This is a genomic window from Helicobacter zhangjianzhongii, from assembly GCF_030249855.1.
Lineage (GTDB): Bacteria > Campylobacterota > Campylobacteria > Campylobacterales > Helicobacteraceae > Helicobacter_B > Helicobacter_B zhangjianzhongii.
This window is the reverse complement of the sequence record NZ_JANURN010000001.1, coordinates 1-57,671: the sequence shown is the minus strand read 5'-3', so window position 1 is coordinate 57,671 and position 57,671 is coordinate 1. Positions and strand designations below refer to the sequence as shown.

The following is a 57,671-nucleotide window of genomic DNA, read 5'->3' as shown; positions in this document are numbered from 1 at the left end:
CGGTGTGGGCAAGCTCCTTTTGCATTCGCCCATCTTGGGGTAGGCGCATTTCTGTGATGTCAAGCCTAGAATCTAGCTTGATTTTACTAGAGAGCTTGCTAAAGTCTTCAAGCTCTATGCGCCCTATCTCGCGCAAGATCCCATCGATCCTTAGGCGGATATTTGCGTAGTGGATTTTATGCTCGATATGCACATCGCTTGCGTGAAGTGCGATCGCCTGCTCTAAAACATATTGCAGCCTAGAATCCACTTCATCAAGCAGATAAAAATGCTCCACAAAGCCCACCGCCTTTAGAATCCAATAAAAGCAAAATGAGCTTTCAAGCGCAAATTCTAGCTGCTTTCCCAAGGCTTGCTGTGAGGCAAAATGATGCGCTAAGAGCTGCTTAGAATGCTCATTGTCTTTAGCTAGCACGATTATGATATGTGTGTCAGTGGCGTCATATACAATCGCGCCAAATTTCTCGCATAAACTTGCAGGCAGGATCTCTGTGTGGAGCTTGCGCGGGGCAAAGCTTGATAGATCTACTCTTTTCATACTAGAATCCATAGTAGCGTTTAGCTTGGAGATAGAGTGTATAGGCAGCTTGCTTTTGCTCAATGCTCGCGCGATAGTCTTGCTCAAAGGATTGCCAATACAGCTCCCACACTTCTTGCGCACCATTGTGGAGTAAAAATGCGCGATACAGCCAAATCCTAGCGCGTGTAAAATCCTGTGCCATAAGACTACTTCTAGCGATACTTATGGCATTTGTGTAGGTAAGACTGCCTGTGATAACGCTCTCTTTCTCATCAAGAGCTGGGATTGCTGGGGGCTTTGTGCTAAGGGCTTGGAGAGAGTCTCCCATACCAATGTGGCTTTTAGGCGGTGTGCTAGGGGCTATGCGTGGGGATTCTATGGGGGGTTTAGGTGTTGCTACAAGCGCATTAGATTCTAGTAAAGAGGCGCGCAAGCTGCTTTGTGCGCGCTCATAGAGTATGCCTAGCACAAACACACTCCACAGCCCAAAGCACACACTCACAAAAAGCAGCCCTAGAGTGATAAGTGCGTTTCTTTGGGCTAGAGTCTTGGCTAGGAGTGTGTGGATAAGTGTTGTGATATAGGTGCTTGCACGCGTGCAAAATCCCTTTATCACCTCATCGATTGTCCCATATATATGGCGGGATTTAGGCTCTATATGGGCATAGATTTTGCGCCACGCAAGAGCGAGCTTTGCGCGTGTTTGTGCGAGCTTGCTTGCGGTGGATTTTAGGGAGTTAGGCTTCATTTATGGTGTAGTCCGTGCTTTGATTATCGATAATCGTTGGGGTGATTATGATGACCATTTCGCGCTTTTGCTTAATGGTCTTTTTGTAAGAAAAGAGGTATTTGATAATGGGGATTGAGCCTAGCAGGGGGAGCTTTTTGGTGCTTGTAGAATCTGTCTCGCTAATAAGCCCGCCTAAAATCACGCGCTGCCCATTTTGTATGCGCACAATGGAGGAGAGCTGATTGGTAGAGAGATTGGGCGGGGCGTTTAGGGCTTGGGCTTGATTTTCTATGCTTGGGTCTTTTGCTGCGGTGATAGAGGGATTGATCTTTAGGATAATTTCTTGCCCATAGATTGATGGCGTTACATCAAGCAGCACACCGCTAAAGACGCTTGGGTATTGGTAGCCGGTGTTTTGGATCGTGGAAGAGTTGGTTGAGGTTTGATAGATAAGGCTCTGGGAGTAGCGTAGGACATTGCCCACAGAGATGATGGCTGGCTGGTTGTTTAGGGTGATGATTTTGGGGTTTGAGATGGATTTTGTCTTGCCATATTCTTTGAGAAACTGCACGATCTGCCCGATACTTAAATCCTGTGAGAAGACATACACGCCGTAATTTAGCCCGCTAGGCGTGGTGCTTAGGAGTGGGACTTGGGGGGATTGGGTGTTTAGCCCTAGCTCAAAGAGCTTGCCCCAATTCACGCCTATGGTGTTTATATCACTATGCTCTATGTGGAAAATCTGCACATCAATTTGCACTTGCTCTCTTAGGCGCGCTTGCAGGGCATCTAGGTAGATTCTAGCGCGATCTAGCTGGCGTGGGGTGGCGTTTATGGTGATGAGTCCTGCGCCTTTGTTGATGATAATGCGCGGGTGCTTTGGGTGGTAGCTGTCGTTTTCTTGGTAGATTATGGCTATTAGCTCATTTTCTAAATCGCCCCAGAAATTTAGCTCATCAATGGAGTAAATCTTCGTGCCAGATTTGCCAAAAATGGGGCTTTGTGTGCCTTGGGTTAGGGCTTTTGTCTGTATATCATCGCCTAGGGGGTTGCTAGAGTAGGGCTGAAAATAGCTTGTGTGTGGGCTTAGGGATTGGGCTTGGGACTCTTGCCCATAGACGACATCGGTATTGGAGCTGCCTACGCGTGCGGTGGCGATGTAGTTGATATGGAAAGTTTGCGTGTGTAGGTGGCTAAAGCGGATAAGCCCCTGCTCTAGGGAGTAGTGCGTGTCGCTTGCCTTGGCTATGGTGGATAAGATCTCTTGGAGCTTTGCCTTGTGGAAAGAGAAGCTTACTTTTGTTTGATCTAGGGCGGCTTGGGCGTTGTTTTCTAGGATTAAAGAGAGCTTGCACTCAAGCGCGATTTCTTCTAGTAGGAGCTTGGGGGAGAGATTGGGCTTGCTTTGGAGGGTGAAGGATCTATTGGCGCATTCTTTGCTTGTGGGCTGGGCTTGGGCTAGAGAGATTAGAGATAGGGCTAGCAGGACATAGTAGAATCCACGCTTTAGGATTCTAGTGTGTGCGTTTGTGTAAGGATTTGGGTGCGTGCAAAAGTGGATTCTAGGGTGTGCTTGGGCGATCATTCAAAGACTCTTGTTTGCAGGGCTAGGGTTTTTTTGTTGCCCTTTTTGTCTATGAGTGCGACTTCTTTCTCGCTGATATAATTGATCGTAAAAATCCCAATCCTATCGCCTACTTTATACCAAGTGTTGTGGATTAGGGCTTTGTGGTTTAAAATCGCAGAGACCTTTAGCTCGACCTCCTTTTCGCCAAAGACATTGTATATACGATGATTTTGGGCTAAGGGCGGGCGCAGAAGCGTGCTTACTTGCTCTTGCAAGCTTGCCGTAGCCCCAGCACTTAGGATACATAGCTGCATAATCCACGCGATCCTAATCCACCGCCGCATCACGCCCCTTTAAATCTTTTTAGCGTTTCGCCAAAATTTAGCACATCAAAGGACATTTCTAGGCTGCTTGCAAAGGGGGCTTTAATGGCGAGATTTTCGATGAAGATGAAATGCTGCGCTTCTAAAAGCTCGATAATATCTTCTAGCATATCCACATCGCCTATGGCATTAAAGTGCAAATGCGTGCCTTTGGGCGTGGTGCTTTTGCTAAAGGGGGCGAGCTTTTTTGTCAGCTGGGTGTTTGTCTGGGCTTTTTCTTGCAGGCTTTGCAAGAGCTGCTGCTTATAGGCTAGTGTGCTTGCAAGCTCTTCGTGCGCGAAGCTTGTCTCTATGCGCTCTAGGCTGGATTCTAGCTCTTTTGCTAGGTTGTCTTGGGTGGTATAGGCAAGCTCGCTTTGTGCATAGATCTCATCAATGGGTGGCAGCACCACCGCCAAAGCCACTCCCAAACAAAGCACAATAGGCAGGGCAAAAAGCGCGATCCTTTCACGCTTCTTATACCGCATAAGCCATAAATCACAAGAGGCAAAAAGCCTATGCATAGCTGATCTTTAGGGTGATTTTTGTCCCAAAGACATCGCTTAGGTCCTCATCATCTTGTGTGGCGATGATTTCAAGCTTTGGCATATCTTGCAAAGATTGCATAAGTGTGTGGAGATTGCTTTGATTCTGGGCTTGGCAGGAGAGCTCTAGCAGGGCTTCGCCTTTGTCAAGATTGCCTTGTAGGGCTAGGTGGGTGATCCAGCTTTCACTATTGCGTGCGATGTGTGAGAGTGTGGCTAGGATCTCTAGGCGCGAGATATAGCGGGATTTGATCGTGTAGAGATTGTGGATAGTGTCAGTGATCTGGGAGCTTAGGTGGGGGAGTTTGGTGGCATTTAGGCTTTGTGCTTGTATGGTTTGGGATAGCTGGGCGTTGTGCGTGCTTAGGTGCTTGGTGCGAGTGTCTAAATGGCTTGCATACATAAGCTTGCAAAATGGCAGCGCGATAACTAGTGCGCAGCACGCTACAAGCCCTAGCCCATACCAAAAGCTCTGTGTTTGCAAGCAGTGCTTGGCGTGGGGATTGTGGAGAGTGGGCAAGTGGGTTTGTAGTAGGTAGGCTTGCAGCAGCTGATATAAAGGCGTTGTGATACAAGTGAGTGTGGGATAGCTTGCTTGCAAAGTGGATTCTAGGGTGGATTCTAGTGGATATAGGCTTGTGCTTGTGCTTAGGGCTTGATAGTAGTAAAGCTTAGAAGGCGTGCCATACATCGAGCTAATGAACGCTAAAGCATCGCGCAATGAAGCCATATCGCTACATACGCACTCATACACAAGCTTGCCATTGTCATAGACACAGAGCCAATCATCGAGCAAAAACACGCCGCTAGCTTTTTCATCGCTTGCTAGAGGGAGTAAGATGAGCGGGATAAAGACTTGGGCATTGAGATTTTCATAGATTCTAGGGGCTGTGCTTGTGGGCTTGCCTTGTGTATCAAGCGCGCTGGCAAATGCCTTATACTGCTGCATAGCACCTAGGGATACTAAGGGCATAGCCATAAAGAGATGAGAGCTAGAATCTAAAAGCTGCTTTTGCATACAAAGCTTATAGAGATCTTCTTGACTTGGGTCTTGCTTGGGGTAGGGTATGGTTACAACTTGCAGTGATGAGTGTGCTATACACGATACTTGGATATGGCGGAAGCTAGGCTTGATAGCCTGCCCTTGATCATTTAGGAATCTAGTGGGGCTTCTGGTTTTTTCTGCGTTTTCTTGTGGGCTTGCATAGGCGAAGTGCCTTGCTCCTTGTATCCTTGCTATGGTAGCGTAAGATCGCGCTAGGCTCATACAAGTCCTTACATCTCAAATGGGGCTAAAGAGCCTAGATTCTAACCAAATGCCTAAAATTTTGTCAATATGGATTCTAGCTTTTTGCTCTAGGTTGTTACATTTTATGCAAGCGTGCTAGCCCATATCTGCCCTAGAATCTAAGCGCGTATTGGGCTATGGACTTTTGCCATAGGTAAGGATTGAGCGCGCACCATACTTCTTCTGCGGTGTTTTGGGCGTTTTCTTGGGCGATATTGCCATTAGCTAGGGCTAGAATCTGCTCCTTTGTCTCTTTGGCATTAGGCACAAGGGGGCACTCTAGGAAGTCTTGAGAGTGCGCAATGTCTAAAAACCACTCTTTTAGCCCATTGTGGCTTTTATCTCGCGCTATCCAGTCTGCCATAGGCGCATTAAAGCCTAGCTTGGGCTTGCGCCAAGTAACAGAGCTTGGCATAAGTGTGCCAATGCTATCGCGCAAGAGCTTTTTAGTATAGCCGCCGCCGACTTTGTAGTGATAAGGCAGGCTAAACATAAACTCCACAAGCCTATGATCCATAAAGGGCATTCGTATCTCTATGCTTGAAATCATCGAGCATTTATCATAGTCGCGGATAATCACAGGTAGCAGCGTCTCAAAAAACAGCACATACAGCACTTGATTAAGCGTATCCATAGCTTTGAAATTTGGGTGGCTAGAATCCGCGCTTTTAATAATCTCTCTGCCGATAAGCCTTTTTACCCCCGTGCGAGCAAACATATTTAGACTAGATTTTAGCACGCTAAAAGTGGATTCTGGGTGCAGGCGCGTGCCATTAGTCGTGTGGCAAAGCTGCCATAATCGCAGTGGGTGATAGCGGCTATCCCACAAAGCATAGGGGATATGCCCATATCCGCAAAATAGCTCATCAGATCCGTGTCCATCAAGGCTCACGGTGATGCCATTGCTCCTTTGCTCTTTATAAATCAAAATATCGTGCAGGAGTATGCGCCCATAGAGATCTTCTAGCATATAGAAATATTTATAGATATTATCCCACTCCTTTAGCGGCTCAATCTCCTTAAAAGTCGCGTTTATACCGATATGATCGACTACTTGCTTGGCATACCAGCTCTCATCTTGGTGCGTGTCTTTAAAGCAGGCGACAAAGGCGTGCTGCCAGTCTTTTTGCGCTTCTGCTCCCTGCTTGGCAAGGTGTGCCATCGTGCAAATCACCGCGCTAGAGTCCAGCCCCCCACTAAGCGCAGTGCCTATGGTTACATCTGAGCGCATTCGCACTCTCACTGCATCGCAAAAGAGTGTGAAAAACTCCTGCTTTGCTAGCTCATAGGTGCTAGGGGCTGGGCGCAAGTGGTCTAGGATATTGTAGTAGCGCGTGGGGGTGAGGCTGCCATCTCCTAGATTGACAAAAGCATAGTGTGAGTAGGGGAAGCGGTAGATCCCATCTACTAGGGTATCGTGGGTTTGTGGATAGGAGAAGATATTTGCCCTAGCACTCATCGCGCTAAAGGTGTGTGATGGGGAAATTTGTGCTAAGTAGGGATAAATCGCTTTCATCTCGCTAGCAAAGATGAGCTGCTTCTCTCCTTTGCTCGTGGTGATAAAGGCGTAAAATAGCGGCTTTTTGCCGAAGCGATCGCGGCTTAGGAAAAGGCGTTTAGCTCTATGGTCATAAATTGCCAAAGCCCACATACCATTGAAGCGGTTTAAGCAGGACTCCCCCCACTCTATAAAGCTTGCTAGCGCGACTTCAGTATCACTTTGCGTGTGGAAAATATAGCCTTTGGCTTTGAGCTGCTCTTTTAGCTCGATGTAGTTATAAATCTCTCCGTTAAAAACTATGCTATAAAGCGGGCTTTGATCACTTCTATTTAGAATCCACTTCGCCCCCCCCCCCGCAAATATTACTATTTGTAAAGTGCATTGGCTGATTGCTCTGCTCGTTGGTATCGATGATCGATAAGCGTCTGTGCCCTAGCGTGATAGACTCCCCTGCATACACGCCAAAGGCATCTGGTCCCCTGTGGGTGAGTGTGTGGAGTGCTTTGGTGAAATTTGCTTCATCGCTTTGTCCCAAAATCCCCAAAATCCCGCACATAGTAGCTCCTTGTGATAAAAATAGCGGAAATTATACAAATTTTTTGTGGGGTTAGTCCTAGAATCCGCGTTTTTGCTGTCATTGCGAGAAAATCCGTAAGGAGTTTCGTGGCAATCCATAATCCACTTCAAAGCTTAGTATGACAAATGGGTTAGTATGGCTAGAATCCACTTTTGCAATACTAGATTCTAGCGTTGGATTGTCGCACCGACTTTATCGGCTCGTGATGACAATAAAGGGGCTGTCATTGCAAGCATATTGCAAATCCGCTTGGCATTATTATCATCATAAGTTGCGCAAAGTAGCGCGGTGCAAAGGTCGCTCTAAAGCCACATTGCTAAAACTCATATCGCCCTTGCACAAATAGCGTGCGCCCAGCTCCTATTAAGAATCCATAGCCCGCGATGGGGTCGCTTTTATCGCTGTTGTAATAGCTGTAATAAAAGGTATCAAACACATTGCGCACCCCAGCACTTAAAGAAAAGCCCCCATAGTTTGTCTCCACGCCAATATCACTTAGACTATATGCGGGGATATTGCCGCCTACAATGTCCTTTTGCGCGCCAAAGAAGCTATGCTGGGTCCATAGATTCCAGTGTCGCCCTAGAGAGAGACTCGCTCCTAAAGTAGCTTTGTAGCTGCTTGTGTAGGGGATAGCACGATTAGTTTTGCTGCCATTATCTTGCAAAATCCTTGCATCAACATAAGTGAAGCTCTCGCTAAAGTGCAGGACATCGTTGAAGAAAAACTGCTGGGAGAAAGCTTCCACCCCAGCGCGCTGCGTGAAGTCGTAGTTGTTGTAGCTTACGCCGCCTAGGGAGTGGGCATTGCCTATGGTGTAGAACTCATTAGTAGTAAGTGTGTAAAACGCGCTAAGAGATAGGCTCAAAAAATCGCCAAAAAAGTCCTTAATCCCCGCTTCTATGGTGTGGTATTCTTCCTTTTTGAGATTTGTAGCAGTGTAGCTCCTGCCATCGCGCTTTAGTAAAGAGTTGGGACTTGGGGAGAAAAAGCCCTTTTCATACTTCAAATACAGCGCGCCAGAGTCGCTATATGCATAGCTTGGGGTAAGCTCTAGGGCGTAGTTGTGTAGCGAGTCTTGCAGGCTGCCTTTGGCGGTGGTGGGTATTTGCATAGGGCGATTGCCCATAGTCATAGCTATGGTAGAGTCATAAGCGACATCAATGTCATAGTAAGCCCACTCATAGCGCGCCCCGCCTGTGAGTGAAAATCGCTTGGTAAAATCGTATTTTTCTATCGCAAAAGCCGCATTGCTCCACTTGCTGCCTTGAAATGGGATTTTCATCGTGTGGTCATATTTGCTGACTTGTTGCCCCATCATTGACACAGGATCGCCTTGCCAGAATATATGCTGATTCATCGCTCTCTCCCCACGATTGTAGATAGATTCTAGCCCGGCTATGAAGCGACCTTTATCGTGGTGCAAGTCGTATTTGGCAATCACGCCCGCCTTTTTATCATCAAAAAATGAGCCATTTTGATTCGCGCTCACATTATTAAAGGCGTTCATATAGAGCGCGAGATTAGTCGTAGAATCCACATAATCAATGCGATTTAAGTGAAAAAATGTGCGCACATCAAGCTTGGATCTCTCGCTTAGGTGTGCCACTAGCCCTAGGCTTGCATCGACTCTGTGCTGGGTGTTGTGCAGGCTACCATAGCCGGCTTTGTCGCGGTCGTTTTTGCTAGGGTTTGGCGTGATTTGGAAAGAGTTGTTCGGGCTTGTTTTAATGCTCCCACCAAAGTAATCTAGGCTAAAATCCAAGCTCGCCCTATCGCCAAAATCTATGACAAAAGAGCCATTTGCTTGCGCCCCTTGCGTGAGATCACCCTGCCTTGGTCCGCCTTGGTGGATATAAGCTGCGCCCAAAGAGACATATATGGGGCTACGCGTGCCACTCCTAAGCTTTGTGCCAAACTTTGCATCGGCATTGATATTATTCCCTGTGCTAGTGATGATATTGCCATAGCTCGCACCTGCGGAGAAAAAGGGCTTTTCATAGCGTTTTTGCGTGGTGATAGAGACTACCCCACCGCGCGTGCCATTGCCATACATCACCGCTCCGCCACCGGGCAGGATCTCTATGGATTCTATGGTGTTTGGTGAGAGAGTGCTTATGGGCGTTACGCCGTGGCTAGAATCTAGCATATTTGATGGCACGCCATTTATCAGCACTTGCACGGAGGTGTTGGCGCGTGCGCCTTGGGAGCGCAGGTCGATATTGCTGCCAAGCCCTGTGTCGTTCAGCCCTACAAAAGGCATATATTGGAAGATATTGGTGCTTTGATTGTAGCCTTTGTCGGTGATTTGGGATTTGTCTAGGGTGTAGGTATTGCGGTTTAGGCTATCTAGCTTGGCATTTTTCTTGGCAAAGGCACTTACAGGGTTTAGCATCGTGGGGGTAGATGGCGCGTCTTTAGAAGTGGATTCTAGGCTTGGCGTGCTTGGCTCATTGCTAGTGGGGCTATCATTTTGGCTTTGGTCTGCGTGGAGCGTGGCTGCTAGCATACTTGCTAGGATCAATGATACAAACGCTTTTTGTTCCATAATGTTTCCTTGTGGTAGTTTGTGTCGCGCATTTACGCTACATTTATTAAATGGTAATAGTTCCTAATTTTTGTTTATATGTTTCTTAAAAAATGAATATCATTCTCAATTTAAAATCAAAAATCCCGCGCCGTTAAAATCCTAAAATCCCAAAAAGCGAGCTAGAATCAAATATTGGCGTTATAGTGTGAAGCGTGAAAAGTGTAAATACAATGGCTACGCAGCTGGGCATAGCCATTGTATAGACTAAAGTCTAAAGAAGCTGATATTATCTTGGAGTGTTGTGGAGATTTTAGAGAGCTGGGCTATGGAGCTTTGGCTTTTTTCCATAAGGATATTTGTGTCATTGGAGACTTGCACCATTTCTTGCATACTGCGCTCTACATTGGCGACACTTTCTTCTTGCTGGTTGCTTTGTGTGCTGACACTTTGGGCTTTTTCTAGAGAATCTGTGGCTTGCTCTTCGATCTCATCAAGTAGGCTTGAAGTCTGCTCGGCTAGCTCCATACTCTTTTGCGCTCTGGGGACGGCTTGGTTCATAGAGTTTGACACACGCTTAATTTCATCTTGTATATGCTTGATGATTGTAGCAATCTGCGCGGTGGTATCTTGCGTGCGCTCTGCTAGCTTGCGCACTTCATCAGCTACTACCGCAAAGCCCCTGCCGTGCTCTCCTGCTCTTGCGGCTTCTATGGCGGCATTTAGGGCTAGGAGGTTTGTTTGATCAGCGATTTCTGCGATGAGGCTCGCACTTTGGCTAATCTCATTGGACTGCTTTTCTAGCTCTAGAATCTGGTTTGCAGAGGTATTGACCATTTGTGTTACTTGATCAATCGTGGCTTGGGTATCAGTCATTGCTTCCTTGCCTTTTTTGGCGGATTCTAGGGTTTTGGCGGAGTTTTCTTCTGTGAGCTTGGCGATTTCTGCAATTTGCGCGATGCCCTGCGCGATTTGTGCGATAGCAGTGGCACTTGATTTGGCGGTATCGCTTTGGGCTTTGGAGGCTTGCTGTGAGTTGGCACTTGCTTGCTCTACGGCTTTGGTATTGGTGAAAATCTCTTGCGCACTCTTTAGGATCTCGCTTACAATGCCTTTAAGCTTTAGCTGCATATTGGCTATATCATTGAGCATAGAGCCTTCTATGGCAGTGATAGATTCTCGTAGATCTCCGCTGGCTATAAGCTTCACACTAGCTTTAGCGACATTTGGCTCACCACCTAGAATCCTAGAGAGATAGCGAATAATGAAAAATGCGATCCCTATACTAAAGATGATAGATAAAACCACGCTTGCGATAAACACAGCTTTAAAGATTGAGACCACATCGGCTACAAGCGGCGTGATGGCTTGATTTTTACTCTCTTCTAGGTTGATAAACTCATTGATCACAGCAAGCCAGCTTACAAAAAGTGGGCGGATTTCTTGCAAGCGGGCAGTGGCTACTTCATCATTGCCGGCTTTTTTCAAGGAGATGATCTCGTGTATGATGGGCAGGGCTTTGGTATCAATACCATCGATGCGTGAAAGGATTTCTTTTTCTTGTGATTCTAGCCCGTTGGTCGCTTCAAAAAGTGTCTTCATACGCTCTCTAGCATTGGTGTAGTTGGATTCTAGGGTCGCTATTTCTTTGATGATAAAATCCAGCGATTCTTTGCTTTGGGGGGTGTGTAGCACGACATCTCGTATGGCTATGGAGCGGTCATGCACGCTTCCGCGGAAGTCGATAGCTACGCGCTGCTTCACGGAATTTATGTTGTTGATTTGCTTGAGATTAGCATCAATAAAGCTTATGCGCATAATCGCATAGATACAAAGTGCTAGGATAATCACACCAAATAAGGCATATCCTAAGCCCAAGATCACAAATACACTTATAGGCTTCTTTTTATCCTTTGTGTTCATAGTAGTCCTTTAAGAGTCTAAATTTAGGTATCAAGCATTCAGCTGCGCGTATTATATAGAAAAATAAATAATATTTTTTATTATTTAGAAAGCAGTTTATAGCAAATATGTAACGACAAGTAGTGTTGCGTAGGATTATGCTTGTTTGGGCTTGATTGGGAGAGTCTCTAGCGATAATCCCCGCAATAGCACGCTAAACGAGATTATCGCGCTTGCTTAAGGTGGGATTTGCTATACTGCTTGCTTGATATAGCTTACAGCACAGCGTTAGGTTTCACTTAAGATATTTAGGAAGTATATGTTTTTTTTCTCCATAGAATTTGGTGTGGTGTTTGTCGCATTTTTTATCGCGTATTGGTGCTTGCATAAGCATTTAGCGTGGCAGAATGCCCTGCTGCTTGTCTTTAACTACGCGATTTTATGGGGGTTTGGGAGCTTTTACTTCGCGCTGGTGCTAGCACTCTATACGCTCTTTATCTTTGGGGCTAGCTTTATGATAGCTGGGGGTTCTGGCAGTGGCAGAGCAGGGCTGCTAGCTGCCATCGCGCTGGTGGTGTGTAATTTGAGCTTTTTTAAGTATTTTGCTAGCTTTAAAGACGGCTTTGAAAATCTCTTGCGATTGTTTGGGCTAGATTTTATGGATATAGATATTGTGCTGCCCCTAGGGCTTAGCTTTTATAGCTTTGCTTCTATCACCTATCTTGTGGCGATTTATCACGCAAAGCATATCCCAAGCGACTATGTCTATATCACCAATCCCAAGCTAGAGTCCCTGCCAAATCTCGCTATTTATCTCTCATTTTTCCCCACCATTATTGCAGGTCCTATTATGCGGAGTGATTTTTTCTTCTCGCAGCTAAAGTCTGTGCGATTGTGGCAGGCTAAAAGTGCCAATCTCATCATCGCTCTTTTGCTTTTTGGGATTGTCAAAAAGGTCTTAATCGCCACTTATACGCAAGAATACACAGAGCCTATCTTGCGTAATCCGCTCAATCACAACGCTATCGAGCTGCTGCTAGGGATATTTGGGTATAGCGTGCAGATTTATTGCGACTTTAGCGGGTATGTCAATCTTGTGTGTGCGTTTGGGCTAATGCTAGGCTTCACACTCCCGCCAAACTTCAATATGCCCTATATGGCGCGCAATCTCAAGGACTTTTGGGCTAGGTGGCATATCAGTCTTTCTACCTTTATCCGCGATTTTATCTATATCCCGCTAGGAGGGAGCAAAAATGGATTCTGGCGGGCGCAAATGGCTGTGATGGTGGCATTTGTCTTATCTGGAATCTGGCACGGCAATACGCTGAATTTCCTTATCTGGGGGGCGTTGCACGGGCTTGGACTTGTGTGGCTAAATAGCCTAAGGGCTTTGGGGCTTGGGCTTGGCAGCGGCGTGCTTGCAGGCGTTGTGGCTAGGGCTTGCACCTTTTGCTTTGTGAGCTTTGCGTGGCTGTTTTTCTGCTATAAGGATTTTGGGGATTCTGTGGCGTTTTTGGGGGCATTTGTGGAGAATTTTTCTAAGCCTATTGGCTTGCGTGAAGTGGGGATTCTCATAGTGGGGGCGGTGCTGTTTATGCTCTATCCATTGTGTCAAAATCTCTTGCGTCAATGTGTCTTCTACCTCTACAAAATCCCAAATATCCTAAAGCCCATTGTGCTAGCGGCGGTGCTTCTCTTGGTCTTTTGCCTAATGCCTGATGGCATACCAAACTTCATCTACGCGGGGTTTTAATGCGTATTTATGAGTTTTTCCTAACGCTTGTGCTAGGCTTTGTCATCGTGCTTGTGGTGATGAATAAAAGCGTGTTTTCCTACATCGAGCAAAAATACCATATCGCTGCTTTTGACCCTAGCTCGCCACTGCTTTATGTGCTAGGCACTCCAGCGCGTGGGCTTGACGCTCTGCGTGCAAGGCTTTTCCCCTCTCAAGAGGAGCTAGCCCTAAACTCTAGCAAAGAGACTGAAGAGGTAGCAGAAGAAGTGGATTCTAGCGATTTGATAGAGCAAGTGATCTATCCGCTTATCACACAAGAGGGCAAAATCGCGCTAGAGCCAGAATCCACTTTTTTGTTTATCGGGGATTCTTTGATGCAAGGGGTGGGTATGACGCTTGGGCTGGAGCTTAAAAAGCGCGGATTTAGCGTGATTGATATAGCCAAGCAAAGCACAGGGCTTACTTATATAGACTTTTTTGATTGGGGCAAGACGCTTAAAGATGCCTTTGCGAAAAATCCGCATATCAACATCGTGGTGATTATGGTGGGTGCAAATGACCCCTACAATATGCCTAAGATCAAATATGCTAGCCCTGAATGGGTGGAAGTGTATCAAGGGCGTGTGCGTGATATTTTAGAGACAGCAAATGCGCATAATGCCATTGTCGTGTGGTATGAAGCTCCCATTGTCAAAAAGCCTAGCCTTAATGCCAAGCTAGCGTTTCTAAACACTCTGTATGCTAGGGAAGTGGCAAGCTATAAAGCAGTGTTTTTGCCATCAAATGCCGCGCTAGCCCCTGATGGAGTCTATACAGCTTATGGCAAGACAGAGAGTGGCAAGAGCGTGAAGCTGCGCGCTAATGATGGGATACATTTTAGTGGGGAGGGGTCGAGGGTGTTGGGGGGGTTGTTGTTGGAGCGGCTAGAGGTAGTTGATTCTAGTGGGGATAGTGATGAGGATTCAGCTCTTTTTGAGAGGGATTCAGCTTTGGGTAATCATAGCGGTGATTTTGTGGATTTTCTAAAGAAACATCGGCTAACGCCGAGCGGTATCCCTTGTTTTAGGGGAACCGCAGACCTTGAGTCTAGCTCCCCCCTAAAATCCACAAAAAGCCCCACTAGCAATACCGCAACTCCTAGAATCCTTGAAGAAGAAAATCGAGCTACAAGTGAAAAACCAGCCGACATTGAAAACCAGCCGCAAAGTAAAAAAGTGGATTCTAGGGATAACGCCCATTCTCCGTCATTGCGAGACACTGCGCCAGCAGTGGCGTGGCAATCCATACAAAAATCTACCACAGCCCTAGAATCCACTTTTTCACACAATGCCGCAAACATTATGGATCGCCACGCGGCTCACGCCGCTCGCGATGACAGAAAAAACGCCGCTAGCAAAAAAGTGGATTCTAGGTTTGCTGGGCTAGAATCCACTTTAGAAAAGACTAATGCGTAAATTTCTCTTGTTTTGTCTATTGTGTGTCTGTGCTAGCCCGAGTATCGCCCTAGCTAGCTCACCAAGCTCCAAAAATACGCCAAGCAGCTCCCAAGCTGCCACAAAGCCCACTCCCAATGCTAAAGCCACCCAATCCAAGCCCCAAGCCAAAGCATCTACCACGCAATCTAAATCCACCAAATCCCACAAAAAGCCCAAAGCCAAAAAGCCAGCCCCCAAGCTCCCAGCCCAAAGCGTGCTAGACTCTATGGCAAAAAAGGGCGAGCTCATCGACTTTGGCGAGGACAATTTCTCGCACCTAGCCTCTAAGCTCACGCAAGCACACAAGGCTAAAGACCAAGGGCTAAGGATCGCAGTGCTTGGGGACTCTCATATCGCAGGGGATTATATCCCGCGCGTGCTGCGCGAGCGGCTTATGGAGGTGGATTCTATCGGCTTTGTGTATCCTATCTTTCCGCCTTTCCACCAAAATCTACTCACACACTACCAGCACAAGGGCTTTGAGCTTATCAACTCGCGCAAAGATGGGGCGAGAAGCTACCCGCTAGGGGGCATTATCGCGCGTGCGAAGCAAGAGGGCGCATCTATCAAGCTCTCGCTCAATTTTCCTAAAGACAATCAAGACTTCAGCGTGCGCTTTGTGTTTAAAGCCCCTAGCACTTTGGGGGCATTTGTGGTGAAGGATTCTAGCGGCAAGTCCAAGCGACTAGGGGCAAAAAGCGCAGATCAATGGGAGATTTCCCCGCCTATCGCCCTGCACTTCCCTATCCATATAGAATCCTTGCTGCCTAATGCTCTGCTAGGAGGCTATATCATCACGCAAAAGGGCGATAGCTATGTGGTAAATCTCGGCATAAATGGTGCGCGCAGTGATTTGTATCAAAAATGGGAGCAAGGGCTGTGGCAAGAGGAGCTAGGGGGGCTTGATTGTGATCTAATCATCATATCCTATGGCTCAAATGACGCGATCTCGCCCACGATCAACACCAAGCTTTATAAGCAAAATTTCGCCACATTTATCCGCACTCTGCGCAAGCTCCAGCCCAAAGCAAGTATCCTCCTACTAGGTGCGCCGCAAGTGCGCTTGAAGCAAAAAAGCGGCAGCTATGTCCAAAGCAAAAGCTATGAAAGCGTGCGTAATGCTACAAAAGATCTGGCTAAAGATGAGAAAAGCTTGTATTTTGATATGCAGGAGCTAATCGATGAGAGCGGCGGGAAGCAAAAGTGGATCGCCCAAGCTCTCTCAAAGCAAGATGTGCATCTAACCCCCTATGGCTACAAGCTCGTAGCAGAGTCGCTTGCCTTGCACCTAAAAGAGCTAGCCCAAAAGCACGCCAAAAAGCCCAGCAAAAAAGCCAAATCACAAGAGTCAAAGCCCCTAGAATCCACAAATGCCCCTGAAGAAGCCACACAAACACAAGCCCCCAAAAACGCGCAAGAATCCCAAAATACAAAAGAGCCCACAGCCACCCCTCCCCAAGAGTCCCAGCAGCTGCCACCCTCACAAGACCCAGCACAGAAATCTAATGCGCTAGATTCTAGTGCATTAGATCCTAGCTCGCCAAGCTCCACAGCCCCGCACACAGAGCCTGCTACCCACTCTCTCCCCCTGCCAGCAGAGTCCAGCGCACCGCAAGAGATATGGCAGGATTTAGAGCTTAAAGATTTTTAGGCGTTATAAAATTGGCTATAATGCGCGATTTATGTTGAAAGGAGAGAGAGTATGAGAGAGATGCCAACCAAACGGGGGGGGGGGGAACACTTGAGCGCGTAGGCTTTTTGCGGAGGGATTCGGCTTGTAGCGATAAATCACCGATTCTGCGGCGTGGGCTTGCTCATTATCGCCTAGATAAATCCCTTCGCCCACGCCTTGAAAGCGGCGATTTCTCATCTACAATCCTAGAATCCCAAAGCAGTAGTGAAAATCACAAAACAAGGCGCAGCCGCAGTTTCTTTAGTAAATCCACCGCGAGCGACTTTGCACCACAAAACTCACAAAGCCACGATTCTAGCTCCAAAATCCTAGAATCCAAAAGCGTTAATAAAAAACAGGCGCAAGCTCAAAAATCCCACCGCGAGCAGCTTTCCCTAGAATCCTCGTTTGAAAAAAGCCACGCTCATTTTCTGTCATTGCGAGACACTGCGCAAGCAGTGGCGTGGCAATCCATACAGAAAACCGCCCAACTCCTAGAATCCTCGTTTGAAAACGCCACCGCCGATACACAAAAAGCGGATTCTAGCAACGCTCATTCTCCGTCATCGCGAGCGAGTGAAGCCCTTTTCCTGTCATCGCGAGCCGCGCAAAGTGGCGTGGCGATCCATAAAGGCGCAAAAGCGGATTCTAAGAAAAACGCCCAAAGGGTAGAGAGCCTAGAATCTAGAAAAGTGGATTCTAGGGTGGATTGCCGCGCCGCAGCTCACGCAGCGGCTCGCAATGACAGCAAAACAACCGCTCCACACGCTATCGCTTGCAATGATGGCAAAAGCACCTTAGATTCTATCTCCATTATCATTCCCTGCTTTAATGAAAAATCCACGATCGCAGATATTTTACAAGCGGTGCAAAGCGTGCAAATCCCTTATCATAAAGAAATTGTCATTATTGATGATTGCAGCACCGATGGCACAAGGGAGATTCTAGCTACGCTGCAGCCTAGCCAAGAAAACTGCTCTTTAAAGATTCTCTACCACGACAAAAACCAAGGCAAAGGCGCGGCTTTACGCACCGGCATAACGCAAGCAAGCGGCGATCTCGTGCTGATCCAAGATGCTGATTTAGAATATGACCCAAATGAATATCCAAAGCTTCTAGCCCCATTTGAAAGAGGCGTGGCAGATGTGGTGTTTGGCTCGCGCTTTGTGAGTGGGGAGTCCCACCGCGTGCTTTACTTCTGGCATAGAATGGGCAATGGGCTATTAACCCTGCTATCAAATATGATGACAAACCTAAATCTAACTGATATGGAGACTTGCTACAAGGTGTTTAAGCGCGAGATTATCCAAAGCATTAGCATAGAGGAAAATCGCTTTGGCTTTGAGCCAGAGATCACGGCAAAAATCGCCAAGATCAAGGGCATTAGAATCTATGAGGTGGGCATAAGCTATTATGGCAGGACTTATGAAGAGGGCAAGAAAATAGGCATTAAAGATGGCTTCCGCGCTCTGTGGGCGATAGTGAAGTATCGCTTCAAGGGCTAGCTACACAAATACTCTTAAGGATTAGCGATGATAGAAAAGCTTTTACATATTACGATGATAAATGGGGCAATAGCCTTGGTGCTTTGTGTGTGGATTTTGGCGGTGTATGGCTATGGGCTTATGGCATTAAAGCTAGCGTGCAAGCGGTATGCGATCTTTGGGAGCTTGCTTGGAGACTCGCTAGCCCTTGCAAGCTTGCTTAGCTTTATCGCTGGGGGCTTTATGCTTATGTTTTTTGTCTGCGTGTGGCATTTGTTTTTCCCGCTGTGGGGGTGGGTGAGTGTGGTGCTAGCTCTGCTAGGGCTTGGGCTTTTTGCGTGGCTAGGCAGAGAGTTTATATCGCGTGAGGTTGGTATAGCTGCGGGGCTGGGGCTGCTTGTGCTGCTGCCTCTTAGCGCGATGAGTGATTCTGTGGGCGATAGTGTGAATTACCACATACAGATTGTTGCGTGGATACAAGAGTCTCCGCTAGTCTTTGGGCTGGGCAATGTCCATACGCGGCTGGGATACAATGGCTTGATTTATGGATTTTACGCGCTTACTGATGTCTCGCAGATGATCCCAAGCTTGCGTAGCTTTGTGGGCAATGAAGTGATGTATTTTAGCTTCCTTTTTAGCGCGTTTTTGGCGTTTATGCGCCTGCTTCAAAGCCGCGATCCTAGATTCTATGAGCTTTTTATCATCTGCGCACTTCTGCCATTTCCGCTGATTTTGAAGTGGGGCGAGTTTATGGGGCTGTATGTGGAGGGGGTGGGGGTAGTGTTTGGGGTAGCGATCTTTGCTGCCCTCTTGTATATAATGGATTCGGCTTTGGGTAATCATAGCAGTGATTTTGTGGATTTTAGGGCAACCGCAGACCATCAGTCTAGCTCTGCCCCAAAATCCACAAAAAGCACCACTAGCAATACCGCAATTCCTAGAATCCTTGAAGAAGAAAAAGGGGCTAGGCGTGAAAAATCCGCCCCCTCGTCATTGCGAGACACTGCGCCAGCAGTGGCGCGGCAATCCATAAAAGAATCCGCGCCAAAAGTGGATTCTAGGAGCGGCTATCCCGCTAGCGCGGAATTTGTGGATCGCCACGCAAGCACTACCGCGCTTGCTCGCGATGACAGAAAAAACGCCACAAGTGAAAAAGTGGATTCTAGGGACAATACCGCAACACCGCTCTTCGCGCTTCTCTTTCTCTTTGCCCTCTTTGCCACAATGGTCAAAATCGCCAACTTCGCCCTAATCCTAGCTGTGATCATAAGCTTTGTGCTTGTGTATAAATCCCAAATCCTAAGCAAGAAATTTTTGCTAGGGCTTTTGGGCTTAGGCGCGCTTAGTGCGATTCTCGTGCTGCCTTGGGTGCTTAAGGGGCTGGCGACTTCAGGAATGATCGCTTATCCTGCAAGCATTGGCTATATCACAAGCCTGCCTTGGGCGGTGAGTGAAGAAGCAAGGCAAAATGAAGTATGCTGGATTATGAGCTGGGCGCGCGCGCCGATGAAAAACTGCCGTGAAGTGCTAGCAGACTCTGCGTGGATGGTGGAGTGGTTTGGTATGAAGACGCGCTATTTTAGCTACTTCAAGTATTTTGTGTATAGCTTTTTTATGGGGCTAGGATTTGTGCTTGCCTCTAGGCTCTACACACGCAGGCGTATAAGCGGCTTTGGCGTGGTGCTTGGGTGTATTGCCATAGGGGTGGTGTATTGGTTTTTCGCCGGACCTGATCCGCGCTTTGGTATGGTGTATTTGATCCCATTATTAGCGGTGCTTTTTGGCTATATTGTAATGCAGGCATACAAGGCTAGGTCGTGGTGGCTAGCTTGTGCCTTTGTGCTGGCGTGTGTGCCGATGTTTATGAATGGGCGGTATGCGTTTGTGATCGTGTGGGCGGTGCTGCTTGTGGGGCTTATGTGGCAGAGATTTGGCACAAGGTGGCTTATGGGGGGATTTGTGCTTGCTAGCCTGATTAGCGTGCCTAATCTCTACCGCCACGATAAATGGGCGATACTAGAGTATCCCAAAGTGCGAGAAGTCTATGTGCAAAAACGCGTGAGCGATCTAGGCGTGCTGGAGTATGTGCGCTTTGACACGCCCAATGACAATACGCAAGCGATCTTGTATGAAGCGCGCCCGATGACGCCTTACTTCAACCAGAATCTAGGCAAGGGGGAGTTTTGGGGCAGAGAGATGTTCTACACGCAAGAGCCTAAGCCCTAGCGAGACTACAACAAGAAAAATACAACGCAGAAAAATCAATGCAAAGGAAGAGTCAATGCAAAGGAAAAATCAATGAAAGAAGCCCTACTAGAATCCACCTTGCGCAAAATGCGCCTAGCTCGTGTGCTGCCCACGATCCAAGCCTTTAGCAATCCTAGCGTGCTTGATATAGGCTGTGGCTGGGAGGCAAGGCTTTTGAAAGAAATTGAGCCTTATATCGCAAGTGGCATTGGGATTGACTTCAAAGCCCCTAGTATCAATACGCCAAAGCTCCGCACTTTTAGTTATTTTTTTGAGGAGAAGCTTGCCGATAAAACGGGGGGGGGGGAACTAAGTAAGGATTCAGCTTTTGGGCTAGAATCGCGGATTTCATCGCCGCGCCGCGTCGATAGACCGCAAGTCTTATCTTCCTTGCACGGCTTGAAAAGCCACGATTCTAGCTCCAAAATCTTAGAATCCAAAAGCGTTAATAAAAAACAGGCGCAAGCTCAAAAATCCCACCGCGAGCAGCTTTCCCTAGAATCCACTTTTTCACAAAGCCACGATTCTAAGAGCAACGCCCATTTTCTGTCATTGCGAGCCGACTTGTCGGCGCGGCAATCCATAAGCCCAGACCTAGAATCTAGCAATTTAGATTCTAGCTTTTCATCATCGCGAGGCGTAGCCGAAGCAAAGCAAGGCAAGCTCTGCCACCTGCCCTTTCCCGATGAAAGCTTTGAAGTAGTAACAATGCTAGCAGTGCTAGAGCATTTGCACCACCCACACGCGATGCTGCAAGAAATCGCGCGCGTTCTTAAGCCTAGTGGTGCGCTTGTGCTGACTGTGCCAAGCCACGCTGCCAAGCCTGTGCTAGAGTTTCTAGCCTTTAGGCTAAAGATTGTGAGTGAAGCAGAGATAGCCGATCACAAACGCTACTACAACAAGCGCGATTTACGCGAGCTAGTCGCGCTTGTCCCAGAGCTTACACTCACAAAGCATACATACTTCCAGCTAGGTATGAATAATTTCGCCATTATCCACAAGCGCGGCTAGAATCTAGCTTTGATTGGGTATAATCGCGGCTTGCTGTTGATGTTGAAAGGAGAAAATATGCGAGAGATACCAAGCAAACGGGGGGGGAACACTTGAACGCGTAGGCTTTTCGGCTAAAAATGGCGATCGCTGCGGCGATTCTGCGCTCATTACCACTCAAGGTAAATCCCTTGAATCGCCTTGCGAAGCCCCATTTTTAGCACGAAAATCCAACCGCGAGCAAGATTCTCTAAAAAATACACAAAACGCCGTTTTTAGCTCAAAAATCCTAGAATCCCAAAGTAGCACTGAAATTACAAACCCAACCGCGAGCGACTTTGCACTAGAATCCACTTTTTCACACAATGCGCCTTGTCTGTCATTGCGAGACACTGCGCAAGCAGTGGCGTGGCAATCCATAAATCAAAAAGTGGATTCTAAGAAAAATACCCAAAATAGAGGAGCCCTAGAATCCACTTTTGAAAAAACGCAAATAGATTGCCGCGCGGATTTTCAATGTGCTCGCAATGATGGCAAAAACGCCACGAGTAAAAAAGCGGATTCTAGGGCAAGGGCGGTGGATTCTGTGGATTGCCACGACTTGCCAAGTAAAGCTCGCAATGACAGCGATTCTACCACGCCTGCTTGCAGCGACAAGCAAGCAGGATCTAGCACGCTCTATACTCTCATCTTTTTTGCCCTGCTTTTTGGCATATTTTTGCTCTTTTTTGGCTATGGCTATCCTAGCTTGCCCTTTTGGGGTGATGATTGGCAATACCTTAGTATCTATGGCACGATGAAGCCAGGCGATAATGGCTGGATCCCAGATAGGATTCTGCCGCTTTTGGCACACGCGGGGCTTGGCGTGCTGTGTGCGTATGTGTTTATGCCACTTGGGCTAGACTTCATCGATGCGATGGTCTATACCTGTGCGTTTGTGCTAAGTGCCTCTACGCTTGCTTTGTGCTATCTCCTCTATCGCTTGAGCCTACTTATCACGCGCCACCAGATTCTAGCTCTTTTTAGCACGAGCAGCTTTGTCATCATCGGCTTTTGCGCGAGCAAGGCTTCTTATATGCCGCTATTTTTGCCCGCGGATTTGCAAGCAGAGGGGCTAGGCTACACGCTTACGCTCACAGCCTTTTACATTATCCCAAATCTCCTAAATCTAGCCCTGCTTACCCTGCTTATGCGCTATCAATTTGCACAGATTCTATGCCCTAGCAAGCAGCAAGCCCACGCTTGCAAGCGCGTTGATCCCACCATATATGCACTTATAGGCATAGGGGCACTAGCACTCTATCTTAGCCAGTTTTCTATGACAAGCTCCGCACTTATCCTATCAAGCTATTGTGGGGTCGCGCTACTCTTTGCCACCCTTGCTAGAATCAATCAGCATAAATCCCTAAGCCTCCTAGCACTTATGAAGTCCTTTGGATTTTATGAGCTTGTGCTAGCACTTTGTGTGGGGCTATTTCTTGTGGCGGTGTGGTATGGGCTAAATGGCGGTCGTGGGAGCTACTGCGGCGGCTATGACTTTGGCTTTGGGATCTCCTATGCGATAAAGCATCTCAAAAGCTTCCGCGCGGGATTTTGGGTGCTTTTTATCGTGCTGGCATTGTGCGTGCTAGCCCTAGCCTTTAAGCACAGAGAGCTTCGAGGCATTATTGTGGCGCACATTCTTTGGCTGGCGATTTTGGCGATCGGCTATGTGGGGATCGTCTCATCTTGTGGGGCGAAGCATTATTTGATGAGTGGGCTGCTGCTAAGTGTGGCGATCACTGCTTGCGTGTGGCTCTCTGTGCTGCTGCGCTTTGTGCCTAGACTCATCGCGCCGGCGGTGTTTGTCGTGATTTTTAGCTTTTTGCATCCATTTCAGGGCTATGATGAGCGACCTAGAGATGCCTACTTGCAGCATAGAGCCTATGCCAAAGCGTGGGTAGCCCAGGTGATAGAGGCAGAGTCTAGCGGGCTAGAATCGGTGCGTATTTTTGTGCCAAAGGAGTTTCCACACTGGCAGTGGGAGGGGTGGTTTTTCCCTTGGTTTGCGCACACGCTTAGGCAGTTTGGGATTATAAGGCGCGAAATCAAGGTGGAGTTTAAGCCCATTGAGTAGATCTAGGCTTGCTTATCGCGCTTTGCCATTGCAAGCTTTGCATAGCACACAAGCAGGCTCACACAGGCAAAAACAGCCCTTGTGAAAAGTGGATTCTAGTGATAAGCTTTATCATCATCGCCGCGCCATTGCGCTAGCAGAATCCGCGTTTTGCGATTTTTCGGCATTGTTTTCAAACGAGGATTCTAGGGCAAGGGCGGTGGATTCTGTGGATTGCCACGATTTTGACAAGTCAAAATCTCGCAATGACAAAGAAAACGCCCAAAAGGCAAAAATCCTAGAATCCACTTTTTAACAAAGCCCCGATTCTAAGGATAACGCCCATTCTCCGTCATTGCGAGGCGTAGCCGAAGCAATCCATAAAGACAAGCTAAAATCTAGTATAGATTGCCACGCGGATTTTCAATGTGCTTGCAATGACAGAAAAACGCCCAAGGGTAGAGCCTAGAATCTAGCTTTGATTGGGTATAATCGCGGCTTTAGATTCTAGGAGTGCGGTGTATGGGGCATATTGCTAGCTTTGTGAAGTATGGGATCGTGGGCGGGAGTGCTGCGCTTATCAATTGGGCGGTTTTCTATCTAGGCTTGCAAGCTGGGCTGCAATATCTGCTTGCCGGGGTGCTAAGCTTTGTCATCGCGACTTTGTGGAATTTCATCTTCGCTAGGATCTTTATCTTCACATCGCGCAAGCACTCCTTGCTAAAAGAGGGTGTGCTGGTGTATTTGGTGAGCTTTTTTGGGCTTGTGATTGATATGGGAGTGCTCTATGCCTGCGTGGAGTGGCTAGGGCTCTCGGCTATGCTGGGCAAGATCATCGCCACAGGCGTGGCGTTTGTGTTTAACTTCCTAGCGCGCTACCTTGGGGTGTATCGGTAGCTGGGGGCGTATCGGTAGGCATTGGCAGGCTATGAGATAGGATCTAGGGATTCTAGCAGCTTATACTCTGGCATAGACTCTAGGATCTCGCTTGTGCGCACGCTCATTTCGATGACAGATAGCAGCAGCGCGCAGACATATCGCCCGCCTTTTAGCCCAGATAATGCCCCGCTTGTGCTCTCATAGAGATTTGGGTCATTGACTATGCCGCTTGCCTTATCGGTGCTGATTTTGTAGCGGTCTAGTATCCACTCTATGGCACTTTTGCCATTGACTTGGTAGCGGTGGGCAGCGGCTGGGATATTGACTATGCTTAGCTTGTCGTTAAAGATTATGGTGTGTTTATAGCCTTTGGTTAGGAAGTGTATGGGCTTAATTAGCGTGAAGTCGCTATCTTCTAGCTGGGCTATGTCCTGCCTAGCCTTTGCTCTGCTCTCTTGCTCAAACAAGCCGCCTTGATCCTTGCTCGCGGTGTCTCTATCGCCCTTTAGGCAGGCAAACGCACCGCAAGCCACGCTCATAGACGCTACATCGCAGAAGCTCTCATACTCTAAATGCAGCTGCGCTAATGCCCTGCCGCTTGCCACAAAGCCCCAGAAGTCCTGCATAAGCGGGATTCTAGGGAGCATTTTGGAGAGATTGTCTTTGTATTTGGTGATGTAGGCGGGGTGATTCAAAATGGCATAAATGTAGTAAAACATCGCTTCTTTGTTTATCGTGCTGTCATTATAAGCGGTTTGGAAAAATGCTAGGGCTTCATCGCGGATAGCGTCTTTCCTGCGATAATACGCCCTGCTAGAATCCACTTTTTTCCCGTCATTGCGAGCGTTATTTTCCGCGTGGCAATCCATAGATTCTACCAAGTCATAGTCCATAGTCATCTGCCCATTTTCTGCGCTAGATTCTACTCGCTCATAGTAGTAGAGCGGGAAGCAATGCCCTTTTGAAATATGTTCTAAATCTACGATGCCATTGCTAGCAAGAGCAGAAAAATGATGTGTCGCACCTACGCCTAAAACCTGTATTGCCACATTTTCAAAATCCCCATTTATGCAGGCTATCGCCTCGCCTTTATTACCAAATGGATAAATTTTATCCATTTGACAATGGCTATGGTTATAGCCATTGTCAAAATATAAAAACTCCTTTGTGAAAGGGCGATAAGAGCAGATTCTAATCCTGCTTTCATCAAAGGCTAGCTCTCTATTTGCTCTCACTCTTTTATCTAAGCTTCCACTCCAAGTAACCTTGCTTAGGTCATTACAGAGCTTATGAGCTGGGTTTACTGCTAGGGCTTCTCGCTCGGTGTTATAGGTATCAATACAAAGGGCAATGTTTTTGGCTAGATTCTCTTTAGAGAAGTTAAAGCTCCAATTATCTTTGCCTGTTACCACGCCTTGAGAGAAAAGCTCAAAGATTTCTAGCTCTAATTCGCCTTTAGCGTTTATGGCTAGGGGCTTTAGCTTCTGCCCTGTGCTACCCATAGGAGTGAAAGCCATAAAGCTATAATCGCGCTGGTTTATCCAGTCGTAGTCTTTGTTTGGCGTGATGAGGGTGAAAAGCCCCTTGCTTTCCATAGATTCTATGGATTTGAAGTTTTGGATAATGTTTAGCTTGGTTTGGCGGGAGAGGTAGTCGCCGATGTCGTAGTAATATATTTTGGCTTTGCTTGGTTGTGGATTGTTGCTGGTGGATTCGGCTTTGCGCGATAAATCGGCGATTGCTTCATCGCCACTGCGGTTACGCACGCCAAGTGCGCGCCCTTGTGTCGATTCGCAAAGCCCCGATTTCTCATCGCAAATCCTAGAATCCTTTGCAGAGTCGCTTGGATTTTGGGCGGTGCTAGAATCCACTTTTGTTGCCGCCTGCGAGTCGTTTAGATTTTTGTCATTGCGAGCCTTGTCGCTAGGCAAGGCGTGGCAATCCATACTAGAATCTAGCTTGACAAAAAAGCATATCGCCACAGGGGTGCGTGAGCCGGAGTCAAAAAATTTGCCACCCTCTTTGCGTGAAGTCTCGCCAGAAGTGCGTTGATTGCCCCTAAGATTAAAGATATAGATATAGTCAAACTCATCTGCCAAGCACGCGCGCAAGCCATCATCGCTATTGCTATCTAAAAAGCTTGCATTCATTACAAGCCCTATAATCCCCCCGCTCTCTCCTATCCTATCGCTCATAAAACGCAAGGCGCGTTTGAAGGAGTCAAAGCTGGTGTTTTTGGTGCTAGTGGCAAGCGATCTGGCTCGGTAGGTTTCGCTTATGCGTTTGTCAATATGGGGGGATTTTTCATTGGCGTTATCATCATTAGCGGACTTTTGCCCAGCGGAGTAAGGAGGATTACTCATAAAGATTTTAAACTCGGTGTTTTTAAACTCTTGGATTTTGGCGTAGTTTTTCTCCAAATAAGGGAGAGAATCTATGGTCGTTTGTGTGCCATCTTTACTACCGATGAAGCCTTTGGAGTCTGGGGCGTAGGTGTTGAAAGTATCAGTAAATAATAGATTATCAAAAAGCTTTATCTCTGGCGTTGGCTTTTTGCTGGAGGATTGGGCTTTGCGCGATAAATCGGCGATTGCTTCATCGCCACTGCGGTTACGCACGCCAAGTGCGCGCCCTTGTGTCGCTTCGCAAAGCCCCGATTTCTCATCGCAAATCCTAGAATCCTTTGCTTGCTCGCTTAGATTTTTAGCTTCATTGCTAGATTCTGTGTTTTTTGGATTGCCACGCCTTGCCTGTTTTTCTTCTTCAAGGATTCTAAGATTTGCGGTGGGGCTTTCGTAGTTTTTTGGGGATTTGGGGGCAGAGCAAGAGTCTGCGGTTGCCTCCAAATCTCCAAAATCTGCGGAATGATTACCCGAAGCTGAATCCCCCAAAGCAATGAGTCTTTCGTGGTAAGTCGTGGCAATATTGATTTGCGCAATGTAGTAGCCCAGCAGTGTAATCTCATTTGCCCACAGCTCTTTGACAAATTTAGATTCTAGCCTAGAGTCTAAATAGCCACTTTGGATAAGGCGGGTGATAAATGTGCCCGTGCCTACAAATGGGTCTGCTATGTGGATATGCTCATCGCCCAAAGATTTGCCAAAGTGCTTTTGCAAAAGGTATTGAGTTGAATGAATGATAAAATCCACGCCCTCAATGGGGGTATAGACTATGCCTAGCTTTTCTTGTGTCTTTTTGAACGCTTGCTTAAATAATGTGTCATAAAGGTTTTTGATAAGGCTTTGCTTACTTTTATCGCTTTTGGCATACTCGGCACTCTGGCGCACGGAGATGTAGAACTTCTCTAGTGTCTTTGTCTCGGCGTTTAGCCCTTGCTCTAGGAGCTTGGTGTGGAGCTTCTCTAGCTCGGCAGAGACTTTGTCAAAGGTGGTGAAGTCAAGACTTGGGAATATGCACTCAAAAATAGGCTTTGTGATGATGTGCTGGGCTACTAGGGCTATGGCTTCGCTCTCATTAAAGCTGGCGTTTAGATTGCCCTGCAAGGCTTTGCAAAAGGTGCTAAAGAGCTTCTGTATAGCAGAGCTAGAATCTAGCAGGGCTTGTATGCGAAGTATGAGGGCTTGCATAATATCGCCGACTTTGCTTGCGTAGTTTTCCCAATACTGCAGGTCGCCTAGGTTTTTGGGCACGGCGTTTTTCATCTCATTAAAAAGCTCGCTTAGGGTGAAAAGCTCTGTTTGCGGCAAGGGCGTATCACCACCACCACCTGCAATGCTTACTACTTCGTTGATCCTAGCTTCATCGATTAGCCGCTCATCGTGGCTTCTAAGGGCTTTAAGCGTCTGCCATACGATTTTGAATTTATCGCCTTTAAGGGTTTTGTCATAGCTTTTGATCTCTTCATCACTTAGCACTAAAGGCAAAATGATATAGCCATATTTCTTGCCATCACTCTTGCGTATCGCTCGCCCTACCGCTTGGACTACATCGACCACAGAATCCCGCTTGTCAAAGAAGCACACCGCATCAAGACTAGGCACATCAATGCCCTCTGTCAAGCATTTAGCATTGCTTAGCACGCGCGCTTCTTCCTTAGGGGCTTCACTAAGCCAAGCGAGCTTATGTGACTTGGTGCTGGCATTATCCTTGCCATCAATATGGGTGAAAACTATGTCTCTATCAATCACGCTTTTTTCGCCATTAAAATACCCAGCCATTCTCGTAGAGTCGCTAATTTTAGAGTGGAATGCCAGAGCCTTGCGCATAGGATTGGTATCTGTATAGGACTCTTGCTTGCCGCGCTCATCGATGAAGCTTACATTGCGCTTTTTCATAGCGTTGGTGAAAGCGACCATTTTGCCTGCGTTTTCTAGGGTTAGGCTAGAGCTTTCTTGGGCTTGGGTGAGCTTATTGGTATAGTCGGCTAGGTATTTCTCATTGATATAGCTTATGATGACACGAAAATCGCTCAAAAGCCCAAGATCGATAGCTTGGGAGAATCTAAGAGAGTAAATCTCCTTGCCAAAGAGCTTTTTATCATCCATTGAGAAGAGCAGCAGCTCGCTTGCATTGTCGTTTTTGCGTGCTTTGGCGAGCTTGTCTTTCGCCTTGTCGCTGAAGATGCGTGGCGTAGCGGTAAGGTAGAGGCGGTAGGTGGCATTTAGCAGGTCGTTGTCGTGGGTTTTCTGCCATACGCTGATTTCTTTGACATTGCCGGTCTCATCGAGCTTCTGCACGCCGGCGGTGCGGTGGGCTTCGTCGTTTATGATGATTTTAAGGGGTTTGGTGAAGAGCTTTTGGGAGTCTATGATGACATCTAGGCTTTGGTAGGTGGAGAAAATGACAACTTTGGGGCTAGATTCTAGGCTATGCGCATTGCTCCCCCCCCCCCCGTAGAAATTATCGCATTTATCGCGTGTGCTAGCATATTTGGATCAGTTGTAGGCGCGAGTGATAGCTCTTGTGCGTTGAGATCTTCGCTGCCTTTTTCTGCGCCGACTTTGCTATCACTACACACGGCAAAGAGCTTGTAGCTAGGGGAGATGGACTCCTTGCGAAACTCTTTTATCATTTGATCAATTAGGGCTAGGCTTGGTGCTAAGAAAAGTGCGATTTCACCAGAATCCACTAGGCTATCTATGGTGCGGATAGCTAGCAGGCTTTTGCCCGTGCCACACGCCATAATGACCTTGCCCCTAGCATTACCCTGCTCTATAAAGTGGCTGTGGATTTTCTCAAGGGCTTCTTTCTGGTGGGGGCGCAGCTGCTTTTTGCCACTTGTGCGTAGGGAGTCTATATCGCCATTTTTACAGCTCCCCCAATCAATCCCAAGCTCACTAATTTCATAGAATCCATACGCTATGGCTGGCTCACTCTGGGCATTTTGGCATTGTAGTAGGGCTTTTTGGACATTTTTGCTTATGGTTTTGCAAGTGTGGAAAAGATAGTGCTGGACTATGGGGAAATGCTGCGTGCCATCGCTGCTTTGAAGCGTTTGGCAGCCTAAGAAATTTTTCAAATCTTCTAGCTCTAGGGTGTCTTTTTGATAGGCTTTGCATTGGATCGCCACCCACTCATCGCCGCTTTTTGCCATTATGTCGATACCAAAATCCCCTTGCTTTAGCTGAAACTTGCCATTAAACTCGCTCCATAAATACACTTCATCAAATGTATGGGGCAGGTCTCTGGCGATTTGCACGATTTTTTTCACAAGCTTTTCAAACTTGCTGCCTTGTGCGTGTGGGGTGTCCTCGTGAAAAATGTGGCTGATAATATCTCCAAAACTCATTGTCGCTCCTTGTTGTGATATGTGCCTAGATCTGCTCTAGTCGCTTGCTGGCAAAGTCTAGGGCTTCTTGCGTGATATTCGCGCCGCTTATCATTCTAGCTAGCTCTTTGATACGCCCTTGCTTATCAAGCAAGCGGACTTGTGAGTGCGCGCCATCGCTGCTGACTAGATAGTGCGCGGTGGCTAGGCTTGGCATATGGGGCTGGTGAGAGATGGCAAAGATCTGGTAGCTCTGGGCTAGCTCTTGTAGCACGCGTGCCACGCCTTCGCTCTCCTCTCCGCTTAGATTCGCATCAATCTCATCTAAGATTAGCACGCCTTGCTTCTTCTCTAGCCGCGCGCCCACGCACATCACCGCTAAACGCAGGCGATTAAACTCCCCGGCTGATAGCGTGGCTACGCTGCTATGATCTAGCCGTAGCTCTAGCACATCGCCGCCGCTATGATCTAGGGGCTTTTGGCTTAGGGTGCAGGATAGGGGCTTAAGCTTTAGCTTAAGGGCTAGGGCTTGCAGGGAGTCTTGCAGGCTCTTTAGGGCATTGTGGCGGGCTTGGCTTAGGGCTTGGGCTTTGGAGCTTAGGCTAGATTCTAGCTCGGCTATGCGAGTTTCTAGCTCTTTTGTCTTGGTGCTGGAGTCTTGCAGGGCTTCTAGCTTCTCTCTCTGGGCTTGCTCGTGGGCTAGGGCGGCTTCTATGCTGCCATAGCGCGTGATGAGATTAGATAGCGCAGAGATCCTAGCAAGCAAGCTTTCTACATCTAGGTCTTGCAAGTTTTCTAGCTTTTGTGATTCTTCTTCTAGGGCGGCTTGCGTGTCGTTTAGGGCTTCTTCTAGGGCGGCTTGCAGCTCTGGCTTATCTAGCAGGGCTAGCGCAGAGCTTAGCGCGGAGGTGGATTCTAGCGCGGAGGTGGCTTTGGCTATGGACTCTAGGAGCTTTTCTTTGCGTGAAAGGGTCTTTTTGCACATTAGTAGCTCTTCATACTCGCCGACTTTGGGGGCTATGGAGGCGATCTGCTCTGCTTCAAAGCTCGCTATCTCTCTTAGGCTCTGGGCGTTTGCTTGCGCGCTTTTTAGGGCTTGTAGCTCCTTTTGCGCGCTCTCTAGAGCGCGGAAATGCTCGCGGAAGTCTCTTAGGCTCTCCTTGTGGCTGGGGGATTTCGCTATGGCTAGTTGATCAAGCAAGCCTAGCAGGCTGCTCTCTCCTAGCTCATCGCCGCCGCGCGAGTGGATATGCTTGACAAAGCGGCTTAGGATTAGAGATAGCTGCTTTTTGGCTATGGGGGTGAAATTGACAAAATAGCGGATCTTGTCCTTTTTGATGATTTTGATATTAAGCAGATCATTATCAATCCCTAGCTCTTCTTCAAAGATTTTGATGAGACTAGGGCTTAGGACAATGTCTGCTTCGATGATAGAGGCATTTGGCTCTTTGAGTCCAAAGCACGCTAAAAGCGAGTCCATAAGGACACTTTTGCCGCTGCCACTAGGACCGCTAAAGACACAAAACCCCGCGCTAAAATGCAGCTCCAAGCTCCCAAAAAGCGCGGAGTCTTCTATATGCAGCTTTTTTATCATCGCTTCTCCTTTTTCACGCGTATATGTTTCACGCTATGCTCATATCTGCTTGCCGCCTAAGCCAAACTTCTCTTCTAGCACGGCAAAGTAGCTTCGCTTGGGGTGCTGGATAAGCTGGATAGGGAAAGATCCTCGCACGATCAGTGTATCGCCCTTGCGGAAGTCTATGCGATCTTGCCCATCAAGCATAATCACAGAGTCCTCTTCTACACTAAAATGCAGGCAAAAATCATCGCTTACAATCATCGGTCGCTGCGTGAGCGAGTGCGCACAAACAGGGGTGAGCAAGATCACGCGGCATTGCGGATGCACGAGCGAGCCGCCGGCAGAGATATTATACGCGCTTGATCCTGTGGGCGTAGCGATGATAAGCCCATCGGCGCGGTAGGTGTGGAAATGCTCGTTGTTGATGGTGGCATAGATTTTGGTCATACCGGAGATGGCTTTTTTGGTGATTAGGATTTCGTTCAATACATAAAACGGGGTATTTGTGTTGGCGTTGGCTTTTTGCGAAAAAGCGGGGAGTTTGTGGCTCGCGGCGTCGATAGACGCCCTAGTCTTATCTCCTTGCTCGCCACTGCACAACCCCACTTTTTCATCAAAAATCCTTCCGCCTGCGAGATTTTTATCAAACACGCTTTCCGCTTTTTCATTCTGCAGCGTGTTTAAACTTTGAGCGTTTTCCCTAGAATCCACTTTTCCTGCCGCCTGCGAGTCGTTTAAATTTTGGGCAGTTTTGCTGTCATTGCGAGCCGCTGCGTGAGCTGCGGCGTGGCGATCCATAAATTCTGCGCTAGCAGAATCTACTTGCGTGAATTTATGGATCGCCACGCTCGTTTCACTCGCTCGCGATGACGGAAATTGGGAGTGTGCTTGTGAAAAATGGGCGGAGCTAGAATCCACTTTTTCACTTTGCGGCTGGTTTTGATTTGCGGCGTGTTTTTCACACCCAGCCCCTTTTTCTTCTTCAAGGATTCTAGGAATTGCGGTGGGGCTTTCAAAAGTGGATTCTAGGATTTCTAAAGAAACTGCGCTGCGCTTGTTTTGCGATGAGAAATCGTGGCTTTTCGAGCCGCGCGCGGAGATAAGCCTTGAGTGGCTATCGCACAAGCGCGGCGATGAAATCCACGATTTATCTCGCAAAGCCGATTTTTCTAATGATCCTTGTAGCAAATAATGCAAATCCAGCACATACTCCCCCCCTTTTAGCAGCGGCACAAACTCTTCAAGCTCACTTGGCTTAATCGCAGTAAGAAAGCCCAGCCGCCCCATATTGATCCCAAGCACAGGAAGACCTAGCCCTAGGCTTTTACGCACCGCAGAAATGAGCGTGCCATCGCCCCCCAAGCTGACTAACGCCTGCGCCCTTTGCCCAAGCTCGCTCTCTTTGCAGGCAAGCCTAGGATCTAGCCCCAAGCTTGCCACGCTAGATTCTAGCACGCACACCTCTACCCCAAATCGCTCAAATACCGCTATGACTTCATTGCACGCGCTTGCTAGCTCAGGGGACTCTGGGCGGACAATTAGGGCGATTTTTTCTATGGGTTGTGGCATTGGCTGGGCTTCTTTGGTGGATTCTCACACGGCTAGTCGTGTAGGCGTGATTGTAGCATAAGCTAGGCAGTGGCGCGTTTGTGAATCTTGGCGTTTTTGATAGTCTTGTAGGCGTGGGAGATTTTTTTGAAGCGGTCTTGGTAGTATTCTTGCGTGTGGGGGTCTTTGTCTAGGGCATTATCAGGGTGGAAGATTTTAGCAAGCTTTAGGTATTGCTTTTTGACTGCTTCTAGTGATTCATCAAATCCCACATCTAGCTCGCTATAACACTTGCGCAGCAGGTATTCCTCGCGTGTTAGGAAGCCTTCGCTCTCTTCTGGCTTTTGGTATTCAAACTCTAGGGCGACATTGTGGATCACGCGCGAGCTGATAAGCTCTATCACACTCTGCCACATCGACTCGCTATACCCAGCGGCGTTAATGCAAAACTCATTTTCTACTTCATAGATGATTTTACCGCTAAAAAGCGTGCGGATATAGCGGCGTGCTACGCGATCATCTTCTTCAAGTCGCAAAAGCACTTGATCAAGGCTAGCTAGGTGGATATGGACTTTGACGCGCTTTAGCATATCATTGGGGCTAGTGATTTTAATGCGTATGGGCAAGTGGGAGTGGCTTAGGATCTGCTCTAGCTCGGTAGGCTCGCTTGGCTCTGGCTCGCTCTGGCTACTAGAATCCACTTTTTGCAAGGGCTGGCGTGGGAGAAGCTTGGTGCTATGCTCGCTCTGCAAAGTAGCGTGATAAGCCCAATTGATTAAATAATCTTTCTTAAACCGCTCGCCATCATCTAGAATCAGCACAGAGCTGGATAGGCGATAATGCTTAGAGAAGTGTTTTTGTGCGTATTCTAGGGCTTTATCGAGCAGGCGCGTGCCTTTAAGCAGCTCGATCTGCACATAACGATCACAATAAGTAATATTCATCGCGTGTCCTTTCTAGCCCTTAATTGTAGCAATAAATGTTCCTATATATTCGGCATTTTTGGCAGAAGTTTAAGCGAGCGATTCAGCCTTACTAAAGAAACATCGGCTATCGCCGACCGCTTCGCTTGTTTTCTAAAGAAACTGCGCTTCGCTTGTTTTGGGTGAGCAATGCGGCAGTGTTGCGGATTTTCTAAAGAAACTTCGTTTTGTGAAAGGCACGAACGCCAAGTTCGCTAACCTTTACCATAACGCGCAAAGCTCCCACAGCCCCACTGCAATTCTTAGAATCGTTTGGGCTAGAATCCACTTTTTTTCACAAGGGCTATTTTTTTTGAAAACGCCCATTTTTCTGTCATTGCGAGCCTTGCCGCTAGGCAAGGCGCGGCAATCCACTTTTGCGGATTTTCACACGAGGCACGATTGTCTTCTTCAAGGATTCTAGGCTTTTCACACTCTGCTTGGGATTCTAGGATTGTGGAGATAGAATCGTGGTTTTTACTAAAGAAACCTGCTTCGGCTTCGCCTTGCACCGCTTCGCTTGTTTTCAAGCCGCGCAAGGAAGATAAGACTTGAGGTCTATCGCGTGAGCTAGGCGCAGAAATCCGCGATTCTAGCCCACAAGCTGAATCCTAGTAACAACACTAAGGCACTAAGATTGGATAGCCTAGGATTCTCGCCCACCTCGTCTCCTGACTACCCTGCACCACGCAGGGCTTGCCCACTAGAGAGAGCAGCGGCACATCACTTGGGCAGTCGCTATAAGCATAGGAGTTTGGCAAGTCGTATCGCGCTAGGTCTAGGCGATCATCTAGGGCATAGAGCTTGCGCTCTTGCATCGTGTGTAGCCCTGATCTATTACCGCTTAGGATCTCTTGCCCCTGTTTATCAAAAGTGGATTCTAGCTCTACGGCTAGGATTGTATCTATGCCAAATTGCTGCATAAAAGGGCGGATATAAATGCCAAGCCCCCCAGATACCACGACTATGGTATGCCCCTGCGCCTTGTGCCACAGCAGCCTATCTAGGACTTTTTGATTGATATGAGTGCGTAGGCTTAGGGCGTAGGAGTGGGCTAGGGATAGGGCGGTTGATAGAGGTAGCCCAGCTAGCTCAGGATAAGTAGGAATTATCAGGGCTTTGTGTAGCAGATTGAGCTTTTTTGGTTTGGGCGTTGGCTTTGCGCGATAAAGCAGGGAGTTTGTGGCTCGCGGCGTCGATAGACCTCTAGTCTTATCTCCTTGCTCGCCACTGCACAACCCTGCTTTCTCATCGCAAATCCTGCCGCCTGCAGCTTGGCTACAAAACACATTTTGAGCTTGGCTTTCAAAAATCCTAGAATCCTTTGCGGAGTCGCTTAGATTTCTGTCATTGCGAGTCTTGCCGCTAGGCAAGGCGCGGCAATCCATAGTTTTTGCGGAAGCAAAAATGGGAGTATCACTAGAATCCACTTTTTCACAAGGGCTATTTTTGCTGTCATTGCGAGACGCTGCGGTAGCAGCGGCGTGGCAATCCATTTTCGTGCTAGAATCCGCTTTCGCGCCTTTATGGATCGCCACGCCGACTTCATCGGCTCGCGATGACGGGAAAAGGTGTTCATCGGCTCGCGATGATGATTCTAAATCTGCGGAATGACTACCTAAAGCCTTATAGATAATCCTAGCCCCTTTGCGCAGCAGCCTCTGTTTATACGAGCTTGGCGATCTATACGCGCTATTTGCCTTGCGTGCTAGCTCCAAAAAGGGCGATATACTCTGCCTATCTACGATCGTCTCACAAAAGTCAAAAATCGCTAGGATTTTTTTCATTATGCCCCTTTAGCACGCGCTAAAAATCTCTTGTAATGCTTGGAGTATCTGCGCGTTTTCTTGCTCGCTGCGGCTAGCTATGCGTAAAAACTCGCCCTCTAAGCCGATTTTATCGTTACAAGAGCGCGTATAAATCCCATAGCTGCTAAGAAGCTTTATACACAAATCCTGCGCCTTTGTGCCATTAAGCAGCTCAATTAGCGCGAAGTTTGCCTTGCTGGGGTAGGTCTTTATAGAATTTATTTGCCCCAAAGCTTTGAAAAACTCTTGCGTTTGCGTGATATACGATCTACGCACGCGCTCGTATTTTTGTAGAAACTCATCATCGCTAAATAGATTGAAGAAAAACTCGCTCAAGCCATTGACATTCCATAAATAGCCATTGCGCAGTAAATCACGCACGCGATTTTCCGCCATAATCCCATAGCCTGCGCGCAAGCCTGCTACGCCAAAGTCTTTAGACATACTTTTGATAAGCACGACATTGCTAAATTCCTGTGCAAGCTTGGTATAGCTAATTTGCTCTAGGCTGCTATCTTCATAGGCAAAGTGCAAAAAGCTCTCATCTATGATAATGGTATCTAAATGCCTTAGCCTAGCCAAACACTCACGCAAGGTGTCATAGGGGATATAGGAGCCATCGGGGTTGTTTGGGTTGATGAGTAGAGCGTTTTTGGCGTTGTGGTCTTTGATAAATTTGGTGTAGGCTTCTATATCTAGGGTGTAATTTTGCTCTTTAGGAAGCTTGTAGAGAAGCACTTTTGCGTCATTTCGCACAAATTCATAGTAGGAGGAAAAAGTAGGGATTGGCACGACTAGGTTTGTTTGCACAAAATTATGCAGCACTGCTTGGATCACTTCTATCGCGCCATTGCCGATGAAAATATGGGGAGAGTCTATGTGTAGATACTTTGCTAGCTTTTGGGCGATGATGTGATTTTGACTAGGGTAGAACTCTAGGGCATCGCGCAAGCCTTGCTTGGCAAGCAGTTTGGATTCTAGCTCTTGCATAAAAAGATCAGTCGCATAAGGGTTAGACAAAAAGCACGCATCGATTGTGATTTTTAAGCTTGGGAGGGCTTCTTTCAAAGTAGCGATACTTGGGCTATGTGAGCCAGAAGCGGCTTTGAGCTGGGCAAGGGATTTGGCTAGGGCTAGGTCATTGGCATTAAGGTGTATCATCGCTATCCTTTGCTTATATGCTATGCGCGGCGGCGCGTTTGATGATATGTAGGTGGTCTTTGAAAAGCGGAGAGTTGGTCTGCTCGGGGATCTCACAGCTTGGCACATCAGGGTTGATTTCTATAAACAATGGCTTATTTGTGCTATCTAGGGTGAAGTCCCAGCCAATTAGCCCAAAGTGTGGCAAAAGCGAGTGCATATCGCGCGTCATCGCTAGCAATTTGTCAAAGCTAGGGATTGGCGTGGATTTGTAGCTTAGATCTTTGGCATTTGGCAGCGCGGCGATAGGCTCGCCCTTGCCTCTAATGATAAAATCTCGCAATAGCCCAGAATCCATATCAATCCCTATGCGGAAATGCCCGCCATTAGAAGTAAGCCCATCTTCGCCCACAAGCAAGGTCGCTGATACGATAGAAAAGCTCCCTTCATACAGCAGGCTTACTATGCGGATCGTGTTGATACTAGTGGGATTTAGCGCGGATAGGAATGGGGATTGGGCGATTTTGTCCTGCACGATGAAATCACTTGGATAGTGGCGCAGCAAGGATTCTAGCTCATCTTTGTCTAGGCTAGATTCTAGTAGGCGGATATTGCTGCCAGAGCCGGTTTCGCTAGCTCTTGTGGGCTTGATCACACAAGGCGTGCTAGAGCGCACAAGCTGGATAAAATCCGCTTGAGAGATGATCTTGTGGCGCAGGGGATTTGGGGTGGATTCTAGTGCGGAGGATTTAGGCTTGCTAGAATCCAGCACATAGTAGCTGCCATTGATACGCCTAGCAATCGTGCTTGGGCGATTGTAGGTAGAAAAAAGCGCGTCATAGTAGTTTTTATCCGCTAGGGCTTTGGCGTAGCCTTGGGTGTTGAGATAGGGCAGGAGCGTAAGATAGTAGAAAGCATTGTCAAGGTAGGCGGGGTGGCTGGGGCAGAAGCGATTAGAATTGTAGATGATAGTATGCCAGCTAAGTGTATGCCTTAAGCGGTGCTTGGGTAAAAGGGGCTGCCAAAACGCTAGGGCTTCTTGCTTGGCAGGCTCTGGCAGGGGGGATAGGTGCTTGTGTATGGCTAGATAATTTTGCGTCTTTTGGTCAAAATACTTCATCGCTTGGTGGGTGTGGTAAGCGGACTTGGCGCGTTTGTAGAGAGACTTGGCAAGGGGCTTTAGCATTCTTATCCTTGAGCTGCTGTGCTAGGGCTAGCACGAGAGCGGTTTGGGTGGGAATGCTACTCCCCCCCCCCCTTAAAAACTCATTAAACCGCCTTGAGCGATTCAGCCTTGGGTGAGCAATGCGGCAGTGTTGCGCGTTATGGCAAAGGCACGATCGCCAAGATCGCTAACCTTTACCATAACGCGCAAAGCTCCCACAGCCCCACTGCAATTCTTAGAATCGTTTTGCACTAGAATCCGTTTTTTCAAATCTTGCCGCCTGTAGCGTTTTAGGCGATTTGGCTTTACTCAAGAAAGCTGCCTTGAAAACAAGGGATACCGCTTAGGCTGTGCCGATGTTTCTTTAGAAAGCCACGATTTTTCATCTCAACTGCTTCCGCCTGCGACTCGCTTACATTTTTGGCGTTTTTGTTAAAAATCCTAGAATCCACTTTTTCACAAGGGCTATTTTTTTGAAAACGCCCATTTTTCTGTCATTGCGAGCCTTGCCGCTAGGCAAGGCGCGGCAATCCATTTTCGCACTAGAATCCGCTTTGCTGGTTTGTGGATCGCCACGCTCGTTTCACTCGCTCGCGATGACGATAGGGTGGTATGGCACACGGCTCGCGATGACGATAAAGGGCGTTGCTCCTAGAATCCACTTTTTCTAAAGAAGCTACGCTTTGTATTTTTTGTGCGTTGTTTAAAAAAGTGGATTCTAGGGTTTGAGTTGATTTTTCACAAGGGCTATTTTTTTGTCATTGCGAGCCTTGCCGCTAGGCAAGGCGTGGCAATCCATTTGAGTTTTTCAAAACGGATTCTAGGGAGTGGGCGGATTTTCACTTTCAGCCTGTTTGTCTTCCCCAAGGATTCTAGGCTTTTTACACTCTGCTTGGGATTCTAGGATTGTGGATATAGAATCGTGGTTTTTACTAAAGAAACCTGCTTCGGCTTCGCCTTGCACCGCTTCGCTTGTTTTCAAGCCGCGCAAGGAAGATAAGACTTGAGGTCTATCGCGTGAGCTAGGCGCAGAAATCCGCGATTCTAGCCCACAAGCTGAATCCCTACAAATCCCTTTGCGTTAAAAAATCGTATAAATAAACGGCGCAACTGCTGAGCCCTTAGCCAGCACAATAAGCGCACCTAAGAAAAGCATCACCACAATCACAGGGAAAAGCCAAAATTTCTTGCGCTCTTTCAAAAACACCCATAGCTCTTTGATTAGGTTCATTATTGCTCCTTTAGTTTGGTTTGGCATTAGACCTTTGGCTGGTGGATTTGGCTTTTTGCGATAAATGCGAGAGCGGCGGACAATCGCTGCAGTCATTACCGCTAAGGTAACTCTCTTGCGATTGTCCTTGCAACCCACATTTCTCATCAAAAATCCTAGAATCCTTTGCCTGCTTGCTTACATTTGCGCCTTTCCTAGAATCCACTTGCGCGGATTTATGGATCGCCACGCTCGTTTCACTCGCTCGCGATGACAGGGAAAGGGGTTTATCGGCTTGCAATGACAAAAAATCGCCGCTATGATTGCCCAAAGCCAAATCCCTTTGAAAAGTGGATTCTAGGGTGTGTTTTGTGTGTATAGATCGCCGTGCTTTGTCTTGCGCCAAAGCTCGCGATGACAGAAAATGGGCGTTGCTCCTAGAATCCACTTTTTGCCTTTATGCTGCCATTTTCTATCTGCTCGGCGATAAACTCCGCGATCTGCGCATTTGCTCTAGCATTTGGGTGGGTATCCCAGCGCGAAATGCGATAAGCAAAATGCTCCAAATCTCCGCGCTTAACGCGCGCTAAGTCCTGCTTATACTCAATCCCCAAAATCTCGCTCATTGCCCAAAACTTTATGCCCATTTGCGCTAGGCTCTCTTGTATAAGGCTATCGTATCTGTCTAAAAACTGCGCGTGCATATCATAGTCATACACAAGCACATAAAGCGGCGCGTTGTATCGCTCGCGCAAAAGGGCTTGGATTTTAGCCACAATGGCGAAGTAGGTTTGCGTATTTTTAATGGGTAAATTGATGTTAGGGTGAGAGGCGACACCGATTTGATATGATTCTAAGGCTAAAAGATCTTTAGAATCATAGTTTTGACTAGGGTTTGAGATAAACTTAACTATATATGATTTTTCAAGCTGATTTATAAGCTTTTCTTGTATGGTAAAGTGTTTGGGCGTTGCGTAGTCTTCTTTGTAGAAGGGCTTTTGCGCTTCTTTGGTGAAAATGCCTTGATAGTGTGGCGTGCCGGTAGAATCTAGCGTGTATTTTGGACCTAGCACCGCGCCTAATGCACGATAAATATGATGTGGGATAATGATGTAGAAAAAGATATTTTCTTGGCATTGTGATAGTGCTTGCTTGTCAAGATCAAATTCTAATCGCGCGAGCATTGTATGCGCCCCTGCGCCACCTATGCCAAAATTATTGATATGGAAATGTGGCAGATCTTTGGCTAAAAATGCTCCTAGAGTCTCATCATCGCTAAGCCCAGATCCATAGGCAAAAGAGCCGCCATAAATATTGATACAGGCTTTAGAGTCGTTGTTGTGTGGGGTTATGCGATTGCCATAAGTATCGTGCGTGTAAGTGGGATTATAGACAAGCTTGCCATCGACTGAAAAAGGAGTTTGTATAAAGAGATTGGGCGTATTGGCAAAGCCCAAAATCTCGTGCGGCTGCGTAAGCCGAGAGCTGCTTATAGCAAGCTTTTTGTAGTAGAAAAATGCTTCACCTGCGATGATACAAAGTGGGAGTATAGTGAGATAAGAGAGTGCTAGCTTAAGGGCTTCCGTGCGGGATTTACGCGCGAAGTAGATGAGAAGTAGCGTGAGTGCCGCGCTAATCCACATATATGGCAAGATACTACACTCAAATTTCTGCATACATACTCCATCTAGCTTTAGCACTATGGCACTAGTGCCAAGATAAGCTAGAATCCACAATGCAAGCGTTAGGGGTTTGTGCCATCTCATCGCGCTTCCTTTAGAATTGATTTTTCATACTTGTGGGCTGCTTGTCGCGCGTGATGAAGTAGCTGTCATTATGAAGCTTTGGGGCGAGAATATCGCGCCTAGCTAGCTTAAACACCAGCCCCAAAGGCACAAACACGCAAAAATACAGCACCACCAGCGATGCGCGAGAAATGCACCAGCCCATCACGCTGCCGACTTTGATTTGCGCGATATAGAGCGGGGTGGCAAGCTTGGGGCAAGCTTGCAAGGCTAGGGCTATGCCAAGCCCTGTAATCGCCCAGATTCTATAATGATCGTGTAGAAGGACTCCAGAGAGTAAAAACACGGCAAAAATCCCCGCCCAAATGCTTAAGAATATGCGTAGGTCGTGTGTGCTCATAGTAGCTCCTTTTTTAGTTTGGTGTTGGCTTTTGGCTGGTGGATTTGGCTTTTTGCGATAATGCGGGAGCGGCGGACAATCGCTGCAGTCATTACCGCTAAGGTAACTCCTTTGCGATTGTCCTTGCAACCCACATTTCTCATCAAAAATCCTAGAATCCTTTGGCTGCTCGCCTACATTTGTGGCTTTCCTAGAATCCACTTTTTTACTAGTGGTGTTGTTTTTTGTCATTGCGAGACGCTGCGGTAGCAGCGGCGTGGCAATCCATTTTTGCACTAGAATCCACTTTTGCGCCTTTATGGATCGCCACGCTCGTTTCACTCGCTCGCGATGACAGAAAAAGGGGTTCATCGGCTCGCGATGACAGGAAATCGCCGCTATGATTGCCCAAAGCCAAATCCCTTTGAAAAGTGGATTCTAGGGTGTGTTTTGTGTGTATAGATCGCCGTGCTTTGTCTTGCGCCAAAGCTTGCGATGACAATAAATGGGTGTTGCTCCTAGAATCCACTTTTTGCCTTTATGCTGCCGCTTTTTATCCGCGCGGCGATAAACTCCGCGATCTGCTCATTTGCCCGAGCATTTGGGTGCAGATCGCACCTATCTATGCCATACGCTTCCCTTTGCTGCTTATAATTGGGCAGAATCTCGCTAGCTAGCACTAAATCCATTGCCCCCCCCCCTAAGCCGTTTGCAAAATGCTGAATAATCGCGTGCGACTCCTTGCGCTCTATCTCATCGCTTACATCACTAGAGTCCCACAGCACAAGCGCAAAGCGTGCATTAAACTGCTCTTGTAGCTGCTTTTGCAGCGCGTCAATAATCGCAAAATACAGGGCGTTATAGCTCTCATCATACTCATAGCTAGGCTGTAAAAGCTTGTAGAGATAGCTCTGCGCTAGGCGGGCTTGGAGCTTAGGGGCAAGCTTGGCTAGCAAGGGACTTGTATGCAAATATGCATTGCCCCACACTAGAGAGCCACTAGGATCAAGGGAGAATCTAGGGGCATTTGTGCCTTGCTCCCACGATGAAAAGCCACTAGCCCTAGCGATATGCCCGGGCAAGCTCTCATAGATAGCTAGCACGCTCGCGCAGTCTTTGACTATGTGCTTTACCTCGCCGCTTTGCACAAGGGCTAGGGCTTGGTGGGGTCCATAGCCGTGGAAGCCGAAGTTGTAGATCCTAGCATTTGTGTGTGTGCCAAAGTAAAAGGGCAGGGTTTCATTATCCTGCACGCCCTCGCCTATGGTAAAACTATCGCCAAAAAACAGCACACAAGAGCTAGAATCCACTTTACTACTAGGCGTGATCCGCCAGCCAAACTCATCGGTGGTGTAGGAGACATTGTAGATAGTTGTGCCATTATGCGTGGTTTTATGCGCGGTGGCGGTGGTGCTTGGCTTGCCTTTGTAGCCTGTGATGGGGCTTGGGGTGAAGTAATCGCTCGCATAAGTGCCGCTTGTGCTAGCAGCGCAAGGATCTTGCTCAAAAGTGGATTCTAGCGTGTAGTAGCCATACAGCTCGCCTATGATTAGGCAAAGTGGGGCTATGGTGAGATAAGAGAGAGTGAGCTTAAGGGCTTTGTGCTTTGAGACTATGGCAAGGTAGATTAGCAGAGCCAAAGCCCCTAAGCTAATGAGCGCAAAGGGCAAGATCCCAAAGCCTGCGCGACCCTTTAGCACGCTATCTAGCTTTAGAGTCGCTATGCTTACTAGAATCCACACCAAAGCCCATAGTAGCCCACGCATTTTTATGCTTAGTTTGCTATATCTCATCTTCGCTCCTTAATCCAGCTCGTATTTGTCTTTAATATCCCTAAACCTTGCGATATGCTCTTGTGGCTGTTTCTCTTTATACAGGATAAAGTCTTCAATCACTAGCATATCCATCTCCGTCCCCATAAAACACGCATAAGAATCATAAGGGCTACACACCATAGGCTCACCTCGCACATTAAAGCTCGTATTCACTAGCACAGGCACACCGCTAAGTTTATAAAACTCCTCTATCAAAGCGTAATAACGCGGATTTGTCTCTTTATGCACACTTTGGATTCTGGCGGAATAGTCAATATGCGTAACGCTTGGAATCTCGCTTCTAATAATATTTAACTTATCTATGCCAAAAAGCTCTTTTTGCTCTTGTGTGAGTGGGTAGCATTTCTCTTTTTTCACAGGGGCTACAAGCAGCATATAAGGGCTTATATAATCACACTCAAACCACTCATTGATGGCAAAGTCCAGCACACTTGGGGCAAATGGGCGGAAAGATTCTCTATATTTAATCTTTAGATTCATCGTCTTTTGCATTGTGGTATTGCGTGGATCGCCTAGAATCGATCTAGCCCCCAATGCCCTAGGTCCAAACTCACACCGCCCTTGATGCCAGCCTACTACTTTACCTTCGCTTAATGCCTTAGCGGTTAATTGTTTAATCGTGTCAAAATTATGTTTTTCATAGACTGCGTTTAGGGAATCTAGCGTGGCTTGGACTTCGTCGTTGGAGTAGGATAATCCCAAATAGCTTCCCTGCATAGAATCTTGTAGCAAAGGCGTTGGCTTTGGGGCTAGAATCGCGGATTGCTGCGGCGAGTCGGCGGTTACATACGCTTTAGTATGCGCCCTTGACTCGCCTTGCAAAGCCACGATTCTATCACCCAAATCCTGCCGCCTATCTGCGTTTTGAAAAAACACATTTGAGTCTTTGCTCTCTAAAATCCTAGAATCCTGTGCTGGCTCGCTTAGATTTTGAGCGGTGCTAGAATCCGCTTTTTCACACTCGGCTTGTTTTTCTTCACGGATTCTAGGAATTGCGGTGGGGCTTTGTAGGCTTTGCTGAAATTTGGGGGCAGGAGTTACCTTTTCGGTAATGACTGCCCCAAAATTTTGGCAATCGTGCGAATACTCACCCAAGACCGAATTCACATTTCTAGGCTGTTTGCATTCTATATGGTAAAACGCTAGCCCACACCCCACCGCACTCCCTGCATCCCCACTTGCCGGTTGTATCCAAATATGATCCAAAATCTTTTCTTCTTTGATAAGCTGTTGATAAATCTTGCCATTACCCACGCAGTTTAGCGCGACACCACCGCTTAAGACGAGATTCCTACTACCGCTTAGTCTAGCTGTGGTGCGAGCTAGGGCTATCATTATCTCTTCAGTTACTACTTGCAGGCTTGCAGCTATATCCATATGGATTTGTTCTAGCTTAGATTCTGGGCTTCTTTGTGCGTGAAAAAGGCTATCAAACTTGGCATTTGTCATTCTTAGCCCATAAGTGTAAGAGAAATACTTCATATTGAGTGAAAAGCTCCCATCAGGCTTCATATCTACTAAATGCGTTTTGATAATATCTACAAACTTTGGCTCTCCATAAGGGGCTAAGCCCATCACCTTATATTCACCAGAATTGACTTTGAAGCCTAGATAATAAGTAAAAGCAGAATACAAAAGCCCCAAAGAATGTGGAAAATGCAGCTCTTGCAAAATCTCAATATGATTATTTTCCCCCTTAGCAATGGTAGTAGTCGCCCACTCACCTATGCCATCAAGGGTTAGAATCCCAGCATTACTAAAAGGACTTGGGAAAAACGCACTACTGCAATGGCTTAAATGGTGTTCGCTAAAGTAGAGATTATTAAGCACTTTTTGCTTAAATGCTTTTATTTCTTGCTTACTTTTTTGTGGATAGAGTTTTTTATACAGAGATTCTAGCTCCCTTGCGATTGTCTCTTTTAAGAAAAGCTTAGTTGATAACCATACAGGGATAGCCTTTACAAAGCTTAGAAAGCCCTTTGGTGCGGTGGCAAAGTAGGTCTCAAGCAGGCGTTCAAAGGTTAGGAAGGGTTTGTCATAGAAAACAAAGGAATCAATAGAATCTAATTCCCCCCCCCCCCGCAAAATATCATCATTAGAAGTTTTACTAAGATACTCTAAACACGCCTCAATGGATAGTTTGGGAAACGCATTATCTGCTTTAATGCGCGAGAGTCGCTCCTCTTGCAGCGCAAATACAATGCGATCATTTTCTAAAAGCGCGATAGCACTATCGTGGTAGTAAGCAGAAATCCCTAGGATTCTCATCGCTATCCTTTGAGTATGGTGTGTGCGGGGAAATAAAGCGCGATTATAGCAGTGCTTGCTTAAATCTATGTTATTGCTAGGGCTAAATCCCACGCTTCTGTAACCTCCCCCACCCCATAGCCTTGCAGCAGTTTGCGCGCTTTTTCAAGCTTTTGCTCTAGCTCGCGCTCATCTTTGGCGAAGTCATTTGCTAGCAGCAAGACTCTAGCGATAAGCTCATCATCAAAATATTTGCGGGATTCTTGCAAATCTGCTTGTAGCTTAGGGCTGTATTCTACGCGCTTTTTGCACCACGCCCCAAGCGCGTAGATAAGCTTCCTTTGCAGCTTAAGCAGCTGCTTTATATCCTCCCAGCTAGGCTTGGATAAAAACTGCGAGCCTAGCACAATGCCCCTTTGATAGCTATCAGCATAAAGTCCATACACACTAGGCTCTAGCTCGCTCTCATCAACAATGGCTTGGGAAGTGTTGGAATGCGGCGTGATCTCTACCAAGACTGCTTTGTGAAAGCCGCTGGAGAATACCGCTGCCACGCCTTTTTCAAGCCTGCTTAGAAACTCCATCTGCTCCTCTTCTAAGGCAATAGTGCTAGATACTGCTTGCTTATCATCTTGGGCGAAGAGCTTATGCACGATTTTGGTGTTGGTGTTTTTTAGCACTTCTGGGGTGAGCTTGTTGGGGATTTGGTCAGCGATGATTAGGCACTCGCCGTATTTGCGCACTTCTGCGAGCATATCCGCAAAGCTCTCCACCGCTTGCTTCTTGCTAGGGTTATCACCGGGCTGGAATTTGCTTAGGAGTCTGTGGGCTTCTTCTATGACGATGATATGCTGGGCTTCTTTAGATGGGCTATGCTTAAATCGCGCTTTAATCGCTTCAAGCAAATGCCCCAAAACAAGCCCCATCACAAGCGATTTTTCCGCGCCATTGCGGATCTCCTCCATTTCTAGCACGACCTTTTTGCTAAGTAGCTCGACAAAATCTAGCGATCGCTTTGTATCAAGCATAAAGCCCTTAGAGCCTAGCACCAAGCTTCCTAGCCGCGCTTTAATCGAGCCGATATACTCGCCCTTCAGTCGCCCTGCCTCATCGCCAAAGCCCTGCGCTTCTACAACAGCCTCTATATTTGCTAGCACATCACTAAGTGTAGGGAAGGCATAGACTCCATCAGCCCAAGGATCATCAAAAAACGCATTTTCATTGCTAGCGATATTCCAGCCTTTGTCTGCATAGCTTTTGTATATCGCTTGCTCGATGAGCTGGGGGATAGCTGCTTCCATATCAAAGGCAGCTTCTATGCTCGCGCGGATCATATCAATGCGTGAGGTGATACTCTCGTGTGGGAAAAACTCAAAAGGATTAAGCCGAAAGGGCAGGGCATTATCTTTGCCTAGCGTGAAAACTAGCAGCTCATCGCCAAAATTGCGGCGCAAGATGCGATACTCTGTCTTTGCTGGCTCAATCACAAGAAATGGCAAAGTGGATTTTAGCAGTAGGGTTTGGGTGGTGGTTGTTTTGCCGCTGCCTGTAACACCTGTGATAAAAATATGGCGATCAAGGGCTTCTCTATCAATGCCTACTTGCTTGCTTGTTGCATTACCACTTTGGATCAAATGCCCTAGCGTGATTTGCTTGTCAAAAGGCGTGAAATTTAGCCCGAACTCCACCTCCTCTCTTAGCTCTAAGCCGATGACATCTTTTTTGGGCAAGCCTAGCAGCAGTCCTAGCTCCTTTGTGCTAAGCCAATTTGCTAGCTTGTCGCTGCTCTGGGAGCTTAGGGGGACTAGGGCGTTTTGCTCTGGGGCTTGCAGGTGGGGGAGCTGGAGATTGGTGTATGCTTTGCGTGCGGTAGAAGTGGATTCTAGGAGGAAGGCTCGTAAGGGGATTTTGTTGCCCTTTTGCCCGCTAAAAAGAGAGATGACCGTGTTTTGCAGCTTGTGTAGGACTACTGGGGAGTTTGAGAAGCAAAATATCCCACTGGCAAAAAGCCCCTTACCGCTGGCATAATCAAGCCTAGGGAGCAAAATTTCATCAATATATTCCTGCCAATTAGCAAAATATTTATTGACAATCTCGCGTGTGCTAGCCTGTGAAGAGCCTTTTTGCGTGCCTGTGGTGTGGCTCGTGCTTGTTTGTGTGCTGCTGCTTGTGGCTTTGCTCTCGCTACTACCCTTGCTCTCACTGCGGCTGCTGCTCTCACTTGTGCCCTTAGTGATCGACTCGCTCTTGCCGCTGCTCTGGGCTGCGCTGCTATTTGTGCTGCTGCTGGTGCTGACACTCTCCCCCGCGCTGCTGCTAGTGCTTTTGTAGTCGCCGCTTGTGCTAGTGCTTTGGCTGGTGTTGGTGCTACGACTACGGCTGTCATTTGTGCCTTTGGTGGTGGATTTGCCCTCGTTCCTGCCTTGAGTTTGGCTGTGGCTTGTGCTGTGGCTGCTACTAGTGCTTTGATTGGTGCTAGTGCCTTGTGTATGACTCTCACTGCTACTAGTGCTTTTACTTATGCCCTCACTCTGGCTTGTGCCATCGCTGCTGCCCATCTGCACGCTTTCTTTGGCGAAACACGCGATCGCCCTATATATCTCATAAATCTGTGTCTTGATAGAATCCACTTCTTTATAATTCACGCACGAAGCTATGACCATAAAGCCAAAGGAGCTATCCTGCACGCTATCGATATTGATCATCGTATCTGCTAGGCGATCTGCGCCTTGGAAGTTTTCTTCTTCTATCACGCCGGGCACGCCCTCTATCACGCTGCTTGCTGTGCTGTGCTGGATCTTTTGCAGTAGCTGCTCCTTTTGCTCTCTATCTAGCTCGATAAGCTTGCTGCCGCGGAAATTGCCCTTGATACTTGGGGCTAGAATCTCTCGCGCAATATCTTTGATACTAAGCTTTAGCTCCCTATCGCTCATATAGTCCCTAGCCACGCCGTAGTAGAACTCCACGCCATTTTTATCACCTAGCATAAGGTAGATGATATTGATCCCGGGTATCCTAAGAGAGCTTAGGACATTTTCTAATGCCTGCATTTGCGGGGCATCGGTGTCTTTGTGGTAAGTAACACTAGAGATGCGATACAGCACGCAGTCTAGGTGGTCTAGCTCTTTTGACACAGGCTTGTAGGCTAAGGCTGTGCCGCTGCTGCGGTAGTGGTGCTTGCTTTGGAGAGTTTGGGGGAGAGAAGTTAGGTTTATCATTGTTTAATCCTTTGTTGGTTTGTGGGCAGGCAATACTTACAATCAAGCCTAGTTGCTATCTTTAGCTCTACGATTTTTCACATACTCTGCCCACCTATTCCCCTCTCTCTCCCTACTCTTAGGTATCGCAGGGACACAAGGTGCGTGTATATCCACTTCTATGCTGATATGCAGGCGATCTATCTTGCCTGCTTTATCCATAGCGATAGGCTTGCCGCTTGGAGGCAGTAGCTCTCTTGGCTCTAGGCTACATCGCTGCAATAGCTCTTTGATAAGCCCTAAGCTAGTCCAGCGACTCCTGTCTTTTGCGGGCGTGAAGTAGGGGCTAAGGATCTCATAAGGCGTATCATAGATGAAGCACAGATCCATTCTATCGCTAGAGGTAGTCTCTAGCTCCCTCTCCCACCACTTCCACAAGCTTTCATCAATGTCAAAGACTTCTTGCCCCTCTTTTTTGAGTTTCTCTACCCCACCTTTGCCATCATTGGTCGCATAGCGGCGGAAAATACGGAGCTTATCATCGCAAGCTACAAATAAGCACGCAATATCAATGCCACTCATAGCTAGTCTTGCAGCACATCTTTGATCTTGGCGTTTAGATCTTGGTCGCTTAAGCTTGGGTCGGTGGCTTTTATGGCTTCTTGTAGGGTGGATTTGGCACTATCGATATTCTCTGGCTTCTCCCCTGCGATATATTTGCCCACTTCTTGGGGATTTACGCCGTTTTTATCCGCAGTTTCAATGATACTTTTGACCTCTTGGGCGTTTAGCTTGCCATCATTAAACTTCGGTCCCACATCTTTGAAGAAGCTTAGATCAATTTGATCATACTGCTCTTTTACCCCTTCTAGCGTGATAAATGCCCCTAATGCCGCGTTTGCCGTGCTGATAGTCTTATCTTCATTGACTGAGCAATCCACCCTGCCAGCCTTAATCTCCTCTTCTAAATACTTAATATACTCCTTTGTGGTCTCAAAGTCCTCTGGCTTTTTATCGCACTGCTGCATAGCCGCGCCAAGATTCTCTGGCTTGGTATCACCACTGATAATCTCAAGTATCTTTCCAATAGCCGTGATGATGTCTCTCACCACAGGCAAGCACTTAGCGATCTCCACCGCGATAGGTGCGGCTTTAGCGATAAAGCCTCCTATCGCGGAACACGCACTTGTAACACCACTTACCACAGCACTAATCGCACTTCCGATCAAACCTAACATTTTTCACTCCTTATTCTAATATGTAATCTACGCTATATAGCACGCTATCATCTGCTTTTGAGATGACACTTACTTGTATCCCATTTGCCCCTTTTGCTTGGATATAGATAGAGTCATCTTCTCCATACGCTTTATCGAGCCTGATTGTCTTGAGCTTGGCATTAAGCTCTTTGGGCGAGTAGTCTTCTCTCTCATCGGCTGCCCTTTGATCTGGCGTGTAGAGCAGCTCATACTCTGTAAAATGCGCGTGGTCTAAGAAGAGCTGCTTGCTGCCATCGTGCAGGGCGTTTCTGTCGATAACTAGGTTAAACTCTTTGGCATCGCCTGTGCCTAGGAAGTATTTAAACTTCGCATCATCATTGACACCTACGCTCGAGATGATTTCTATACGCCTATTGCTTGGGCGAGATTCTAGTAGCCCAAAGACTACGCCTGTCTTGCAGGTAACCTTTTTGGCTAGATCTTGCTCTATGGCACTTGCTCCAAACTGCCTTACTATCTCATCATCTGCTTCTGGCGTGCCTAGCGGGGCGTGTAGCTCAAAGCTTATGCCTCCTTTGCTCTCTCTTTTTATCAATGCTTCAAAGGCTTCTTTGACAATGGGCGATCTAGCGGCATTGCCCCCTAGGAAAATATGCAGCAAAAGCCCATCATCTTTGCTTGGGCTTGGGAAATGACTCCTAGCTGTGGCAAGAAACTCTTGGAAAAATTTCTCCACTCCTGCTTGGATTTTTTGCGTAAGCTGGGCGATAAGCTTTTTGGACTCAATTTGTAGTGAAACGCTTACATTATCTCCATCGCTTGTGCATAGATCAAAGCTAGTGTTAGATAGATCTCCAAACTCTTCATAAGCTTGGATATTTTCTACTATGAGGCGTAGCACTTTTATCATCGCCGCGCTATTGCGCCTAGCTTCTTCGCTGTTATCGACTTGGTCGCGGATAGCGTCATTTAGCTCTGGGTCAGGAAAGGGCGATTCGCTAAATTTGCAGCCACTCTCACGCATACGCTCTAAATTTTGCTTGAAGGCTTCATAGGCTAAAAACTCTAGCAGATTCTCTCCGCCTAGCTTCTCATCGCCTCCGCCGCCAAAATGCTCTAAGCGATAGGTATAGCCCTTAGTCTGTGAGAGTGATAGCACCCCAAAGTCAAAGTCCGTAGTCCCCCCACCGAAGTCAAACACCCCATAATACACCTCCAAACTTCGCTTTAAGAACTTTTCACGCATAAAGCCATATTCATCAAGCGCGCAGATCGCATACGCCGCTGGCTCAGTGGCGATTTGCTCGACTTTTATGGAGTTGTTGGGATTGGTAAGCACAGCATAAGGGATAGCCTTTTTGATCCCCCTTTCAAAGCTAGCTCGGATCTGTTCTCGCACTTCTTTGGAGAATTTATCAGGGTAGGAGAGGAGATAGGTGGTGTAGATACCATTATCCATCGTGTTGATAAAGCGTGCGAGGTAGTAGGCATAGATTTCTATGGGGTTGAGATTGCGCTCATCGCTGCCAATGTGTAGAAATTCTTTTAGGGAAATGGTGTTGTTGTCTTGATCTTTCACGCGGTAAGTTTTGCCATAGCCTGCCCACTGCTTGAGCTTGCTAAAAAAGCGCGAAAAATCCTCTGCTAACGCTTCGTTTTGATGATTTGCCGCAATGTGAGAGATACATAAATCCTCCAAAGCAGTTAGCGGGCGAGTCTTGCAGCTGCTATAAGCGATTTGGAAAGCAGGGATATGGCGAAACTCCATAATGGTAGGGTTTTCATAATCTTCTTTTTTGATCTCGCCGCTTGTCCTGCTCCCCACTCGCAGCAGGCGTTTTTCTCCACTCTCATCGATGATACCTACAGTGGTAGATTTCGTCCCAAAGTCTATGGCGACTACGCTATTTGGCTTGACATCGGCGTTGGGATTTCTAGCAGGCAGCGTTTTAAATAGGGGGATTCTAATGCTGCTTGCACTTACATCGCCATAACGATACAAATCCCAATGCCCGATATTGATGTCATTAAGCCTGCTTTTGTCATAAGGGCTTATGCCTATGGCTATCTGCTCGACTGCTAGTAGCACTTTTTTTGCGTTCTCAAAGCCCTCTTGTGTCTCTGGCTGTATGGCTACAAGCTTTAGTGCTAGGGGTTCATTTTTGTGTAAGATGATTTCTTTTACATCTAAGACATTTTCTATCATAGCTACTCCTTTATAACAACAAGTGATTTTAGGGTGTCGCCCTTTTTGAAGCCTTGTAGCAGCACTTTGTCGATTGTGCCGCTTACTTTGTCATTCACAGCGATATGCTTTGCCGTGTCAAATCGCTCGCCCTCTTGCGTCTCTATCCGTTCATAGACATAGCCCATCTTGCCTAGAAACTCCCACAGCTTTTCGATAAACACTCGCAAGCTTTGTAGCTCTTGGGACTCTAGGCTTTGCCCATTTTTATGGGATCTTTGCGCCATTTCGCTCATATTTTTATGCACGGTAGGAAGCTTATCTCGTATCCCTAGGATAAAGGCTGGGTTGCTCTCTGTGAGATTTAGGCTAGCGCGGAAGCTTTGGGGTAGCTCTTTATAGCACGCTAAGAGATCTTCGCCAAAGTCCTTACGCAGCGTTTCTAGCTCCTGCTCCTTTGCTTGCAGAGCGTTTTTAGCTTTGCCTAGCTCATCTTGTGCTGCTTCTAGCTTATCTTGCTTGTCTTTGATCTCTTGCTCTTGGGATTCTAGCTTGCTATTTGCTTCTGCTAGCACTTCTTTTGCTTGCTTTAGCTGCCCTTGCGCTGCCTCTAGCTCGCCTTGCTTTGTGCCTAAATCACTTTTGGTAGTGTCAAGGTCTTGTGCTATACGCTTTGCCTGATCGTGCAACCTATCAAAGCCTTCTTCACTGATACAATTAAAGCTTACTTCCTTGCCGTTTTCAATTATTATTAGGCGATATTGCTTTAGCCCATTTTTGCTTAGAATTTCTTCTGCCATTATGTATGCTCCTTTGGTGATTCCTACGATTCTGCCAAGATGTCTAAAGAGTGTTTTCCACATTTTTTTCCTTTGCTTCTTTTTGGGGATGTCAATTCCATTAGCCTTGGCAAATGCTACAAAAGCTTTGTCCCATTTTTTTAGCATTGCTTCGCGCTTTTTTTCACTATTTTGACTCTTGGCTTTTTCGCGTTTTTTTGTGCGTTTTTTTCGCACGCCTTTGCCTATGCCCTGCCATAGTGCGGCTACATATTTCATATTTTGCTATTTACTCCTTTGTGTGTGGTTTCCTTTGTCAATGGTTTTTTAGGCAGGCTTTTTACCAATGCCCCTGCCACTACGCCATCTTTGCCTACATAGATCTCCTCTTGTGTTTTTGGATCTTGTATAGAGAGATAGATTAGGGCTTTGATGATCTCTAGCTTTTGATACATAGCTTTCGCCGCTGACTTTTCCGCATAGCTTCTAAGCTGCTCTAGCACCCTTTCATCAAAAATACGCTTTAGCTCATAGTAGCTGCTAATCTCTGCTTTTTGTAGCAGCTTCACAAAGCCTTTATCGATATAGTCAATGGGGGCGTTGATATAGGCTAGATTCTGTGTTTTGACCTGTGCTAAAAGAGCTGAAAAATCCTCGCTATTTAGGCAGGTTTGGATCACATCAGAGCTATCTAGGAGCAGCTGCTTTTCTCTCTCGTGCTTCTTGTCTGGCTCGCTGGCGGTGTGGATTTGTTGAATAGAGTCTTTTGTCTGCCTATCTTTTTGCTCCACAAGCTCTAGTAGCTCCTCAAAAGCCGCATCTGAGAGCTCTAGTAGCGCGGCGATCCTATCAAATATCCGCTCGGTTTCTTTATCAAGCTTTTTGTCTGGCTTGTAGCGGACTTTATGCTCAATCTCTGCCCAAATATATTGCAAAAATGTCATTGTCTGTATTTCTGCGCGGAAGTTTTTTAGCTGCTCCTTTGCTACGCCTTTTGCCGCTAGCAGCCGCTGCCCATTCTCCCACTCATCTATGAGTGTTGTCTCGCCATCGATCTCGCGGTTTTCCCAAGTGATTTTGCCATCCAGCAAGCTCTCATCAAACCACACGATATGGTGTATGCCTAGGTAGCCAAACTGCCTTTTTTCATACTTCTCATCACGCAAATTCGCGCTATTTTCATCATCGCGCAAGCCCCCTATACGCTTCACAAATTCAGTGTTAAAGGCTTTTTGATCCTTGGTGGTGTTGAAGATGACTTTCACGCCTGCTAGATCGGTGATTTGATGAAGTGGATCGGTGTAGTCTTTGTTGGGGCGGGTGATTTTGCCCTTGTAGCTCTCTGGCTTTTTGGTGCGGGAGGTGATTTTGTAGTTTGAGCTGATTTTGCCCTCTTTAGCAAGATTATCGGCTATGTTTTTGACATAGTTTTTGATAATCATTTCAAAGATTTTGTAGATCTCGCGCCTTTGCTTAAACTTCTCGACTTCGGCTTCTGGGTTTAGGATTGTTGGATTTCTCATTTTTATCCTTTTGTTTGGGTTTGGTTGTTGTTTTGACTTGTGTTGTGGCATTATGCTTGGACTCTAGCTCTTGCAGCCATTGGGGCTTGTAGAGTCTGTATCCGCAGTGTTTGCAGTAGCCGTCTTTGTCGGCGATGAAAGGGCGGCGCAATGAGTGGGTGCATTTATCTAGCGTGGATAAGGTGGCGTTGCGGATAGTTTGTAGCAGTAGCTTTGTGCGCGATGTAGCAGCACGCCATAGAGTAGATGGGGGGCTATATCGCCGCGCTGCGGCTTGCGGCGTGGCTGCATTTTGGGCGGTGCTAGAATCCTTGTTTATGTTTTTTGTGCTTATGGATCGCTGGTGAAGCAGGGCTTGTAATGATGATAAAAAGGTGTTCCTAGAATCCACTTTTTCTAAAGAAGCCGCTCTTTGACTTATCGCATTTTTGTTGTCATTGTGAGCGGTGCTTTTGCTTGTGTGGGCGTTGTTTTCTCTGTCATTGCGAGCAGGCGCGGTAGCGGCTGCGTGGCAATCCACACTAGAATCCACTTTTTGTGTATCAGCGGCGGCGTTTTCAAAAGTGGATTCTAGGAGTTGGGTGGTTTTTGTGATTTGTGTTTCAGTGCCGCTTTTGGATTCTAAGATTTTGGAGCTAGAAACGGGGCTTTGTGTATTTTTTGGATAACTTTGCTCGCGGTTGGATTTTCGTGCTAAAAATGGGGCTTCGCAAGGCGATTCAAGGGATTTACCTTGAGTGGTAATGAGCGCAGAATCGCCGTAGCGATCGCCATTTTTAGCCGGAAAGCCTACGCGCCTAAGTTCCCCCCCCCCCCCCGTTTGTAATGCAGTCTAGGATTCTCATCGCTATCCTTTAAGTATGGTATGGCAGGGAAATAAAGCGCGATTATAGCAGTGCTTGCTTAAATCCACTTTTAAGCGATATTAGCTAGAATCCAGCCCATACTTTACGCTCAAACCAAGCGATACTACTTTTAAGGATAAGCGATGATTTTTATCGATGCGGCATTGAAAAAGCCCACGCCCTATACACCTATATGGCTTATGCGCCAAGCAGGCAGGTATCTAAGCGAGTATCAAACCACACGCGCAAAAGCGGGGAGCTTTTTGGACCTGTGTCAAAATGTCGCGCTAGCCACGGAGGTAACGCTCCAGCCCGTGGAGATCCTTGATGTGGATGCGGCGATTTTGTTTAGCGATATTTTGGTGCTGCCTATGGCTATGGGGCTAGAGCTTGAGTTTGTCGCGGGGGAGGGTCCAAGATTTTTGCAAACTACGCGCGATGGCTCAAGCATAAACACGCTTAAAAGCGGCGTGCAAGATGATCTTAGCTATGTGTATGATACGATCTCTAGCGTGCGATCAAAGCTTGCTAGAGATAAGGCATTGATAGGATTCTGCGGTGCGCCTTGGACACTTGCGACTTATATGATAGAGGGGCAAGGCAGCAAGAGCTACACACAGAGCAAAAGACTGCTTTATACCAATCCAACGCTACTTCACACATTGCTGCAAAAGCTCACAAAAGAGCTTATCGCGTATTTAAGTGCGCAGATTAGAGCAGGGGCAAATGCCGTGCAGATCTTTGATAGCTGGGCGGGTGCGCTTAGCCCTAGGGCGTATATAGAGTTTGGCTTTAGCTATATGTGTGAGATCGCGCGATCGCTTAAAAAGGACTTCCCAAGTGTGCCGGTGATGCTTTTCCCCAAAGGTGTGGGCGGCTTGCTAGAGGAGATCCGCTATGAAGTGGATATGTGCGGGGCGGAGTTTGAAGTGTTTGGAGTGGATTGGGGGGTCGGTATGGGGAGGGCAAAGCAGGTGCTAGGAGATAAGTTTGTCTTGCAGGGCAATCTCGAGCCAGCCTTGCTCTATGACAGGGCGGCTATGGAGAGTGGGGTTGATGAGATAGTGCGGATTATGGGGAAGCAAGGGGGGCATATATTCAACCTAGGGCACGGAATGCTCCCAGATTTGCCGCGAGAAAACGCCATAGCCTTAGTGCAAATGGTGAGAGAAAAGACCAAGCGATAGCCTTTCATCTAGCCGTGAGAATCACGCACACCACTAGAGTTTGGTGCTTGTGATCGTCTAAAATATAAGCAAATAAAAAGCTAGATTCTACTAAAATCGCGCCTTTGTTTTACCGATACTTTACATTTGTAATCTACGCTTAAGGAGATCTGTATGTTTCGTTCATTAGGTGGGAAGCTTACGGCAAGTGTGGTGGCAATCTCTGTTGTCATCATTATGGCGATAAGCTATTTTAACTTCCAGAAAACTTCTAGCAAAGTTGTCGAACTCTACCAAGGTATCCAGCAGCAAACGCTCGCAGCAGCCTATAAGAGTATCTATATCACTATGGCTGATGAAGCCCAAGAGCATTTGCGTATCGTAGCAAGAGATGTGGCAAAGACCGATCGCAACGATGTCGTATCCCAGCGGCTGATCCTTAGCACGACTTCTTCACTTGCGAAATATCCTTTGATGTTTATCGTCTATGAAGATGATGGCAAAGCGATTTTGCAAGATTATAGTGAGAATGGCAATGCGCACTTATCGCCTGCGTGGGATAGCGCAGGTGGGGTAGATCTACGCACGCGTCCGTGGTATGTCCAAACCAAGCAGAAAAATGCCGGTATCATCACGCCTGTGTATAAAAGTACCGTTGGCAAGTATAAAGGATACGACTTTGCCACTGCGACAATGCCTATCATCAAAAATGGCAAGTTTATCGGGGTCGTGGGCTTTGATATACCAGTAGATGGATTCCAAGCGAGATTTGAGGCGTTCAAAAATGCCGAGATACCATCGATGAGCGTATTTATGACAGACAATGGTGGTGCGATCTTCTCGCACGAGGATATGGAGTTTGTCAAAAGTGGATTATCAAAAGATGTAGAGATTGCCCTGCAAGAGAAGCTACGAAATGACCCTGACCACGATGGGACAATTGACTATAACTTGCGTATGCCAAATGGTGAGGTTGTTGATAAGCTAGGATTTTATAAGCAATTCCCCTTTGGCTGGACAATTGTCGCCACTGCGGATAAATCAGACTACACACGCGCTGTAAATAAAAACCTCATTGAGACTATTATTATGGCAAGCATTATGATAGTTATTGGCGCGGTGGGGATATTTTTCATCATTCGCCACTTCACTGCACCGATCAATACGATTAAGCAGCTGCTTATAGGATTTTTCCAATACCTAAACCACGAGACAAAAGTCGCGCCAAAGCCACTTGTGCTAAAGAGCCAAGATGAGCTAGGGGTGATGGCAGTAGCTATCAATCAAAACATCGAGCGCACGCAAAATGGGCTA

The 57,671-nt window shown here is 47.2% G+C and carries 50 protein-coding genes (1 of these 50 running past the window's edge); 13 read left to right on the top strand and 37 right to left on the bottom strand.

All coding sequences use genetic code 11. The features are described 5' to 3' along the window. The 8 genes from NYG90_RS00250 to NYG90_RS00215 all read right to left on the bottom strand — a co-directional run. Window positions 1-625: the beginning of a GspE/PulE family protein gene (locus NYG90_RS00250; RefSeq protein WP_285256193.1), read on the bottom strand. The gene continues 851 nt to the left of window position 1, outside the view; 625 of the gene's 1,476 nt are visible here — the first part of the coding sequence; it begins with the start codon at window positions 623-625; its stop codon lies off the left edge, out of view. Continuing rightward, on the bottom strand, window positions 540-1,268 hold the full coding sequence (locus NYG90_RS00245; RefSeq protein ID WP_285256192.1) for a hypothetical protein: 729 nt from the start codon (window positions 1,266-1,268) through the stop codon (window positions 540-542). Before NYG90_RS00245 ends, NYG90_RS00250 begins: the two co-directional genes overlap by 86 nt. Continuing rightward, on the bottom strand, window positions 1,258-2,835 hold the full coding sequence (gene mshL, locus NYG90_RS00240) for a pilus (MSHA type) biogenesis protein MshL (RefSeq protein ID WP_285256191.1): 1,578 nt from the start codon (window positions 2,833-2,835) through the stop codon (window positions 1,258-1,260). The genes NYG90_RS00245 and mshL overlap by 11 nt, the downstream gene beginning before the upstream one ends. Further along, the gene (locus tag NYG90_RS00235; RefSeq protein ID WP_285256190.1) at window positions 2,832-3,161 is read right to left on the bottom strand and encodes a hypothetical protein; all 330 of its coding nucleotides are present in this window, start codon (window positions 3,159-3,161) and stop codon (window positions 2,832-2,834) included. Before NYG90_RS00235 ends, mshL begins: the two co-directional genes overlap by 4 nt. After that, window positions 3,161-3,703, bottom strand: coding sequence for a hypothetical protein (locus NYG90_RS00230; RefSeq protein WP_285256189.1), 543 nt, complete (start codon window positions 3,701-3,703; stop codon window positions 3,161-3,163). Before NYG90_RS00230 ends, NYG90_RS00235 begins: the two co-directional genes overlap by 1 nt. Further along, complete coding sequence (locus NYG90_RS00225) at window positions 3,696-4,991, bottom strand: hypothetical protein (protein ID WP_285256188.1); 1,296 nt, start codon at window positions 4,989-4,991, stop codon at window positions 3,696-3,698. The genes NYG90_RS00230 and NYG90_RS00225 overlap by 8 nt, the downstream gene beginning before the upstream one ends. A 133-nt stretch (window positions 4,992-5,124) precedes the next feature. Continuing rightward, window positions 5,125-6,849 carry an asparagine synthase (glutamine-hydrolyzing) gene (gene asnB, locus NYG90_RS00220; protein ID WP_491545790.1) on the bottom strand — a complete coding sequence of 575 codons (1,725 nt, stop codon included), beginning with the start codon at window positions 6,847-6,849 and terminating at the stop codon, window positions 5,125-5,127. Beyond that, window positions 6,839-7,069: a hypothetical protein gene (locus tag NYG90_RS00215; RefSeq protein WP_285264515.1), complete on the bottom strand. Its 231-nt coding sequence runs from the start codon at window positions 7,067-7,069 to the stop codon at window positions 6,839-6,841. Before NYG90_RS00215 ends, asnB begins: the two co-directional genes overlap by 11 nt. Window positions 7,070-7,208: 139 nt before the next feature. Between NYG90_RS00215 and NYG90_RS00210 the strand changes: the two genes are divergently transcribed. Beyond that, complete coding sequence (locus NYG90_RS00210; protein WP_285264514.1) at window positions 7,209-7,436, top strand: hypothetical protein; 228 nt, start codon at window positions 7,209-7,211, stop codon at window positions 7,434-7,436. Here the strand turns inward: NYG90_RS00210 and NYG90_RS00205 are convergent. Both NYG90_RS00205 and NYG90_RS00200 read right to left on the bottom strand, forming a co-directional pair. Then, a complete protein-coding gene (locus NYG90_RS00205; RefSeq protein WP_285264513.1) occupies window positions 7,407-9,638 on the bottom strand; it encodes a TonB-dependent receptor in 2,232 nt (743 codons plus the stop codon). The two genes, NYG90_RS00210 and NYG90_RS00205, sit on opposite strands and share 30 nt — an antisense overlap. 246 nt (window positions 9,639-9,884) lie before the next feature. Continuing rightward, window positions 9,885-11,540 (bottom strand): methyl-accepting chemotaxis protein, encoded by a 1,656-nt coding sequence (locus NYG90_RS00200; protein WP_285256184.1) that lies wholly within the window; start codon window positions 11,538-11,540, stop codon window positions 9,885-9,887. A gap of 298 nt (window positions 11,541-11,838) precedes the next feature. Here NYG90_RS00200 and NYG90_RS00195 point away from each other — a divergent pair, with 298 nt between their 5' ends. The 6 genes from NYG90_RS00195 to NYG90_RS00170 all read left to right on the top strand — a co-directional run bounded on the left by NYG90_RS00195 (window position 11,839) and on the right by NYG90_RS00170 (window position 21,143). Next, complete coding sequence (locus tag NYG90_RS00195) at window positions 11,839-13,272, top strand: MBOAT family O-acyltransferase (protein ID WP_285256183.1); 1,434 nt, start codon at window positions 11,839-11,841, stop codon at window positions 13,270-13,272. Then, window positions 13,272-14,708 (top strand): SGNH/GDSL hydrolase family protein, encoded by a 1,437-nt coding sequence (locus NYG90_RS00190; RefSeq protein ID WP_285256182.1) that lies wholly within the window; start codon window positions 13,272-13,274, stop codon window positions 14,706-14,708. Before NYG90_RS00195 ends, NYG90_RS00190 begins: the two co-directional genes overlap by 1 nt. Beyond that, complete coding sequence (locus NYG90_RS00185) at window positions 14,701-16,380, top strand: GDSL-type esterase/lipase family protein (RefSeq protein ID WP_285264512.1); 1,680 nt, start codon at window positions 14,701-14,703, stop codon at window positions 16,378-16,380. Before NYG90_RS00190 ends, NYG90_RS00185 begins: the two co-directional genes overlap by 8 nt. A gap of 107 nt (window positions 16,381-16,487) precedes the next feature. Next, window positions 16,488-17,906 (top strand): glycosyltransferase family 2 protein, encoded by a 1,419-nt coding sequence (locus NYG90_RS00180; protein WP_285264511.1) that lies wholly within the window; start codon window positions 16,488-16,490, stop codon window positions 17,904-17,906. A 27-nt stretch (window positions 17,907-17,933) separates the two neighbouring features. After that, window positions 17,934-20,111 carry a DUF8201 family protein gene (locus tag NYG90_RS00175; RefSeq protein ID WP_285264510.1) on the top strand — a complete coding sequence of 726 codons (2,178 nt, stop codon included), beginning with the start codon at window positions 17,934-17,936 and terminating at the stop codon, window positions 20,109-20,111. 72 nt (window positions 20,112-20,183) lie between these two features. Continuing rightward, window positions 20,184-21,143, top strand: coding sequence for a class I SAM-dependent methyltransferase (locus NYG90_RS00170; protein WP_285264509.1), 960 nt, complete (start codon window positions 20,184-20,186; stop codon window positions 21,141-21,143). A 156-nt stretch (window positions 21,144-21,299) separates the two neighbouring features. Here the strand turns inward: NYG90_RS00170 and NYG90_RS00165 are convergent, their stop codons facing one another. Continuing rightward, window positions 21,300-21,542 carry a hypothetical protein gene (locus NYG90_RS00165; protein WP_285264508.1) on the bottom strand — a complete coding sequence of 81 codons (243 nt, stop codon included), beginning with the start codon at window positions 21,540-21,542 and terminating at the stop codon, window positions 21,300-21,302. Here NYG90_RS00165 and NYG90_RS00160 point away from each other — a divergent pair. The 3 genes from NYG90_RS00160 (at window position 21,505) to NYG90_RS00150 (ending at window position 24,114) form a co-directional block, all read left to right on the top strand. Then, entirely contained in the window at window positions 21,505-23,238 is a 1,734-nt protein-coding gene (locus NYG90_RS00160; RefSeq protein WP_285264507.1) for a hypothetical protein, read from the top strand. The two genes, NYG90_RS00165 and NYG90_RS00160, sit on opposite strands and share 38 nt — an antisense overlap. 88 nt (window positions 23,239-23,326) lie before the next feature. Then, complete coding sequence (locus NYG90_RS00155) at window positions 23,327-23,533, top strand: hypothetical protein (protein WP_285264506.1); 207 nt, start codon at window positions 23,327-23,329, stop codon at window positions 23,531-23,533. 206 nt (window positions 23,534-23,739) lie between these two features. Then, on the top strand, window positions 23,740-24,114 hold the full coding sequence (locus NYG90_RS00150; RefSeq protein ID WP_285256175.1) for a GtrA family protein: 375 nt from the start codon (window positions 23,740-23,742) through the stop codon (window positions 24,112-24,114). Window positions 24,115-24,143: 29 nt separating this feature from the next. Here NYG90_RS00150 and NYG90_RS00145 read toward each other — a convergent pair whose 3' ends face one another. The 11 genes from NYG90_RS00145 to NYG90_RS00095 all read right to left on the bottom strand — a co-directional run bounded on the left by NYG90_RS00145 (window position 24,144) and on the right by NYG90_RS00095 (window position 38,478). Next, window positions 24,144-28,898, bottom strand: a complete 4,755-nt coding sequence (locus NYG90_RS00145) for a type ISP restriction/modification enzyme (RefSeq protein WP_350338536.1) — start codon at window positions 28,896-28,898, stop codon at window positions 24,144-24,146. Window positions 28,899-28,918: 20 nt separating this feature from the next. Next, window positions 28,919-29,845 (bottom strand): restriction endonuclease, encoded by a 927-nt coding sequence (locus NYG90_RS00140; protein ID WP_285264505.1) that lies wholly within the window; start codon window positions 29,843-29,845, stop codon window positions 28,919-28,921. 25 nt (window positions 29,846-29,870) lie between these two features. Then, window positions 29,871-31,418, bottom strand: a complete 1,548-nt coding sequence (locus tag NYG90_RS00135; protein WP_285256173.1) for an AAA family ATPase — start codon at window positions 31,416-31,418, stop codon at window positions 29,871-29,873. Between the two features lie 39 nt (window positions 31,419-31,457). Then, window positions 31,458-32,972 carry an NAD(+)/NADH kinase gene (locus NYG90_RS00130; RefSeq protein ID WP_285256172.1) on the bottom strand — a complete coding sequence of 505 codons (1,515 nt, stop codon included), beginning with the start codon at window positions 32,970-32,972 and terminating at the stop codon, window positions 31,458-31,460. Between the two features lie 62 nt (window positions 32,973-33,034). Continuing rightward, window positions 33,035-33,895 (bottom strand): J domain-containing protein, encoded by an 861-nt coding sequence (locus NYG90_RS00125; protein ID WP_285256171.1) that lies wholly within the window; start codon window positions 33,893-33,895, stop codon window positions 33,035-33,037. A 296-nt stretch (window positions 33,896-34,191) separates the two neighbouring features. Next, entirely contained in the window at window positions 34,192-34,452 is a 261-nt protein-coding gene (locus tag NYG90_RS00120) for a hypothetical protein (RefSeq protein ID WP_285264504.1), read from the bottom strand. Window positions 34,453-34,536: 84 nt separating this feature from the next. Next, window positions 34,537-35,700 (bottom strand): HAD-IB family hydrolase, encoded by a 1,164-nt coding sequence (locus NYG90_RS00115; RefSeq protein WP_285256169.1) that lies wholly within the window; start codon window positions 35,698-35,700, stop codon window positions 34,537-34,539. 9 nt (window positions 35,701-35,709) lie between these two features. After that, window positions 35,710-36,882, bottom strand: a complete 1,173-nt coding sequence (locus NYG90_RS00110; protein ID WP_285256168.1) for a pyridoxal phosphate-dependent aminotransferase — start codon at window positions 36,880-36,882, stop codon at window positions 35,710-35,712. Between the two features lie 13 nt (window positions 36,883-36,895). Further along, entirely contained in the window at window positions 36,896-38,047 is a 1,152-nt protein-coding gene (locus tag NYG90_RS00105) for a sugar-transfer associated ATP-grasp domain-containing protein (protein WP_285256167.1), read from the bottom strand. A 102-nt stretch (window positions 38,048-38,149) separates the two neighbouring features. After that, window positions 38,150-38,296 carry a hypothetical protein gene (locus NYG90_RS00100; protein WP_285256166.1) on the bottom strand — a complete coding sequence of 49 codons (147 nt, stop codon included), beginning with the start codon at window positions 38,294-38,296 and terminating at the stop codon, window positions 38,150-38,152. 35 nt (window positions 38,297-38,331) lie between these two features. Then, on the bottom strand, window positions 38,332-38,478 hold the full coding sequence (locus NYG90_RS00095) for a hypothetical protein (protein ID WP_181814134.1): 147 nt from the start codon (window positions 38,476-38,478) through the stop codon (window positions 38,332-38,334). A 21-nt stretch (window positions 38,479-38,499) separates the two neighbouring features. On the opposite strand from NYG90_RS00095, the gene NYG90_RS00090 reads away from it, so the two are divergent. After that, entirely contained in the window at window positions 38,500-38,697 is a 198-nt protein-coding gene (locus tag NYG90_RS00090) for a hypothetical protein (protein ID WP_285256165.1), read from the top strand. Between the two features lie 149 nt (window positions 38,698-38,846). Here NYG90_RS00090 and NYG90_RS00085 read toward each other — a convergent pair whose 3' ends face one another. The 15 genes from NYG90_RS00085 to NYG90_RS00015 form a co-directional block, all read right to left on the bottom strand. Further along, on the bottom strand, window positions 38,847-39,017 hold the full coding sequence (locus NYG90_RS00085; RefSeq protein ID WP_285264503.1) for a hypothetical protein: 171 nt from the start codon (window positions 39,015-39,017) through the stop codon (window positions 38,847-38,849). Window positions 39,018-39,107: 90 nt separating this feature from the next. Then, on the bottom strand, window positions 39,108-39,257 hold the full coding sequence (locus NYG90_RS00080; RefSeq protein WP_285256163.1) for a DUF5989 family protein: 150 nt from the start codon (window positions 39,255-39,257) through the stop codon (window positions 39,108-39,110). Between the two features lie 10 nt (window positions 39,258-39,267). Next, window positions 39,268-39,684: a hypothetical protein gene (locus NYG90_RS00075; protein WP_285256162.1), complete on the bottom strand. Its 417-nt coding sequence runs from the start codon at window positions 39,682-39,684 to the stop codon at window positions 39,268-39,270. After that, on the bottom strand, window positions 39,674-41,002 hold the full coding sequence (locus tag NYG90_RS00070) for an SGNH/GDSL hydrolase family protein (RefSeq protein WP_285256161.1): 1,329 nt from the start codon (window positions 41,000-41,002) through the stop codon (window positions 39,674-39,676). Before NYG90_RS00070 ends, NYG90_RS00075 begins: the two co-directional genes overlap by 11 nt. Window positions 41,003-41,012: 10 nt before the next feature. Beyond that, on the bottom strand, window positions 41,013-41,657 hold the full coding sequence (locus tag NYG90_RS00065; protein WP_285256160.1) for a hypothetical protein: 645 nt from the start codon (window positions 41,655-41,657) through the stop codon (window positions 41,013-41,015). Beyond that, window positions 41,590-41,889, bottom strand: a complete 300-nt coding sequence (locus tag NYG90_RS00060) for a hypothetical protein (RefSeq protein WP_285256159.1) — start codon at window positions 41,887-41,889, stop codon at window positions 41,590-41,592. Before NYG90_RS00060 ends, NYG90_RS00065 begins: the two co-directional genes overlap by 68 nt. Then, window positions 41,879-43,153 (bottom strand): hypothetical protein, encoded by a 1,275-nt coding sequence (locus tag NYG90_RS00055; protein ID WP_285264502.1) that lies wholly within the window; start codon window positions 43,151-43,153, stop codon window positions 41,879-41,881. The genes NYG90_RS00060 and NYG90_RS00055 overlap by 11 nt, the downstream gene beginning before the upstream one ends. Before the next feature lie 9 nt (window positions 43,154-43,162). Then, window positions 43,163-45,463 (bottom strand): carbamoyltransferase family protein, encoded by a 2,301-nt coding sequence (locus NYG90_RS00050; RefSeq protein WP_285264501.1) that lies wholly within the window; start codon window positions 45,461-45,463, stop codon window positions 43,163-43,165. Between the two features lie 65 nt (window positions 45,464-45,528). After that, complete coding sequence (locus NYG90_RS00045) at window positions 45,529-48,660, bottom strand: ATP-binding protein (protein WP_285264500.1); 3,132 nt, start codon at window positions 48,658-48,660, stop codon at window positions 45,529-45,531. A gap of 48 nt (window positions 48,661-48,708) precedes the next feature. Beyond that, a complete protein-coding gene (locus tag NYG90_RS00040; RefSeq protein WP_285256153.1) occupies window positions 48,709-49,221 on the bottom strand; it encodes a hypothetical protein in 513 nt (170 codons plus the stop codon). Window positions 49,222-49,223: 2 nt separating this feature from the next. Beyond that, window positions 49,224-49,877: a hypothetical protein gene (locus NYG90_RS00035; RefSeq protein ID WP_285256152.1), complete on the bottom strand. Its 654-nt coding sequence runs from the start codon at window positions 49,875-49,877 to the stop codon at window positions 49,224-49,226. 10 nt (window positions 49,878-49,887) lie between these two features. Beyond that, window positions 49,888-52,065: an acetate and sugar kinases/Hsc70/actin family protein gene (locus NYG90_RS00030; RefSeq protein WP_285256151.1), complete on the bottom strand. Its 2,178-nt coding sequence runs from the start codon at window positions 52,063-52,065 to the stop codon at window positions 49,888-49,890. Window positions 52,066-52,067: 2 nt separating this feature from the next. Further along, complete coding sequence (locus NYG90_RS00025) at window positions 52,068-53,102, bottom strand: hypothetical protein (RefSeq protein ID WP_285264499.1); 1,035 nt, start codon at window positions 53,100-53,102, stop codon at window positions 52,068-52,070. Then, window positions 53,099-54,346, bottom strand: coding sequence for a RelA/SpoT-related domain-containing protein (locus tag NYG90_RS00020; protein WP_285264498.1), 1,248 nt, complete (start codon window positions 54,344-54,346; stop codon window positions 53,099-53,101). The genes NYG90_RS00025 and NYG90_RS00020 overlap by 4 nt, the downstream gene beginning before the upstream one ends. Next, window positions 54,297-54,866 (bottom strand): hypothetical protein, encoded by a 570-nt coding sequence (locus tag NYG90_RS00015; protein ID WP_285264497.1) that lies wholly within the window; start codon window positions 54,864-54,866, stop codon window positions 54,297-54,299. The genes NYG90_RS00020 and NYG90_RS00015 overlap by 50 nt, the downstream gene beginning before the upstream one ends. Window positions 54,867-55,334: 468 nt before the next feature. Between NYG90_RS00015 and hemE the strand changes: the two genes are divergently transcribed. Both hemE and NYG90_RS00005 read left to right on the top strand, forming a co-directional pair. Further along, window positions 55,335-56,378 carry a uroporphyrinogen decarboxylase gene (gene hemE / locus NYG90_RS00010; protein ID WP_285264496.1) on the top strand — a complete coding sequence of 348 codons (1,044 nt, stop codon included), beginning with the start codon at window positions 55,335-55,337 and terminating at the stop codon, window positions 56,376-56,378. Between the two features lie 153 nt (window positions 56,379-56,531). Further along, window positions 56,532-57,671: PDC sensor domain-containing protein (locus tag NYG90_RS00005; protein ID WP_350338531.1), on the top strand; the 1,140-nt coding region annotated here is incomplete at its 3' end.

What these genes read in the sequence shown, in the direction of transcription:
- NYG90_RS00235 (WP_285256190.1), bottom strand. Translation starts at nt 3,161, where the DNA reads ATGCGGCGGTGGATTAGGATCGCGTGGATTATGCAGCTATGTATCCTA.
- NYG90_RS00210 (WP_285264514.1), top strand. Translation starts at nt 7,209, where the DNA reads ATGACAAATGGGTTAGTATGGCTAGAATCCACTTTTGCAATACTAGAT.
- NYG90_RS00040 (WP_285256153.1), bottom strand. Translation starts at nt 49,221, where the DNA reads ATGAGTGGCATTGATATTGCGTGCTTATTTGTAGCTTGCGATGATAAG.
- NYG90_RS00080 (WP_285256163.1), bottom strand. Translation starts at nt 39,257, where the DNA reads ATGAACCTAATCAAAGAGCTATGGGTGTTTTTGAAAGAGCGCAAGAAA.
- NYG90_RS00105 (WP_285256167.1), bottom strand. Translation starts at nt 38,047, where the DNA reads ATGCTAAAGCCCCTTGCCAAGTCTCTCTACAAACGCGCCAAGTCCGCT.
- NYG90_RS00170 (WP_285264509.1), top strand. Translation starts at nt 20,184, where the DNA reads ATGAAAGAAGCCCTACTAGAATCCACCTTGCGCAAAATGCGCCTAGCT.
- NYG90_RS00055 (WP_285264502.1), bottom strand. Translation starts at nt 43,153, where the DNA reads ATGAGATATAGCAAACTAAGCATAAAAATGCGTGGGCTACTATGGGCT.
- NYG90_RS00115 (WP_285256169.1), bottom strand. Translation starts at nt 35,700, where the DNA reads ATGAAAAAAATCCTAGCGATTTTTGACTTTTGTGAGACGATCGTAGAT.
- NYG90_RS00175 (WP_285264510.1), top strand. Translation starts at nt 17,934, where the DNA reads ATGATAGAAAAGCTTTTACATATTACGATGATAAATGGGGCAATAGCC.
- NYG90_RS00205 (WP_285264513.1), bottom strand. Translation starts at nt 9,638, where the DNA reads ATGGAACAAAAAGCGTTTGTATCATTGATCCTAGCAAGTATGCTAGCA.
- NYG90_RS00230 (WP_285256189.1), bottom strand. Translation starts at nt 3,703, where the DNA reads ATGCATAGGCTTTTTGCCTCTTGTGATTTATGGCTTATGCGGTATAAG.
- NYG90_RS00050 (WP_285264501.1), bottom strand. Translation starts at nt 45,463, where the DNA reads ATGAGAATCCTAGGGATTTCTGCTTACTACCACGATAGTGCTATCGCG.
- NYG90_RS00135 (WP_285256173.1), bottom strand. Translation starts at nt 31,418, where the DNA reads ATGATAAAAAAGCTGCATATAGAAGACTCCGCGCTTTTTGGGAGCTTG.
- NYG90_RS00150 (WP_285256175.1), top strand. Translation starts at nt 23,740, where the DNA reads ATGGGGCATATTGCTAGCTTTGTGAAGTATGGGATCGTGGGCGGGAGT.
- NYG90_RS00125 (WP_285256171.1), bottom strand. Translation starts at nt 33,895, where the DNA reads ATGAATATTACTTATTGTGATCGTTATGTGCAGATCGAGCTGCTTAAA.
- NYG90_RS00245 (WP_285256192.1), bottom strand. Translation starts at nt 1,268, where the DNA reads ATGAAGCCTAACTCCCTAAAATCCACCGCAAGCAAGCTCGCACAAACA.
- NYG90_RS00200 (WP_285256184.1), bottom strand. Translation starts at nt 11,540, where the DNA reads ATGAACACAAAGGATAAAAAGAAGCCTATAAGTGTATTTGTGATCTTG.
- NYG90_RS00130 (WP_285256172.1), bottom strand. Translation starts at nt 32,972, where the DNA reads ATGCCACAACCCATAGAAAAAATCGCCCTAATTGTCCGCCCAGAGTCC.
- NYG90_RS00110 (WP_285256168.1), bottom strand. Translation starts at nt 36,882, where the DNA reads ATGATACACCTTAATGCCAATGACCTAGCCCTAGCCAAATCCCTTGCC.
- NYG90_RS00035 (WP_285256152.1), bottom strand. Translation starts at nt 49,877, where the DNA reads ATGTTAGGTTTGATCGGAAGTGCGATTAGTGCTGTGGTAAGTGGTGTT.
- NYG90_RS00025 (WP_285264499.1), bottom strand. Translation starts at nt 53,102, where the DNA reads ATGAAATATGTAGCCGCACTATGGCAGGGCATAGGCAAAGGCGTGCGA.
- NYG90_RS00185 (WP_285264512.1), top strand. Translation starts at nt 14,701, where the DNA reads ATGCGTAAATTTCTCTTGTTTTGTCTATTGTGTGTCTGTGCTAGCCCG.
- hemE (WP_285264496.1), top strand. Translation starts at nt 55,335, where the DNA reads ATGATTTTTATCGATGCGGCATTGAAAAAGCCCACGCCCTATACACCT.
- NYG90_RS00215 (WP_285264515.1), bottom strand. Translation starts at nt 7,069, where the DNA reads ATGTGCGGGATTTTGGGGATTTTGGGACAAAGCGATGAAGCAAATTTC.
- NYG90_RS00030 (WP_285256151.1), bottom strand. Translation starts at nt 52,065, where the DNA reads ATGATAGAAAATGTCTTAGATGTAAAAGAAATCATCTTACACAAAAAT.
- NYG90_RS00165 (WP_285264508.1), bottom strand. Translation starts at nt 21,542, where the DNA reads ATGGATTGCCACGCCACTGCTTGCGCAGTGTCTCGCAATGACAGACAA.
- mshL (WP_285256191.1), bottom strand. Translation starts at nt 2,835, where the DNA reads ATGATCGCCCAAGCACACCCTAGAATCCACTTTTGCACGCACCCAAAT.
- NYG90_RS00070 (WP_285256161.1), bottom strand. Translation starts at nt 41,002, where the DNA reads ATGAGATGGCACAAACCCCTAACGCTTGCATTGTGGATTCTAGCTTAT.
- NYG90_RS00140 (WP_285264505.1), bottom strand. Translation starts at nt 29,845, where the DNA reads ATGAGTTTTGGAGATATTATCAGCCACATTTTTCACGAGGACACCCCA.
- NYG90_RS00225 (WP_285256188.1), bottom strand. Translation starts at nt 4,991, where the DNA reads ATGAGCCTAGCGCGATCTTACGCTACCATAGCAAGGATACAAGGAGCA.
- NYG90_RS00020 (WP_285264498.1), bottom strand. Translation starts at nt 54,346, where the DNA reads ATGAGAAATCCAACAATCCTAAACCCAGAAGCCGAAGTCGAGAAGTTT.
- NYG90_RS00195 (WP_285256183.1), top strand. Translation starts at nt 11,839, where the DNA reads ATGTTTTTTTTCTCCATAGAATTTGGTGTGGTGTTTGTCGCATTTTTT.
- NYG90_RS00045 (WP_285264500.1), bottom strand. Translation starts at nt 48,660, where the DNA reads ATGATAAACCTAACTTCTCTCCCCCAAACTCTCCAAAGCAAGCACCAC.
- NYG90_RS00190 (WP_285256182.1), top strand. Translation starts at nt 13,272, where the DNA reads ATGCGTATTTATGAGTTTTTCCTAACGCTTGTGCTAGGCTTTGTCATC.